Annotated in this window: 40 protein-coding genes; 31 read left to right on the plus strand and 9 right to left on the minus strand. The window is 56.4% G+C overall.

Annotated features, from left to right (window positions below):
* On the plus strand, nt 1–2,122 hold a 2,122-nt coding region (locus RCH93_RS14860; protein WP_306549203.1), incomplete at its 5' end, for an acetate--CoA ligase family protein.
* Nucleotides 2,122–3,165 carry a DUF4424 family protein gene (locus tag RCH93_RS14865; protein WP_306549204.1) on the plus strand — a complete coding sequence of 348 codons (1,044 nt, stop codon included), beginning with the start codon at nt 2,122–2,124 and terminating at the stop codon, nt 3,163–3,165. The genes RCH93_RS14860 and RCH93_RS14865, both read left to right, overlap by 1 nt.
* 12 nt (nt 3,166–3,177) lie before the next feature.
* On the opposite strand, the gene RCH93_RS14870 is transcribed toward RCH93_RS14865, so the two are convergent.
* The gene (locus RCH93_RS14870; RefSeq protein ID WP_306549205.1) at nt 3,178–6,474 is read right to left on the minus strand and encodes a PAS domain S-box protein; all 3,297 of its coding nucleotides are present in this window, start codon (nt 6,472–6,474) and stop codon (nt 3,178–3,180) included.
* Between the two features lie 387 nt (nt 6,475–6,861).
* On the opposite strand from RCH93_RS14870, the gene RCH93_RS14875 reads away from it, so the two are divergent.
* The 13 genes from RCH93_RS14875 (at nt 6,862) to RCH93_RS14935 (ending at nt 24,642) form a co-directional block, all read left to right on the plus strand.
* The gene (locus RCH93_RS14875; protein ID WP_306549206.1) at nt 6,862–9,747 is read left to right on the plus strand and encodes an EAL domain-containing protein; all 2,886 of its coding nucleotides are present in this window, start codon (nt 6,862–6,864) and stop codon (nt 9,745–9,747) included.
* Nucleotides 9,748–9,931: 184 nt separating this feature from the next.
* Nucleotides 9,932–13,126: a hypothetical protein gene (locus RCH93_RS14880; RefSeq protein WP_306549207.1), complete on the plus strand. Its 3,195-nt coding sequence runs from the start codon at nt 9,932–9,934 to the stop codon at nt 13,124–13,126.
* A 158-nt stretch (nt 13,127–13,284) separates the two neighbouring features.
* The gene (locus RCH93_RS14885) at nt 13,285–13,770 is read left to right on the plus strand and encodes an Rrf2 family transcriptional regulator (protein ID WP_306549208.1); all 486 of its coding nucleotides are present in this window, start codon (nt 13,285–13,287) and stop codon (nt 13,768–13,770) included.
* Nucleotides 13,767–14,039, plus strand: a complete 273-nt coding sequence (locus tag RCH93_RS14890) for a DUF4492 domain-containing protein (RefSeq protein ID WP_306549209.1) — start codon at nt 13,767–13,769, stop codon at nt 14,037–14,039. The genes RCH93_RS14885 and RCH93_RS14890 overlap by 4 nt, the downstream gene beginning before the upstream one ends.
* Nucleotides 14,036–15,574, plus strand: a complete 1,539-nt coding sequence (locus tag RCH93_RS14895) for a cytochrome ubiquinol oxidase subunit I (protein ID WP_306549210.1) — start codon at nt 14,036–14,038, stop codon at nt 15,572–15,574. The genes RCH93_RS14890 and RCH93_RS14895 overlap by 4 nt, the downstream gene beginning before the upstream one ends.
* Before the next feature lies 1 nt (nt 15,575).
* On the plus strand, nt 15,576–16,727 hold the full coding sequence (locus RCH93_RS14900) for a cytochrome d ubiquinol oxidase subunit II (protein WP_306549211.1): 1,152 nt from the start codon (nt 15,576–15,578) through the stop codon (nt 16,725–16,727).
* Between the two features lie 450 nt (nt 16,728–17,177).
* Complete coding sequence (locus RCH93_RS14905) at nt 17,178–18,380, plus strand: branched-chain amino acid ABC transporter substrate-binding protein (RefSeq protein WP_306549212.1); 1,203 nt, start codon at nt 17,178–17,180, stop codon at nt 18,378–18,380.
* A 247-nt stretch (nt 18,381–18,627) separates the two neighbouring features.
* Complete coding sequence (locus RCH93_RS14910) at nt 18,628–19,629, plus strand: branched-chain amino acid ABC transporter permease (protein WP_373693305.1); 1,002 nt, start codon at nt 18,628–18,630, stop codon at nt 19,627–19,629.
* 11 nt (nt 19,630–19,640) lie between these two features.
* Nucleotides 19,641–20,987 (plus strand): hypothetical protein, encoded by a 1,347-nt coding sequence (locus RCH93_RS14915; protein ID WP_306549214.1) that lies wholly within the window; start codon nt 19,641–19,643, stop codon nt 20,985–20,987.
* A 7-nt stretch (nt 20,988–20,994) separates the two neighbouring features.
* The gene (locus RCH93_RS14920) at nt 20,995–21,786 is read left to right on the plus strand and encodes an ABC transporter ATP-binding protein (protein ID WP_306549215.1); all 792 of its coding nucleotides are present in this window, start codon (nt 20,995–20,997) and stop codon (nt 21,784–21,786) included.
* Nucleotides 21,786–22,499 carry an ABC transporter ATP-binding protein gene (locus tag RCH93_RS14925; protein ID WP_306549216.1) on the plus strand — a complete coding sequence of 238 codons (714 nt, stop codon included), beginning with the start codon at nt 21,786–21,788 and terminating at the stop codon, nt 22,497–22,499. Before RCH93_RS14920 ends, RCH93_RS14925 begins: the two co-directional genes overlap by 1 nt.
* A 320-nt stretch (nt 22,500–22,819) precedes the next feature.
* A complete protein-coding gene (locus tag RCH93_RS14930; RefSeq protein ID WP_306549217.1) occupies nt 22,820–24,217 on the plus strand; it encodes a TolC family protein in 1,398 nt (465 codons plus the stop codon).
* Nucleotides 24,214–24,642, plus strand: a complete 429-nt coding sequence (locus RCH93_RS14935) for a thioesterase family protein (protein ID WP_306549218.1) — start codon at nt 24,214–24,216, stop codon at nt 24,640–24,642. Before RCH93_RS14930 ends, RCH93_RS14935 begins: the two co-directional genes overlap by 4 nt.
* A gap of 10 nt (nt 24,643–24,652) precedes the next feature.
* Here the strand turns inward: RCH93_RS14935 and RCH93_RS14940 are convergent, their stop codons facing one another.
* The 4 genes from RCH93_RS14940 to RCH93_RS14955 form a co-directional block, all read right to left on the minus strand.
* The gene (locus tag RCH93_RS14940) at nt 24,653–25,150 is read right to left on the minus strand and encodes a TlpA disulfide reductase family protein (protein ID WP_306549219.1); all 498 of its coding nucleotides are present in this window, start codon (nt 25,148–25,150) and stop codon (nt 24,653–24,655) included.
* Nucleotides 25,151–25,202: 52 nt separating this feature from the next.
* Nucleotides 25,203–25,901: a cytochrome c biogenesis protein CcdA gene (locus RCH93_RS14945; RefSeq protein ID WP_306549220.1), complete on the minus strand. Its 699-nt coding sequence runs from the start codon at nt 25,899–25,901 to the stop codon at nt 25,203–25,205.
* Between the two features lie 183 nt (nt 25,902–26,084).
* Entirely contained in the window at nt 26,085–27,713 is a 1,629-nt protein-coding gene (locus tag RCH93_RS14950) for a hydantoinase/oxoprolinase family protein (protein WP_306549221.1), read from the minus strand.
* 192 nt (nt 27,714–27,905) lie between these two features.
* Nucleotides 27,906–29,084, minus strand: a complete 1,179-nt coding sequence (locus tag RCH93_RS14955) for a phosphatidylserine/phosphatidylglycerophosphate/cardiolipin synthase family protein (RefSeq protein WP_306549222.1) — start codon at nt 29,082–29,084, stop codon at nt 27,906–27,908.
* Nucleotides 29,085–29,279: 195 nt separating this feature from the next.
* Here RCH93_RS14955 and RCH93_RS14960 point away from each other — a divergent pair, with 195 nt between their 5' ends.
* Nucleotides 29,280–29,576, plus strand: a complete 297-nt coding sequence (locus RCH93_RS14960; RefSeq protein ID WP_306549223.1) for a GNAT family N-acetyltransferase — start codon at nt 29,280–29,282, stop codon at nt 29,574–29,576.
* Here the strand turns inward: RCH93_RS14960 and RCH93_RS14965 are convergent.
* Complete coding sequence (locus RCH93_RS14965; RefSeq protein WP_306549224.1) at nt 29,573–29,902, minus strand: hypothetical protein; 330 nt, start codon at nt 29,900–29,902, stop codon at nt 29,573–29,575. The two genes, RCH93_RS14960 and RCH93_RS14965, sit on opposite strands and share 4 nt — an antisense overlap.
* A gap of 6 nt (nt 29,903–29,908) precedes the next feature.
* Here RCH93_RS14965 and RCH93_RS14970 point away from each other — a divergent pair, with 6 nt between their 5' ends.
* The 15 genes from RCH93_RS14970 (at nt 29,909) to RCH93_RS15040 (ending at nt 50,108) form a co-directional block, all read left to right on the plus strand.
* Nucleotides 29,909–31,879 carry a nucleoside-diphosphate sugar epimerase/dehydratase gene (locus RCH93_RS14970; RefSeq protein ID WP_306549225.1) on the plus strand — a complete coding sequence of 657 codons (1,971 nt, stop codon included), beginning with the start codon at nt 29,909–29,911 and terminating at the stop codon, nt 31,877–31,879.
* A 231-nt stretch (nt 31,880–32,110) separates the two neighbouring features.
* Nucleotides 32,111–32,905, plus strand: coding sequence for an ABC transporter permease (locus RCH93_RS14975; protein WP_306549226.1), 795 nt, complete (start codon nt 32,111–32,113; stop codon nt 32,903–32,905).
* The gene (locus RCH93_RS14980; RefSeq protein ID WP_306549227.1) at nt 32,905–34,143 is read left to right on the plus strand and encodes an ABC transporter ATP-binding protein; all 1,239 of its coding nucleotides are present in this window, start codon (nt 32,905–32,907) and stop codon (nt 34,141–34,143) included. The genes RCH93_RS14975 and RCH93_RS14980 overlap by 1 nt, the downstream gene beginning before the upstream one ends.
* Nucleotides 34,144–34,146: 3 nt before the next feature.
* Nucleotides 34,147–35,937, plus strand: a complete 1,791-nt coding sequence (locus RCH93_RS14985; protein ID WP_306549228.1) for a methyltransferase domain-containing protein — start codon at nt 34,147–34,149, stop codon at nt 35,935–35,937.
* Nucleotides 35,927–37,210 (plus strand): methyltransferase domain-containing protein, encoded by a 1,284-nt coding sequence (locus RCH93_RS14990; RefSeq protein WP_306549229.1) that lies wholly within the window; start codon nt 35,927–35,929, stop codon nt 37,208–37,210. The genes RCH93_RS14985 and RCH93_RS14990 overlap by 11 nt, the downstream gene beginning before the upstream one ends.
* Nucleotides 37,194–40,955, plus strand: coding sequence for a glycosyltransferase (locus RCH93_RS14995; protein WP_306549230.1), 3,762 nt, complete (start codon nt 37,194–37,196; stop codon nt 40,953–40,955). The genes RCH93_RS14990 and RCH93_RS14995 overlap by 17 nt, the downstream gene beginning before the upstream one ends.
* Before the next feature lie 26 nt (nt 40,956–40,981).
* Nucleotides 40,982–41,956 (plus strand): glycosyltransferase family 2 protein, encoded by a 975-nt coding sequence (locus RCH93_RS15000; protein WP_306549231.1) that lies wholly within the window; start codon nt 40,982–40,984, stop codon nt 41,954–41,956.
* Complete coding sequence (locus RCH93_RS15005) at nt 41,949–42,515, plus strand: bifunctional 2-polyprenyl-6-hydroxyphenol methylase/3-demethylubiquinol 3-O-methyltransferase UbiG (RefSeq protein ID WP_306549232.1); 567 nt, start codon at nt 41,949–41,951, stop codon at nt 42,513–42,515. The genes RCH93_RS15000 and RCH93_RS15005 overlap by 8 nt, the downstream gene beginning before the upstream one ends.
* A complete protein-coding gene (locus RCH93_RS15010; RefSeq protein WP_306549233.1) occupies nt 42,512–43,147 on the plus strand; it encodes a bifunctional 2-polyprenyl-6-hydroxyphenol methylase/3-demethylubiquinol 3-O-methyltransferase UbiG in 636 nt (211 codons plus the stop codon). Before RCH93_RS15005 ends, RCH93_RS15010 begins: the two co-directional genes overlap by 4 nt.
* Before the next feature lie 10 nt (nt 43,148–43,157).
* A complete protein-coding gene (locus RCH93_RS15015) occupies nt 43,158–44,027 on the plus strand; it encodes a hypothetical protein (protein ID WP_306549234.1) in 870 nt (289 codons plus the stop codon).
* On the plus strand, nt 44,020–45,879 hold the full coding sequence (locus tag RCH93_RS15020) for a hypothetical protein (protein ID WP_306549235.1): 1,860 nt from the start codon (nt 44,020–44,022) through the stop codon (nt 45,877–45,879). The genes RCH93_RS15015 and RCH93_RS15020 overlap by 8 nt, the downstream gene beginning before the upstream one ends.
* 9 nt (nt 45,880–45,888) lie before the next feature.
* Nucleotides 45,889–46,929 (plus strand): GDP-mannose 4,6-dehydratase, encoded by a 1,041-nt coding sequence (gmd, locus tag RCH93_RS15025; protein WP_306549236.1) that lies wholly within the window; start codon nt 45,889–45,891, stop codon nt 46,927–46,929.
* Entirely contained in the window at nt 46,907–47,824 is a 918-nt protein-coding gene (locus tag RCH93_RS15030; protein ID WP_306549237.1) for a GDP-mannose 4,6-dehydratase, read from the plus strand. Before gmd ends, RCH93_RS15030 begins: the two co-directional genes overlap by 23 nt.
* Nucleotides 47,824–48,957, plus strand: a complete 1,134-nt coding sequence (locus tag RCH93_RS15035; protein WP_306549238.1) for a glycosyltransferase family 1 protein — start codon at nt 47,824–47,826, stop codon at nt 48,955–48,957. Before RCH93_RS15030 ends, RCH93_RS15035 begins: the two co-directional genes overlap by 1 nt.
* Complete coding sequence (locus RCH93_RS15040) at nt 48,954–50,108, plus strand: glycosyltransferase (protein ID WP_306549239.1); 1,155 nt, start codon at nt 48,954–48,956, stop codon at nt 50,106–50,108. The genes RCH93_RS15035 and RCH93_RS15040 overlap by 4 nt, the downstream gene beginning before the upstream one ends.
* A gap of 386 nt (nt 50,109–50,494) precedes the next feature.
* Here RCH93_RS15040 and RCH93_RS17945 read toward each other — a convergent pair whose 3' ends face one another.
* The 3 genes from RCH93_RS17945 to RCH93_RS15050 form a co-directional block, all read right to left on the minus strand.
* Nucleotides 50,495–50,695 (minus strand): helix-turn-helix transcriptional regulator, encoded by a 201-nt coding sequence (locus RCH93_RS17945; RefSeq protein ID WP_373693303.1) that lies wholly within the window; start codon nt 50,693–50,695, stop codon nt 50,495–50,497.
* A 52-nt stretch (nt 50,696–50,747) separates the two neighbouring features.
* Nucleotides 50,748–50,915 carry a hypothetical protein gene (locus tag RCH93_RS15045; RefSeq protein ID WP_306549240.1) on the minus strand — a complete coding sequence of 56 codons (168 nt, stop codon included), beginning with the start codon at nt 50,913–50,915 and terminating at the stop codon, nt 50,748–50,750.
* A gap of 231 nt (nt 50,916–51,146) precedes the next feature.
* The coding region (locus RCH93_RS15050; RefSeq protein ID WP_306549241.1) for a hypothetical protein at nt 51,147–51,471 on the minus strand (325 nt) is incomplete at its 5' end.

The following is a 51,471-nucleotide window of genomic DNA, read 5'->3' on the forward strand; positions in this document are numbered from 1 at the left end:
CCCTGCCTCCCTTGCCGTCTACGGTCTCTCCTCCAAGCCCCACAACACCCCGCGCATCATTGTCGACAACTGTTTGCGCTGGGGTTTTCGCGGCCGCCTGTTTGGCGTCAATCCGGCCGCCGAGGAAACCGACGTCGGCGGCGTCCGGATCTATCGCAGCGCCGGCGATCTGCCGATCATCCCCGAACTGGCGGTGCTGCTGATTCCGGCCCGCTACGTGCCCCAGGCGGTGGAAGACTGCGGCCGGGCGGGCGTCAAACGGCTGGCGGTGCAGGCCGGCGGCTTCAACGAATCCAGCGAGGACGGCCAGGCCCTGGCGGCCCAGTTGCTGACGGCGGCCAAACGCCACAACATCCGCTTCGTCGGCCCCAACGGCCTGACCCTGGCCGACACCGCAAGCGGCCTGTGCCTGCCCTTTGTCCCCTCCTTTCCAATCAAACGCGGCGGCTTTTCGCTCATTACCCAGAGCGGCGGCCTGGGGCTGTTTCTCTGGAATCTGCTGGAGAGCGAGCAGGTGGGCTTGGCCAAATTCGCCAGCATCGGCAACAAGCTCGACTTTGACGAATGCGATTTCCTCGAATACCTGGGCACAGACCCGGCCACCCAGGTGATCAGCCTCTACCTCGAAAACATCGGCAACGGCAAACGGCTGGTTGAACTGGCCCAGCGGATCGACAAACCGGTGATCGTCTACAAGGCCAACACCACCACCGCCGGCAAACGGGCGGCAATGAGCCACACCGCTTCGCTTGGCAACGACGAGGGGGTGATCGACGCCGCCTTTGACCGGGCCGGGATTATCCGCATCGACGATTTCCGCGACTTCGTCGCCACCGCCAAGGCCTTTGCCCTGCCGCCGATGCGCGGCAAGCGGATCATGGCCATGAGTCCGGCCGGCGGCCTGGGCGTGGCCATGGCCGATCTCTGCGAGCGCCAGGGATTCGCCTTTGCCGATCCGGGCCCGGCCTTTTACCAGGAATTGGCCGGAGTGGCCAACGCCGGGATCATCCGGCTCAACAACCCGCTGGACATGGGCGACCTCTACCAGATCGACAAATATCCCCAGATCTTCAGCCATGTGCTGGCAAACGACCAGGTCGACGGCGCGATCTACGCCAGCCAGTGGCCGCGGATGCCCGCAGGCGGCGGCGACGTGTTCACCGCCATGTTCAACACCGACCTCTCCCTGGCCCTCACCGGGGCGATTCGCTCCGCCGACAAACCCCTGGCCCTGGTGCTGTACGGCGACGGGCCGACCCTGGCCGCCATGAAACAGCAGTGGCCGCTGCCGATTTTCAACGGCCCGGAAGAAGCTGTCCTCGCGTTGCGCCGGCAGATGACCTTCCATGGCCGCAAAGCGGCGGGCCCCTTTCAACCGGACCAGGCGGCCAGCCATCTCCGACCTGAAGCGGCGCAGGCCTGGCTGCGCGAACACTGCGGCGGGAACGGTGTGATTGGCGAGGAAACCCTGGAACTGCTCGGGACCTACGGCCTGGCCAGCCCACCCACCGCCCTGGCGCGCACCCCCGAGGAAGCCGGGGAAATGGCGGCGCGCATCGGTTTTCCGGTGGCGCTCAAGGTGGTTTCCCCGGATGCGGTGCACAAGACCGAGGCCGGCGGAGTGCTGCTCGGCGTCTGCTCGCAGGAGGAGGCGGTGCAGGGGTTTGATCGGATACGGGACAATCTGGCGCGTCACCAAGCAGGCGCCAAGTTGGACGGCGTGCGCGTTGCGGCCATGGCCCTGGACGGCCACGACCTGTTCATCGGCGGCCTTCAGGACCCTGCCTTTGGACCGGTGGTTTTTTTTGGCGGCGGCGGCGTGTTGCTGGAGCTGTTCCAGGATGTGGAACGGGTGCTGTGCCCCTCATCGCGCGGCGAAATCCGCACTCGGCTGGAGCGACTCAAGGTTTGGCGTGTTTTGGCGGGATTGCGCGGGCGGCCTGCGGTTGATCCCGAACCCTTTATCCAAACCGTTGCCAACCTGGCCCGGTTGCTGAGTGATTTTCCGGAGGTCGTCGAGCTGGACGTCAATCCGGTGCGGGTGCTGGAGAGTGGGGAGGTTTTGGCCCTGGACGCCCGGATGCGGGTTGTCCCGGAAACTGCCGAGAGGAGGACGCGGTGATGAAAAAATCCATACTGCTGGCGCTTGGGCTGCTGCTGACGCCGCTTGCATGCGCAGCCAACGACGGATTTGGTGGTTTGAGCGCCACCGGCCTGCAATTTCAACAAAACGCCAGCGTCCGCATGGTGTCAGAGGATCTGTTCCTCAGCCCCAGTCAGGTGCGGGTGACCTACCTGTTCCGCAATCAGGGAGCGACCGAAACCCGGGGCGAGATCATCTTCCCTCTGCCGCCGATCTCCCTGGCCGGGCTGGTCGAATCCGGATTCGCCCTGCCCGAGGAAAGCCTGCGCCGCGACAATCTGGTTGATTTCATTGCCAGGGTCGACGGCAAACAGATCGAAGTCCGCAGCGAGAGCATTGCGGTGCTGGAACCGCCGTATGACCAACCCCGCAAGGCATCAGCCGTTTACGACGCGCCCGGCCAGGACGTCACCGGACTGCTCCGGGAGCTTGGCGTCCCTCTGTCGCTGAACGTCGATCAAGTGCGGGCCGCCCTGGCCAGCCTGCCGCAAACGGCAAAGGACCAATTGAAAGCCAAAGGGCTGGCCGATTTTTACGAGGGCGAACCGCCCCTTCCCGCCTGGTCAATCATTGTCCGCTACCATTGGCCGCAAACCTTTGCCCCAGGCCGAGACGTCAAAATCGAACACAGCTACAATCCGGCCCCTCCCGGCGGCATCTTTGTCTGGCCGGCGGGGAGCAATCCGCTTGACCCGTACCAGCAGCAACTGGTCGACACTTACTGCATCGACGCCGGAACCCGCAAGGCGCTGGCCAAGCGGCTGCACCGACCAAACGCCGGCGACTTGGCCGGAACCGGCACGGCCATCCTGCTGGATTATGTACTGACCACGGCCAACACCTGGCATGGGCCCATCGGCGCCTTCCGCCTGACCATTGACAAGGGCAAGCCGGACAACGTGCTGTCGCTGTGCGTTGAAGGGATTCGCAAAACCGGCGCTACCACCTTTGTGGTCGAAAAACAGGACTTCACCCCCACCCGGGATCTGCGCCTGCTGATCGTCTCCGGCCTGGAACCATAAGGACCAACCCGGTCAGGACGCCAGCACTTCCCGCACCTTGGCTGCCAGGCTCTTGGGGGCAAAGGGTTTCTGGATGAAATTGACGCCCTGATCGAGCACGCCCCGGGAAGCGATCACGTTTTCGGTGTAGCCGGACATATACAGCACCTTGAGCCCCGGCCGCAGCTGCAGCGCCTGTTTGTACAGCGCCTTGCCGTTCATCTCCGGCATCACCACGTCGGTGAGCAACAGGCCCAACGGGCCGACGTGAGCCTTGATCAGCTCCAAACACTGCGCGCCGCTCGCCGCCTCCAGCACCGTATACCCGCGACGGTTGAGGACGTCCACGGTCAGCTGCCGGACCATGTCGTTGTCCTCCACCACCATCACCGCTCCGCCGGTCGGGGTGTGCTCCTCATCCTCCGCAACCTCAACCGGTTGCGGCGCAAGCGGCGATGCCGCCGCCGGCAGGTAGATTTTGAAGGTCGTGCCCTGATCCGGCTCGCTGTACACCCAGATGTGGCCGCCGTGCTGTTTGACGATGCCGTAGGCCGTGGCCAGCCCCAATCCCGTGCCCTTGCCCTTTTCCTTGGTGGTGAAGAAGGGAGCAAAGATCTGCTCGCGCACCTCCTCGCTCATGCCGCACCCGGTGTCGGAGACCGTCAACTGGACATAGGGACCGGGCAGGACGTCGGCATGACTGTCCGCATACTCCTGGTCCAGAACGACCGCCGCAGTTTCGATCACAATCCGCCCGCCCTCGGGCATGGCGTCCTGGGCGTTGACCACCAGATTCATAATCACCTGCTCGATCTGGCCGGTGTCGACCCGAACCGTCGGCAACGCCGGGGCGGCGACCATCTCGATGCCAATGTCCTCGCGCACGGTGCGCCGCAGCAGGTGGGCAAAACCAGCGGCCACCTCGTTCAAATCCACGGTCTCGACCACCAGGGTCTGTTTGCGGCCATAGGCCAGGAGCTGGCGCACCAGATCCCTGGCCCGGACGCCGGCCTGGATGATGTACTGCACATACTTGCGCCGGTCGTCGGTTTCCGGCAGGTCCATCAGCAGCACATCGCTGTAGCCAAGGATAGGGCTGAGCAGATTGTTGAGATCATGCGCCACGCCGCCGGCCAGACGACCAACCGACTCCAGTTTCTGCGCCTGCAGCAACTGCTCCTGCAGCCGTTCCCGCTTCTCTTCGGCCTGCTTGCGGTCGGTGACGTCGTGGACAATGGAATAGATCCGGTTTTCCCCTGCCACCTGCAGGGGACCGGAATAGACTTCCACATCCCGAACCGAGCCGTCGGCCCGCCGATGCTTGAATTCAAAGCTGTTTTTCAGGCCGCTCTGCACGCTGGCCAAAGCCGCCGCGATTTCCTCGGGCGACAAGGTGTTGATCTCGCTGATGCGCTTGCCCAGCAAGGCTTCACGGCTCCAGCCGTAGTAGCGGACAGCCGCTGGGTTGGCGTCGACCACCATGCCGCTTTCGGGATCCACCAGCAGCATCACGGCATGATTGCTCTGAAACAGACTCCGGTAGCGGGATTCGCTCTCGCGGATGGCCGCCTCTATCCGTCTCTGCTCGGTGATGTCGTGAATCACGCCGAAAATCTTGTTTTCACCCGGATTGTATTCCGCCTGGGAGCGGATCTCCACCAGGGCGCCGTCGGTGGGCCGGCGGATGCGAAATTCCATGTCATAGGGTTCGTGGTCGCGCACCAGCGCCTTCAAGGCCCGATTCAGCGCCGGACGATATTCGGCCAGGGGCAGGGTCTGCACCTCCTCGATGGTCCAGGTTTCTTCGCTGAGACCGTAGATGCGGCGCGCCGAGGGCGAGGCCCACACCGTGCGGGTCTTGAAATCAAACTCCCAACAGCCCATGCCGGCCATCTCCTCAGCGCGTTGCAGCAGATGGGTGAGGCGTCTGAGCGCCGCCTCCGCCCGACGCTCTTCGGTTTGGTCGCGGAACACCAGCACCGCGCCGGTGATCTGCTGCTGGTCGTCAAAGATCGGCGCGCCGCTGTCGGCAATCGGAAATTCAACGCCGCCGGGGGTGATCAGGCTGGTGTGGTTGGCCAGCCCAACCACAATGCCCTCGCGCAGCACCCGGTTGACCGGGTTTTCCACCGGCAAACGGCTGTCTTCATTGACAATGACAAAGACCTCTTCCACCGGACGGCCGCAGGCCTCGGCCTGGGACCAGCCGGTAAGCACCTCGGCCACCGGATTAAGCAATTTGACCCGGCCGTCGCGGTCGCAGGCGATCACGCCGTCGCCAACGCTCATCAAGGTGGTGCGGTATCGGGCCTCGGATTCGCGACGTTCGGCCTCCGCCTGGAACGCGGCCTGATAGTGTTTTTTGCCGTACCGCTGCCAGATCACGCCCAGGCCGGCGGTTAAACAAAGGCCAACCGCCAAGGTCAGGCCGATGATGTACCAGGCCTGCAGCCGCCAGTCGGCCAGGGCCTCGGCGGCGTCGATTTTAGTGACCATGAACCAGGAGGAATCGGGAATGGCTGTGGTCAGGGCGATCACCTCCTCGCCGCGATAATCGCGCCCGTCGGCCAGGCCATGTTTCCCCGCCACTGCCATGGCCGCCGGCAATTCGGCATTGACCGCCGGGATGCGCAGGCGCAGGGCCGTATCCCGACGATGACGCAATTCATTGAGAAACAGCACGTCGTTGCCGTCCCGGCGAACCAGCAGGGTTTCAGCGGTTCGGCTCTCCACCGGCCAGCTCTGGATCATCGGATAGAGAAAACCGGCGGCGTTGCTCCGCAGCACGAGGCAGCCAACCGCGCTCCCGGGGTGGTCGCCGGCAGCAAAAATCGGGGCAAAGGCGCTCATGTGCGGCGGCTCGTTTGGGTGGGATTGATGCAGATCGGACAAGGCCGGGCGACCTGCGCGCATCGCCTGCGCAAAGGCGGCGCGCGTCTCTGGGGCCAGGGCTTCTTTGTTTCCGGAAAGGCTGAGCCGCACCACGCCTGTAGTGTCGAGCAACTGGAGATCGCTATACCCGTAGTGTTGCTGCAATCCGCTCCACCAGGCGAGGATCTGCGCGGTTGCCGCCGGATCGGGAGCGGCGAACCAGCGGGTCAGGGTCCCGGCGACAAACGGATTGCCCGCAATCGCCTCGGCGTCGGTGAGCAATTCCTTTCGCCAGCCGACGATCTGATTGCTTTTCAGCTGGGCAATGCTCTGCAACTGGCTGTCCAGATGCTGGCGATGCTGCCGTTCCTGGCTGCGGAAAAACCAGGCGCCGCCGGTCAGCACCAGAAGCAACAGGGCGATAAAGGCGGCAAGCAATCCGCGGGGAAGGGTTGTCATGGCTCCGATACTCCTTTGGCCCTGAAATAATGGATAGAATAAAGCTTCTCGCCCAGCATCGGGACAAGCGTTTTCCCCGGCGACTCTTCGCGCCCGCAAAACAACAGCCAAAAATTACAAAAAATATTGAGATTACAGAACTATACCATGCCTGTCAAACCCTTTTTGACCGCCTGACCGACACGCCTCTCCGACCAGAACGCCCAACCTTCGGGAAGTTGCAGAGGTTCGCGGGAGATTGCGCGGCGCCCCTGGCGGTTTGCCTTGAAAATTCCCTTTTGCGTCTCTCCCAGAGTGCGATACACTACCCGACAGGTGAAAATTTCCTTTGCCGGCGTGCGCGCACTCCGGACAACGTCGAATTTTGTGCGCCCGAGACAACCTCACATGACAAGTCCACGCCTCGCAACCGTGTTGCAGCGTTTGCATCACTGGTCCATCGGCAAAAAAATTTTTATCGGCAACCTCCTGCTGCTGATCGCGCCTCTGCTTGTCGTTTTCTCGCTCATCCTCCACTACGCCTTCACCCGATTGAACGCCACCATCGAAGAAGGCATGGAGGCCGCGGGATCGTCCATCGTCGACATGATCGAACTGTCGGTCAACGCCTCGATCTACGACTACCTCCGGGCAGTGGCTGAGAAAAACCTGCAGATTGTCGAAAGCTACCACAAAAAACAACTGGCTGGCGAACTGAGCGAACAGGAGGCCCAACAGGCGGTCGCCGCCATCTTCCGGCCCCAGCAGATCGGCCGTTCCGGCTACATCTACGCCCTCAACTCGCAGGGCGTGCCGCAGATTCATCCGATCAGCGAACTGGAAGGCAAACCGCTCCTCCAGTTGGCCGCCTACAGCCAGTCCTGGCCGTTCATCCGCGAGCAGATGCAACGCAAGACCGGCTACCTCGAATACTTGTGGAAAAATCCGGGCGAGGCCGCACCGCACCCCAAGGCGCTGTACATGGTCTATTTCAAGCCCTGGGACTGGATTGTCTCCGCCTGCTGCTATCGGGAGGAATTCCAGAGCATCGTTGATTTCGAGGCTATCAAAGCGCGCATCGCCGCCTTTCGCTACGGCGCCTCCGGTTACGCCGTCATCCTCACCGAAAAGGGCGTACTGCTGGCCCACCCGCATATCAGCGACGTCGACAAACCCGCCTATACGGCACAGCTGAACGCCCTCATTCAGGCCGCCGGCACGCGGCGGGTGATCCAATACCTGTGGAAAAACCCAGGGGACAAAGAGGCGCGGGAAAAAATCCTCTACTATAAACGGATACCCCAGTTCGGATTGATCGTCGGGGTGGCGGCATACAAATCCGAGGTGTACGCCGGCTTCCTCTCCACCCGAACGGTGGTGGTCCTGGTGAGCTTGGCCGGGGCGCTGCTCTCCATTGGGGCGGCGTTTTTCATCAGCCGGCTGCTGGCAGCGCCGCTGCGGCAATTTGCCAAACAGCTCGAATTGCCGGATCAAACCGGGGGCGGGGACGGCGGATGCGACGATCAATGCGAGACGGCCTTTCTCATCAGCCGATTTCAACACTACCTGGCACAAATCCACCAGGCCAACAACAAACTCAAACTCGAGATCAACAGCCGCAAGAGCGCTGAGAACTTCCTCCAAATCTACAAACAGATCTTTGACAACGCCACCGAGGGCATCATCCTGACCGACGCCGGCGGCAAGATCCTCGCGGTCAACGACGCCTTTACCACCATCACCGGCTTTGAAGCGCACGAGGCCATTGGCAAAAACCCGCGCCTCCTCAAATCCGACCGGCACGACGCCGATTTTTTCCGCCAGATGTGGCAAAGCCTGACCGGCAAGGGCAGCTGGGAGGGCGAAATCTGGAATAAAAAGAAAGACGGCTCCATCTACCCGGAATGGCTGACCATCAACAGCATCCGCAACGAGCGCAAGGAGCCTCTCTATTATTTCGCCATGTTTTACGAAATCGGCGAGTTGAAGAAACGGGAAAAACAGATCGCCTTCATGGCCTATCACGACGCCCTCACCCGCCTGCCGAACCGGGCTCACCTTGAACACAAGCTGACCAAAACCATCCACGACGCCAAGGACAACAACCGTTTGTCGGCCATTTTCTTCATCGATCTCGACAACTTCAAAAACGTCAACGACGTGTTCGGCCATCATCAGGGCGACGATTTGCTGCGTCAGTTCAGCCAGCGACTGGCGGCGCTCCTCGGCGGCAGCGACACCCTCTGCCGCATTGGCAGCGACGAATTCGTGCTGCTCATGGAGAACATCGACAACGAATCCATTATCTACCTGATGGCCAACCGCATCCAGGCGATGCTGAAAAAGCCGTTCCTGCTCGAATTCAAAAAAATCTACGTCAACGCCAGCATCGGCATCTCCCTGTATCCGGGCGACGGCAACTCCGCCATGGAGCTGATCAGAAGCGCCGACATGGCCATGCACCGGGCCAAAGACGAGGGGAAAAACAAATACGTGCTGTTCACCAAGGGCATGCACGAGGAACTCTACGAAAAATTCCGCACCGAAAACGGCATCCGCTTTGGCTTGCTGCACCGGGAATTCGTGGTCTATTACCAGCCCAAGGTCAACATCGGCACCCGCAAAACCGCCTCCCTGGAAGCGCTGATCCGCTGGAACAAGGGCGGCAGGCTGATCAGCCCCGGCTTTTTTATTCCCATTGCCGAAGAATCGAGCCTGATCGACGACATCTGCCTGTTCGTGATGGAAGAGACCTGCGCCTTTCAGGCCACCATGAAAAAACAGCAGGTGGCTGTCCCGATCAGCGTCAACATCTCGCCGCGCCAGTTCCACAACGCCGATTTTGTGGACATTGTCGAAGACCTGCTCGGCCGCTACCAGGTTGAAACCCATTTTCTCGAATTCGAGATCACCGAAACAACCGCGATGAAGGACGTCGAGCACACCCTGACGATCATGCACCGCTTGCGCGCGCTCGGCATTCTCTTCTCCATCGACGATTTCGGCACCGGCTATTCGTCGTTGGGCTATCTCAACAAAATGCCGGTCAACACCTTGAAAATCGACAAACAATTTGTCGACGACCTGGACGTCAACGGCGGCATCGTCGCCACCATCATCGCCATCAGCCGGCAGATGCACCTCAACGTCGTGGCCGAGGGCGTTGAAACCGAAGAACAACTGCTTGGCCTAGCCGCCATGGGCTGCGACGAGGCCCAGGGGTATTACTTCTCCCGACCTGTCTCCGGCGAAGACATCCTGCAGTATCTCCTCACCGAACGCGCCCAATCCTGAACGCCTGCGGCGGGTCGTTGGGCTCGCCTCCGGGCAGGTCTTTTGCCGCCGGACGCGCAAGCCTCTTTCTCTTTTTGCAATTTTGCCTATAATGGCCGCTTTGAGGCGAGGCCAACCGAACCGACCGGCCGCCAAGGCGGTCGCGCCTCCCGGAGCCCCCCATTCCCTTCACGGAGCGTCGCCCATGAGTCAACGCCCTGCGCGGCTGTTTTTTGACCGCAACGACTACAAATTGCTCAGCATCGTCAACGACGTCCTCAAACGCGGCGCCCGCCCGCAATCGCTGAGCTCGCTGATGGCGCCACACATGCACCCCCACGGCATCAAGGAGATGGCCGCCCCCAGCGGCCTGCGCATCGCCTACGCCATCGTCAGCCTGCTCGGCTCGCTGGAGGCGGGCAAGGCCCACGACCGGATCGCCGCCCTGCGCAGCCTACGCGAGGAGGTGTTCAGCTCCGCCACCACCTTTTATCATAAAAACACCGCCCGAGTGTTGATGCAGATCATGAAGGAGTTGGTGCGCTCCGAGGGCAACGAGTTGCGCCAGCTCAAGCTGGCCCATGACTTCCGCACCGTCTACACCGGCAAGCCCCGGATGGTGCGGGAGGAGCTGGCCAAATACCATCTCATTGAAATGCCGGAGGAATGGAATCAGTTCGCCTTTGACGACCATGTCCACGACGCCAACACCAAGGGCCGCAAATCGCCGACCCATTTGCTGATGGACGCCTGGATCAAGGGCATCCGCAAACTGACCGTGGTCTACTACAACCATGTCGAGCGCGAGGTGGTGGAGGAACTGCTTGAGGCCGGGGCCATCCTCGACATCCACGTCCGCATCGGCATCGAATTCTCCGCCCGGTTCCGCGACCGGTTCGTCCGCTTTATCTGGGAACTGGAAGGTTTTTTTGACGCTCACAACCTGCTGCAATTCCTCCAGGAGGATACGGTCCGCGAGATGATGGCCGAGGGGCGCCAGGTCAGTCTCTACCAGCAGCGCTATGTGTTCGACGTGCTCGAAGCGTTCAACTGCAAACACCGGCAAACCCTGGACCAGGAACTCGGCCTGGAGAGCGGCCCGTTGTCCGAGGCCGAATTCACCCGCTTTGTCGGCGCCGGCCAGCCCTCGCTGCTCCATCTGGCCAAGTGCATCCAGAACCGCTACCATGCCCTGCTGGACGCCCAGGTTCTGGCGATCCACGAACACCACCGGGGCGACTCCAAAAAACGGGAGGAGTTGCTGCTGGAATGCTCGCGCAAGATGCAGCTGCTTGGCCTAGAACGACTGATCGACCAGTTTTTGCTGCCCCTGCGCAATCCCGAGCTGCATGACCCCACCGTGCCCCACGACCAGGGAACGCCGCCGCTGCTCCAACTGTCGCCGCCTGAACTGCTGGCCCGTCTGTCGTCGATGCATTCCAGTTCCCGCTTCACCCTCAACCTGAGCAACCTCTCGATCCAGGACACCCTGGAATTGCTCTACTTCTGCGAGGGCCGGATCACCCACATCGAATCCTTCAACCTCAAGGACGCCTCCCACGGCATGACCGCGCTGGCCTCGACCAAGGGCAGCGGCTTTGCCGGCGAGGCGGTGGACATCACCAGCCCGGCGCGTAATTATCAGCTGATCAACGTCCTGCAAAAGGCCCTCAACGAGGACAACGTCATCACCCTGAAACGGGCGATCCGCTCGATTATCTGGGATTTCGAGCGCACCCGCCTGCTGGTGGAACACCGCTGCGACGAACTTCGCAACAAGGCCGCAGCCGCCGAACCCCTCGCCAAATCGCGGGCCGAACTTGAGGCGATGAACCAGCGCAAAGCGGCCCTGCTGGACATCTTGGTCAACATCGAATCGTTTCACAACCACTACAACAAGCGCTACCTCGGCTCCCGCATCGGTTCCGGGTCAACCGGCCAATCGCAACTCCAGCACGGCATGGGTTTGGTGGCGATCGACACCCTGCCGCCGCGCGCCGCCCGCACCGTGCTGCGCGAACATCACAGCGGTCAGCGCAAACTCATCCCGGTGACGGCGCGGATGATCAGCCACCACCACGTAAGCGGTTGCGAGCCGGTCTCGGCGCCCTGGCGCAAACGGCTGCTGGCCCACATTCCAGGGTTGCGGCGCGACAACGGGCGCCACTGGAACGACTGGACCTTGGATAGGTTCGAGATTCATCCCGGCGTTGACGGCAACATCGCCACCCTGGGCGGGGTCCGCCGCATTCCCAACGTCGAGATCCATCCAGATCTGAAAAAAAACAACGAAAAAATCGGTCGGCCGCTGCGCTATCTCAACACCCATCTGCTCAACACCCTCAAGGTCGCGGCCGGTTTCATCCCGGCTTTTTTGACCTTCAGCCTGACCAAGGACTGGTGGGTGCTGGCCTATTTCGGCGCCTTTATCTGGTTTGGCATCACCGGGGTGCGCAACATCATTCAATCGATTCTCGGCGGCGGCGGCCTCAAACGTTCGCCGCTCCTGCCCTGGAATTCGCTGGTCAGCTGGAGCCGCATCGCCGACTCGCTTTTTTACACCGGATTTTCCGTGCCGTTGCTCGATTATCTGGTCAAAACCCTGCTCATGCAGCAGCATCTGGGCGTCACCACCTCAACCAGCCCGCTGGCGCTCTACTCGGTGATGGCGCTCGCCAACGGCGTCTACATCTCCACCCACAACCTGCTGCGCGGCCTGCCCCGCAGCGCCGTAATCGGCAATTTTTTCCGCTCGATTCTCTCCATTCCCCTGGCCATTCTGTTCAACGATTGCCTGGCCGGGGCGCTGCACCTGGCCATGGTTCCCGGGGTTGAGGAAGGCTTGCAGAAATGGGCGGCGGTGATTTCCAAGCTGGCCTCGGATTGCGTGGCTGGAGTGATCGAAGGCCTGGCGGATCGGCAGAACAACATCCGCATCCGGCTGGTCGATTATCAGGAAAAGATTTCCCAGATGTTTTCGGTCTTTGCTCGCCTGGACGTGTTGTTCCCGGAAGAGGACGTCCTCGACATGCTCCAATCGCCCAAGAACTTGATTGCCGCCATTGGCGAAGACGCCCAGGATTTGAAAAAGGTGTTTATTGTCAACGCCCTGGACCTGATGTACATCTGGATGTACAAACCCCGGGCGCGCAGGGCCCTGCAGCAGATCGTCGTTGCCATGTCCACTGAGGAGTGGCTGATTTTCTACCGCTCGCAATTGGTGCTGAAGCGCAATCGGGAAATCAGCCAGGTGTTTGTCGACGGTCTGGTCGGCCGCAACTTTGCCAAGGCCCTGTCCTTTTATCTGGACCGATCCGACGCCTACCTCTACGACATGGTGAAAATGGGCATGCTGCGGGAAAAACTGCAAAAAAAGCAAGGCTTCGCCCCCACCGCCTGACGCTCGACCGCCCGGCCTCGCAGGGCCGATTGCCAGGCGTTCCGCTCCCACAGCGCGCCTTTGCCGGCGGCGAAAAACTCCAGCTTGGTGTTGACAGCCCGGATCAAATAAAATATATGAGACCTTATTGATCCTATTTACCCTTTGAGGGGCTAAGCATGCGTTTAACCCGGGCCGCCGAATACGCCATCCGCTGTGTGATTTACCTGTCCAGGCAAGGTCAGTCCGTCCTGACCAGTCGTCAGGAGATTGCCGAACAGGCCGACATCCCCGCCCATTTCCTCGCTAAAATCGCCCAGGATCTGGCCAAGGCCGGCCTGATTGAAATCCGCCAGGGGGCGCGGGGCGGCTTTCTCCTTAGCAAAAACCCGGCCGACGTCACCCTGCTGGAGGTGGTGGAAACCATGATCGGCGAAATCTCCCTCAACGACTGCGTCGCCAGGCCCTCCGGGTGCAAAATCAGCCCCTGCTGCTCGGTGCACCGGGTCTGGCTGGACGCCCGCGACCAGCTGCGCGACAGCCTGCGCCGGGTCAGTTTCGACCAACTGATCGCCGACGCCTCCTGTTTTCCCTCCTATCCCAAGGCCTTGCTGGAAACGGAAGGGCTGGAAACGCCGCTCTCGGCGCGAAACGATTTGCAATGAACGGTCCGCCCGAACATCGCCCGCCGCTGTTGCTGCGAATCTACCAGTTCTACCGCGACGGCTTCCGCCAGATGACCGTCGGCCGCACCCTGTGGAAAATTATCTTCATAAAATTGTTTATTATGTTTGCAGTCTTGAAATTTTTCTTCTTTCCTGATTTCCTGGCTACGACCTTTTCAACCGATGCGCAACGGGCAGACCATGTGATCGACCAACTGACGCAATCCGCCCAAGGATATACCAACCCCGTCAAAGGAGAACGACTATGATTGAAAACCTGGACCTCGGCATGGTCAACTGGGCACGGGCGCAGTTTGCCCTGACCGCCATGTACCACTGGATTTTTGTGCCGCTCACCCTCGGCATCACCTGGATCATTGCCTTTTATCACTCGATCTATGTGAAAACCGGCAACGAGGAGTGGAAGCGGCTGACCAAATTCTGGATGAAGCTGTTCGGCGTCAACTTCGCCATTGGCGTGGCCACCGGCATTATCATGGAGTTCGAGTTCGGCACCAACTGGTCCAACTACTCCTGGATGGTCGGCGACATCTTTGGCGCGCCGCTGGCGATTGAAGGCATTTTTGCCTTCTTCCTTGAGGCCACCTTTTTTGCGGTGATGTTTTTCGGCTGGAACCGGGTTTCCAAGGGCTTTCACCTCTTCTCCACCTGGATGGTGGCGGTCGGCTCCAACCTGTCGGCGGTGTGGATCCTGGTGGCCAACGCCTGGATGCAGCACCCGGTGGGCCAGGCCTTCAACCCCGACACCGCCCGTTTTGAGATGCAAAACTTCGCCGAGGTCGCCTTCTCGCCCTACGCGATCAACAAATTCACCCACGCCACCAGCTCTTCCATGCTGATGGCCGCTTTCTTCGTCATCTCGATCTCTTCCTGGTATCTGCTGCGCGGTCGGCACATCGTCATGGCCAAGCGCTCGATTGTGGTGGCCGCGACCCTGGGACTGCTGGCCTCGGTGTTCACCATCTTCAACGGCGACGAATCAGCCTATGAGATCGCCCAGGTGCAGCCGATGAAACTGGCCGCCTTCGAGGGCCTCTACGAGGGCCAGACCAACGCCGGCCTGGTGGCCATCGGCCTGATCAATCGTGATAAAAAGGTCTACGACCAGCAGGAGCCGTTCATCGGCTTTAACGTCCACATCCCGGGCCTGCTGTCCCTGATGGCCAACCGGTCCTTTGGCTCCTTTGTGCCCGGCATGAAGGATCTGGTCTACGGCAACGCCGAGCACAACATTCTGGGCGCGGTGCAGAAGATGGAGCGGGGCAAGAAGGCCGTGGCCAGTCTGGACGCCTACAAGCAGGCGAAAAAGGCCGACGACAAGGCTGCGGCCGACGTGCATCTCGCCTCCTTCAACGAGTACAAGGAATTTCTCGGCTACGGCTACCTCAACAAACCCGAAGAGGCGGTTCCGCCGGTGGCGCTTTCGTTCAACGCCTTCCACGTCATGGTCATTCTCGGTTCGCTCTTCCCGCTGATATTCCTGGGCTATCTCTACTTTTCCTACAAGGGCAACCTGGCGGAGAAGAAATGGCTGCTGGGACTGGGGACCATCACCTATCTCCTGGGTATCATGGCCTCTCAGGCCGGCTGGATTGTGGCCGAGGTCGGACGCCAGCCCTGGTCGATCCAGGATCTGCTGCCCACCACCATCGCCCGCACCAACCTGACCGCCAGCACGGTGCAGACCACCTTTTTCATGTTCCTGGCGCTGTTCACCCTGCTGTTGATCGCTGAGATCAGCATCATGGTCAAGCAGATCAACATCGGACCGGAGGAAAATTAAAATGATAGAACAACTGGATTACAAAACCCTGCAGCACCTCTGGTGGCTGATCTGTTCGGTGGTTGGCGCCCTGTTTCTGTTTCTCACCTTTGTCCAGGGCGGGCAGAGCCTGCTGTGGCAGGTGGCCAAGACCCCGACCGAAAAAGACCTGATCATCAACTCGCTCGGCCGCAAATGGGAGATGACCTTCACCACCCTGGTGCTGTTCGGCGGGGCGCTGTTCGCCTCCTTTCCCAAATTTTACTCGACCTCCTTTGGCGGCGCCTACTGGGTGTGGATTCTGATCCTGTTCACCTTCATCGTCCAGGCGGTCAGCTACGAGTTCCGCAAAAAACCGTGGAACATCTACGGCAGCCTGGTGTATGAGGGCTTGCTCTTCATCAACGGCGTGGTCGGCGTCCTGCTGATCGGCGCGGCGGTCGGCACCTTCTACACCGGCTCCAACTTTCAGCTCGACGCCAGCAACTTCGTCACCTGGACCAGTCCCCTGCGGGGCCTGGAGGCGGCGCTCAGCCCCTCGGTTTCCTCCATCTTCAACATCGCCATGGGCCTCTTTCTGGTGTTCAACTCCCGCACCCTGGGCGCCATGTATCTGATCAACAACCTCGAACTCGGCGAGATCCCGGAGATGGAAACCCGGCTGCGCAAGGCCTGCTGGCAGAATCTAATCCTCTCCCTGCCCTTCTGTCTGCTGATCGTCGCCTCGCTCTTGTTCATGCGCGGTTACGGCATTGTCGACGCCCAGGGCACGATTGAAATCGTCAGCTTCAAATACCTCCGCAATCTGCTGGCCAACCCCTGGATGCTCGGGCTGTTGCTGGCCGGACTGGGCCTGCTGATCTACGGCGTCTGGAAGACCGCCAAAACCACCGAGACCTGCGGCATCTGGTACGGCGGTCTCGGCACGGTGCTGGTCGGGTTGACGGTGCTGATGCTGCCGGCCTACAACAACACCGCCTTTTATCCCTCCAAGGTGGATTTGCAGTCCAGCCTGACCATCTACAACGCCTCGTCAAGCCCTTACACGCTGAAGGTGATGACCTACGTGGCCCTGGGCATTCCCTTTGTGCTCGCCTACGTGGCCTACGTCTGGTGGGCCATGAACCGGACCAAAATCAAAATCGAGGACACCGGCGACCGGGCGGCCTACTGAACCAAGACTACGCATTGTTCTTGCGTCCGAGGCGGTTTGCGCCGCCTCGGACGACCTCTCACCGTTTACCTAAAGGAGCCTACCATGAGCCTGTTTATATCGTTTGCCTGGGTGGCCGTGCTTGCCGCGTCCTACTTCCTGGCCGTTCGCTTGTTGAAAAAAACCGACCTCTACTGAATCCTCCCCCTGCGAGTTGATCGACCCAGCGCCGCCGGACAAGAAAACGCTTGACGAAACAGCGACAATGTAGGACTGATGTCCCGCCCGAGCCGTTGCCGCGCAAGCAGAGCCTGCCGGCCGGCGACGCTGCCTTTCGAAACAAATATGTAGCATCTTTTTTTCAAGTATGCCATTTATGACAAACCCTCCGGCCTCCCCGCGGAGACCGGAGATCCATGCCGCAGGCGCGCGCGCCCAACGCTGATTGTCTTTATCCAAGGAGGAAAAAGTATGCCCAAACAGATGTTCTCGCTGTGCTCGCTGCTGGCCGTGGCCGGCATGACCTTGGCCCTTTGCGCCCCGTCGGCCTTTGCCGCCGACGGCAAGTCGATCAAGATCGCCACCCAATCGCCTCTTTCCGGCGATCAATCGGTTGTGGGCGTGGACATCAAGCGCGGCGCCGAAATGGCGCTGGAGCAATTTGGCAAGCCCCTGGCCGACATGGGGTTCAAGGTCGAACTGGCCCCGTTTGACGATCAGGCCAATCCCGACACCGGCGTGGCCAACGCCAAACGCATCGTGTCCGACCCCTCCATTCTGGCCGTGGTCGGCCATTACAACTCAGGCGTCCAGATTCCTTCCTCCGAGGTCTACCACACCTCCGGCCTGGCCAACGTCTCGCCGGCCAACACCAATCCCAAGGTCACCACCCGCGGTTATGCGGAAATCAACCGCATAGTCGGCCGCGACGACGTGCAAGGCCTGGTGGGCGCCGACTTCGCCGGCAGTCACGGCGTCAAGAGCGTGTTCGTTGTCCACGACAAAACCGCCTATGGCCAGGGCATTGCCGAATTCTTCAAAAAACGGGCCGAAGAGAAGGGCCTCAAAGTGCTCGGCTTTGAAGGCACGGAAGAAAAGGCCAATTTTGACGCCCTGCTCTCACCGGTGATTGCCGGCAACCCTGACCTGGTCTACTTCGGCGGCATGACCTTTCAGGCCGCAGTGCTCTTCCGGCAGGCGCGGGAACGCGGTTATCAAGGCATGTTCATGAGCGACGACGGCTTTGACTCCTCCGACGCCACCAAGATTGCCGGGCAAACCCTGCTCGACGGCGCCGGCACCTATTACTCCACGGTTTCCGGACCGGCCTCGGTCTATCCAGGCACAGCCAAGTTCATCCAGGATTTCAAGGCCAAGTACAACGCCGATCCCCAGCCGTTCGCAGCCCAGGGTTTTGACTCCATGGCCATCTGCCTGAAGGCGATCGAGAATGCGGCCAAAGCCAAAAAAGACGGCGTGCCCAGCCGGGCGGAAGTGGCCCAGGCCATCCGCGCCATCAAAGATTTTCCCGGCATCACCGGCACTTTCAGCTTCAACGCCATCGGCGACCCCACCGTGGCCCAATATTTCGTGATCAAGGTCAATTCGCCGGATCCCGCCAAATGGAGCGCCAACTCCGTGGTTGAGACCCTCAACATCGCGCCGCCGAAATAAGGCTTCCTCAGGCATGACGCTTCCGGTCCTTCACGCAAGGGCCGGAAGTTTTTTTTTAGCGCAGGGAGCGCTTATGAAACACTTTCTTTCCGCCATCAACGTCCGCGAGTTGTTGCGCCCTCTGGGCCAACTGCTCCTCTTTTCCTTGGGCAGCGCGGTTGTCCTTTCCGCCATTGTCCTGACCCTGGCCCTGGTCCTCGACCAGACCACGGTCGGCCAGCACCTGCATGGCCGCTACAACGTGTCCCTGTACACCTACACCCTGGTCAACCTGCCCCAGGTGGTCATCGACGGGCTGACCATCGGATTCGTCTACGCCGCCATTGCCCTGGGCTACACCATGGTCTACGGGGTGCTCGAATTCATCAATTTCGCCCACAGCGAGATCTTCGCCGTCGGGGCCTTTGTCGGCGTCGAAATCCTGATTGCGCTCGACAACACCGGCATCCTGCGCGGCGCATCTCTGGGCATGGCCTACGCCTACCTGATTTTTGCCATCGTCATGGGCATGGCGGCCGCCGGCGCCCTGGCGGTGACTGTTGAGCGCATCGCCTACCGCCCGCTGCGCGGCGCGCCGCGTCTGGTGCCCCTGATCTCGGCCATCGGCGTCTCCTTTCTGCTCCAGGACGTCATCCGGCTGGTCGAGGGGCTGACCACCGGCCAGTTCAACCGCATCATGCCGACCTTCGGCAATTTTGACCAGCGCCTGAACCTGGGACGCTTCGCCCTCGGCGAGGCCAACATCGCGCTCGGCATCTCGGTCAAATCGATTATCGTCATCACCTCCGCCGTGCTGATGCTGGTCGGCCTCAACTATCTGGTCAACGCCACCCGTATCGGCAAGGCGATCCGCGCCGTAGCCCAGGACCGCCCCACAGCCAGCCTGATGGGCATCAACGTCAACCGCATCATCTCCCTGACCTTCCTGGTCGGCGGCCTGCTCGGCGGCGCCGCCGGCGTGCTCTACGCCCTCAAATTCACCCGCATCGACGCCTTTGTCGGCTTTTTCCCCGGCCTCAAGGCCTTTACCGCCGCCGTGCTCGGCGGCATCGGCAACCTGACCGGGGCCCTGTTGGGCGGCATCGTGCTTGGCATGCTGGAAACCTTTGCCGGCTCGTACCTGGGCGTGTTCACCATGGGCGCGGCCGGCTCGGAATACAAAGACATCTTTGCCTTCTCCATTCTGATCATCGTGCTCATCTTCCGCCCCCAGGGGCTGATGGGCGAAAACGTCGGCCAGAAGGCCTGAGAGGAGCAGCCATGACAACCCCTTTCAGCACCCTGCTCCTCCGCACCCTTAACAAAGGCGTTCTCCCCTACCTGTTGATTCTTGTCCACATCGCTCTGGGTAGTGCTCTGGTGTACACGGCGCCGCGTTCCAACCTCGCCTTTCTGGTCCTGATCAGTTCCTTGTTCACGCTCTACGTCCTCAAAGCCGACAACCGGTTCAAACTGATTGCCGGCGCGATCCTAGCCCTGCTGATCATCCCGGTGATCGGGGTGCGCAACATCTTTTATCTTGAGGTCATCTTCCAGATCAGCGTCTTTGCCGCCCTGGCCCTGGGCTTGAACATCGTGGTCGGCTTTGCCGGCCTGCTCGATCTGGGCTATGTCGCCTTTTATGCGGTGGGCGCCTATCTCTGGGCTTTCTTTGGCTCCCAGCAATACTTTGTGCTCCCCTTTGCACCCGGCACCCAGCCCTCGGATCTGCCTTTTCTTCTGCCCGGCGACGCCTTTTACCTCTTTCTGTTCATCGCAATCATTGTCGCCGCCCTGACCGGCATTCTCCTGGGCCTGCCGGTGCTGCGGCTGCGCGGCGACTACTTGGCCATCGTTACCCTCGGTTTCGGCGAGGTGATTCGCGTCCTGGCCAACAATCTGGACAAACCGCTCAATTTCACCAACGGCCCCCAGGGCATCACCCCCATCCAACGGCCCACCATGCCCGATTGGGCGGTCCAGGGGTTCAATGATCTGTTCGGCCCCTTGATTGGCCATACCGTCAGTCCGGCCGACATGTACAATCTCTATTTCTACCTGCTGGCCTTGCTGGTGATCATTGTCATTATTTTCGTCACCCGCCGGCTGGACGATTCCAAAATCGGACGCGCCTGGACTGCGGTGCGCGAAGACGAAACCGCCGCGATTGCCATGGGCGTGCCCCTGGTGCGGATGAAACTGGCGGCCTTTGCCGTCGGCGCCTCCTTTGCCGGGGTCATGGGCGTGCTGCTGGCCGCCAGCCGCACCTTTATCAGCCCGGAATCCTTCTCCTTCATGCAGTCCATCGGCGTCCTATCGATGGTCATCCTCGGCGGCTCGGGGTCCATTGCCGGCGTGATTCTCGGCGCGGCGGTGGTGACCATCCTCAATCTCCAGGTGCTCCAGGGTTTCTCGCTCTACCTCAGCGAGTTGCGCCAGAGCGAGGCCATTATCCCAATCATCAACTTTGCCTGGAGAGATCTCTCCACCCAGCTGGACCCGGCCAAGTATCAGCGTCTGCTGTTTGGCCTGATCCTCATTCTGATGATGATTTTCCGCCCGGCCGGCCTGATTCCCGCCAAACGCCGCAAACGCAAGCTCGCCGACGACCAGCCGGCGGCGGAGTGAGGCAGCCATGGCCCTTCTGGAAACCATCAACCTCGTCAAATCCTTTGGCGGCCTGACCGCCGTCAACCGGGTCAATTTTCAACTGGAAGCCGGACGGATCGTCAGCATCATCGGCCCCAACGGCGCCGGCAAGACCACCTTGTTCAACACCCTGACCGGCATCTACCAGCCCGACCAGGGCCAGATCAATTTCAACGGCTCCTCGCTGGTCGGCCTGCGGCCCGATCAGATCGCCGCCCGCGGCATGGCCCGCACCTTCCAAAACATCCGCCTGTTCGGCGAGATGACCGTGATCGAGAACATCCTAGTCGGCATGCACGCCCACCTCAAACAATCGCCGCTGCAGGCCCTGCTCCGCCTGCCTGCGTTCAGGCGCGAGGAACGGGAATCGGAACATAAGGCGGTTGAACTGATGCACTATGTCGGCCTCTCCGGGGTGGGCAACGAACTGGCCAAAAATCTGCCCTACGGCGCCCAGCGGCGCCTGGAAATCGCCCGCGCCCTGGCCGCCGATCCCCTGCTGCTCCTGCTCGACGAACCGGCGGCGGGCATGAACCCCCAGGAAACCGAAGAGGTGACCCACCTGTTCCGCCACATCCGCGACCACAAGGGCATCACCATCCTGTTGATAGAACACGACATGCGGGTGGTAATGAACATCTCCGAGCAGATCTGCGTCATGGATTACGGCGAGAAGATTGCTGAAGGCACGCCGGCGGAAATCCGAGCCAACACGCGGGTGATCGAGGCCTACCTGGGCCGCGGCGCCGTGGCCGGACAACATGAGGAACAGCGCTGATGAGTTTGTTGAGTCTGACCGACGTCCACAGTTATTACGGCCACATCCACGCCCTGAAAGGCGTTTCGCTCACGGTGGAGCAAGGCGAGATCGTCACCCTGATCGGCTCCAACGGCGCCGGCAAGAGCACGACCCTGCGCACCATCTCGGGCATGATGCGCCCCCGCCAGGGACAGATCCAGTTTGCGGGCCGCGAAATCTCCCGGATGGAGCCGCATGCCGTGGTACTCGACGGCCTCGGCCATGTGCCCGAAGGTCGCGGCATTTTCCCCAAGCTGACCGTGCGCGAAAACCTGGAAATGGGGGCGTTCACGGTCAATGACCCGGTTGCCGTCCGCGAGCGGATGGACTACGGCTTTGAACTCTTTCCCCGACTCAAGGAACGGCTCGGCCAGTACGGCGGCACCCTGTCCGGCGGCGAGCAGCAGATGCTGGCCATTGCCCGGGGCCTGATGATGAATCCCAGCCTGCTGATGCTCGACGAGCCTTCCATGGGCCTGGCGCCGGTGCTGGTGGAACTGATCTTCGACATCGTCAAGATCCTCAACGACAAAGGAACCACCATTCTCCTGGTGGAGCAAAACGCCCTGATGGCCCTGTCCGTCGCCCACCGCGGCTATGTCCTGCAAAACGGCGAAATTGTCGTCAGCGACACCGCCGCCAACCTCCGCAGCAACGAGTCGGTGCAAAAGGCCTATCTGGGCATGAGTTAACGCCGCGCTGTTCGCTGCGAACACCTGGGTGTCTCCTCTTGCCGGCAAACGGCGCAGGCCTGCGGCCGCCTATTGCTTTACCTCGCCCCCATGTGCCGGCGACTCTTTTGCCGCTCCCCGCCTCTCTTTTCCGTGTAACCCCTGCCGGAGTGGTTTATAGTGCCGGTGCTGGTTGTGGCGCGTTTCTTTTGAAGAAAACAGCGGCGAGAATCTCGCCCGCGCGCAACAAAACGGCCACGCCCTGACCACCTGCCTGCCATGCAGATACAGGCAACGACAGACGACTACAGACACCACAAGGTTGAGAAACCGGAGGATATATGCAACGAATACTGAGGGGATGCGTACTGCTGTTGTGCTGCCTGGGGGCGATGGCCCATGCAGGCGAAGAACAAGGGGGCGGCGTTGATCTGGCCAAGATCAAGGTGCTTGACCTGCGAACCGCCCAATCCATTGCCCTGATCGGCAATCCCGACATGGCGGCCGCCCAGGCGCGAATCGAGCAAGCCCGCGCCAGGGTTAGCCAGGCAGCGGCAGCCTGGCTGCCGAGTTTGGATGTGAGCGGGGCCGGAGCCCGCCAGCGGCTCTCCGACACCAGCTATCAATACAACCAGTCCCTCGCCAGCAAACTGGGGGGATCCGCGGACCAGACCAGTGAAAACTACAGCGCCAGCCTGCAGGCCACCTGGGTGCTGTTCGACGGTTTTTACCGCAGTTTTAAAGAGCAGCAGGCAAAATACGGCGAACAATCGGCAGGCGCGGCCCTGAGCGACAGCCGGCGGCTTTTGGTCACCTCGGTTGCCGAAGCCTTTCTCAACGCCCAACTGGCCCAGACCTACATCGACATTGCCCGCGCCGACGAAACCTTTTACACCCGCCAGTTGCAAGACGCCCAGAATCGCTACGACGTCGGCGCCGGTCCCTGGGGCGACGTGCTCAACATCAAGGTCCAGGTCAACTCGGCCAAAACCAGCCTGATCCGGTCGCAGCGGGAATTCGAGGCGGCCGGTTACGGTCTGGCGGCCCTGATGGGGCTTCCCGAGGCCGCCTTCCCCAGCACGCTCCGCTTGGAATCGCTGGACAAAGAAGCCGCCGCCATCGCAGTGCCCAAGGAGAACGTGGAGTTGCTGATCAAAGAAGCGCTGGCGACGCGCCCCGACATCCACCGTTTGGAAATGACGATCAAGCAGGCCGAAGCCGCAACCGGCATGGCCAAGGCCCCGTTTTACCCCAAAGTGCAGGTGGGCGGCGCGCTTGAAGGAGCGAAAACAGACGACATGGGGCTTGCCGAGGAGGATTTTGGCAACACCGTGGGGATGAACATGAGTTGGAATCTGTATGCGGGCGGGGCCGACAAAGCGCGCCTGATGGAGGCAGAGCAGGCGAAACGGGAAGCAGTGTTCACCCTGGCGGGTCTGCGCATTTCAGTGACGTCCGAGATCCGCCAGTACGTCGCCATGCTGATCGCAGCCGAGGAACAGGTGCGCCTGCAACGGGACACGGTGCAACTGGTGCAGGAAAACCGCGATCTGGCTCAAAACGAATATGAGGCGGGCGAGTCCTCGCTGGTTCGGCTCAACGAGGCCCAACGCGACCTGATCACCACCCATGGGCGCCTGGCCCAGGCCCTGGTTTCTGCGCAACTGCAAAAGCAACGCCTGCTCTCGGCCACCGGTCGAAATTTGGCAACGCTTGATCGCCCGACCGCAAAACCATGATCGACGGGGTCGGCACTATAGATCTGGTGGTGCCGAAGACCGCCATCGACGTCAACGGCCACGTCAACAACGTCCAGTACGTGCAGTGGATGCAGGAGGCGGCCATGGCGCATTCGGCCGCGCGGGGCTGGCCCACGAAACGGTTTCTCGCCCTCGGACGGACCTGGATCATCCGCTCGCACACTATCGAATATTTCCACTCCGCCTATGCCGGGGAGGCCATCCGCATCCTGACCTGGGTGGCGGATTTTCAAAAAATCCGCTCCCTGCGCAAATACAAATTCTATCGCCCAGCCGACGGCGTCCTGCTCGCCGCCGCCGCAACCCTGTTCATATTCTGCGATCTGCAGACAGGCCGGCCGGTCACCATTCCCAAGGAAGTGCAGCAGGCCTATCCGATCATCGCCCCCGCCGACGAGCCGTGATCCCGTCGCCTCAATCCGCCGTCAGCAGGGCAAAATTGGCCTCGGAGATGTCCGGCGCGGAAAAATTGCGAAAGCGGATCACCCCGTGCTTGTCGGCAATAATGATGGTCGGCACCCCCAACAACTGATACTGCTCGCTCACCACGCCCGACCCGTCGAAAAAGGCCGGGTAGTTCATGCCCGTTTTTTGCGCAAAGGCCTGGGCCCGCTCAACCGAGTCGTTGTATCCCACATTGACGGCGACAAAATCCATGCCCCGATCTCGAAATTTAGCCACCAACTGATTGATCTTCGGCACCTCGGTCTTGCAGGTTGGACACCAGGAGGCCCAAAAAATCAGCATGATTGGTTTATTGCCGATGGTCTGTTGCAGATCAAAGGGCTGCCCGGCAAGATCGACGCCCTTGAAGGGGATCAAACGCTGCCCCTCCTGGGTGGCCATCAGGGAGCAGGGAAGGAACAAAAGCATGGCGACAAGCAACAGGGTTTTCAGCAGTTTTCTGCCCATGAGCGTTCTCGAGGGTAAAGGTTCAGTCGTCAACGTCTGCGCCGGGTGATCGTCAAAAAAACAGCGAACCGGCCTTGATGAAAAAATATTGGGCCAATCCCAGCATCAACAGCCCCATGCCCTTTTTAATCATCGCCATCCAGGCCCCGGAACGAGGCATGGAGGAGAGCATGCTGGAAAATGTGCCCACGCCAAGCAGCAACGCGCCCATGCCCAGGGAAAACACAAACAGCAGCAACCCGCCAGCCGCCAGACTTCGGGTGGAGGCGGTGTAGGCCAGCAGGGTTCCCAGCACCGGGGTGGTGCAGGGGCCGGCCACCAGGGCCGACGAGATGCCGGCGAGAAAGATGCCGGTGATCCCCAAACGCTGCGCGCCCCATCTGCCGGCAAAGGTGGGCAGTTGAAAGACGTCAAGCATGCTCAGGGCAAAGAGCAAAATGACGTTGCCCACCAGGATAAAGGTCCAGGGATTGCTGTTGATTGCGCCGAAAAACCGACCGGTGGCGGCGGCAAACATGCCAAGTGCGGCATAGGTCAGGGCCATGCCGACCACATAGGTGAGGGACAGGAAAAACCCGCGCCGCTTGGAGCCGCCGATATTGGCGTGGCCAATGACCCCGGCGGTGATGGGGATCATCGGATAGACGCAGGGCGTCAGGCTGGCAAAGACCCCGCCGATAAAGGCGATGACCAGGGAGGCCAGCAGTGAGGACTGCAAATAGGTGTCGAATTGGCTGAGCAGGATGTCCATAATTGATTGGCCATTACTTGTTGAGAGAGTTTCTCAAAGATAACCAGCGCGCCAAGGATGTAAAGCAGAAACTCGGCCTGGACTGCGCGCGTCCGCCAACGCTGCGACTGTGCAGCCTGCGGCCGGGGAGCCTGGCCCAAAAATCAGGGGCGGCAACAGGCGCGCGACGGAGAGTCGCCGCCGCTATTCGTCCAGCCCGATCAGGGCGGCCCCGATGGCGTTGCCCACCTCGCAGTGCTCAGGAAAGGCGACGGTTGTTCCCAGACGTTTGGCCACTCCGGGGAGAAAGCAACGCGCGGCGGCGCCAATGCCGATGATCGGCAGCTTGAGGCTGAAATGGACGGAGAACAGATCATTGTCGCGGCGGTTGAGGAAGGGCGCGCTCTGCTGCCCCGGCCAGATCGAACGGCCAAGATAGGTGAGAACAATGGTCTCAATTGCGGCCTCGGTCTCGGCGACAACCCGCCGGCAGAATTCGTCCGCTTCGAGGCCCGTCTCGCCGGCAAGCATTGCCGCGCCCTTGCGGCTGGCAGAACTGTCGCCTATCTCAAGCAGACCCAAGGCGTGGAGGGCGTCGGTGGGGGTAAATCCCACCAGCACAATCTGCTGGAGGAACATCAGCCGCTCCAGCCGCTTTTCCAAAATGACGCCGCCAACCCCGGTCTGGGCGGCGATGATGCTGGGCGGCGTTGGCCCGCGCTGAGCCAAAAAGCGCAGGATCGGATCCGCCTCGACCACAGCGCGGTCCAGCCCTGTCGCCAGCAACGCCAGTTGGCAGTCAACGCCGCTGTTGAGCCAGGCGCGCGGATCCGGCAAATTCGGGGTCATGGCCAGCGGCTGGACGCGCGAATTCTTCAGACTGATGTGGCCGTCACTGCGGCAGAGCACATGACTGTCGCCACCGGCCCCCGAGGTGAACATATCCACCGCCTCGACATGGGTCCGCCATTCGCCGATGGTGCAGCCTTCACGATTGAGCAGCGGTTTGCCGCCTTTGATCAGACACACGTCGGTGGTGGTGCCGCCGACATCGACCACCAGGGCGGTGTCTAAGCCGCCGGCCGCGCCGAATCGAGCGGTTGCCGCCGGGCCGCTGGCCATGGTGACCGCAGATTGCTCGGCAATCCGGTCCAGGGGTTGGCCGTTGCCGTTGCCGCAGATGATGGTCACCGGACAGGCCAGACCGGCCGCCTGCATGGAGCGCTGGATCGAGGCGAGAAAATCGGTCATCAGCGGCGCCAGTTTGGCGTGCAGACAGGCGGTGGCCGAGCGCTCCAGCATGCCGGGATGGGTGGACACGAGGTGGGAGCAAAACACCGGCTTGGGGTCGATCAGGCGGATGGCCTCCTGGGCCACCAGCTCGTGGGTGGGATTCTTGATCGACATCGCCCCGCAGACCGCGTAGCTGTCAACCTCGCCCGCCAGCCCCGGCAGGGTGTCGATCAGGCTTTCGATGTCCAGCGGTTGCTCTTCCTCGCCGGTGATGGAGTGGCCGCCCTTGAGAAAGATGTTGGCCACCACCGGCAGTTTGAAATGGCGAACATACCCCAGAACAAACAGCCCAACCCTGGCGCCGCGCCCTTCCACCACCGCATTGGTGGCCAGAGTGGTCGAAACCGACAGCCGCGTCACCTCAGTGGGCCTCGCCGCCTGCCGCAACAGGCCCAGCAGGGCTTTGCCGACCCCGATGCTGAGGTCATGAGGCGTGGTCCGCTCCTTTTGCCAAGCAACCACTTGGCCGGAAGCGCTGTCCATCAAAACGGCGTCGGTGTAGGTGCCGCCGGTGTCTATGCCAATGCAATACGCAGTCATACCATCTCAATCAGGAAAAAGAAGTGTGGCCCAACCGGCTTGCCGGCGGATATGCGGCCAGCCCTTGCCCAGGCTGGCTCAAGGAAATGATGGATACCACCGGGCGGGGCTAAAATCAAGAACCGCGTGGCCGTCCGCCGCAGGCAGCCCCATCCGTCCACAACATTTTTTTGAGCCGTTCCATGGTGTTGCTCACAGAAAACGGCCAAGCGGCGTCAGCAGCCATTCGCACAACCGTTCAAACCGGGTTCGCTGCGCGTGTTCGGAGAGCGCCACCCGGCGCGATTTCGTCAGTTCCTCGTCAAACAGGGCCCGCGTCTGGGCGCCGAACCGGCGGCTGTCGATGATGACGTTAATCTCGTAATTGCGATGGAAACTGCGGAAATCAAAATTGGCCGAACCCAGGGTGGTCCAGCGGTCGTCGATCAGCATCACCTTGGCGTGCAGGATGGTTCCCTGGCGCTCGTAGATCTCCACTCCGGCCTCGAGCAGCGGTTTCAGGTAGGCGCGGCTCATCATCTGCACCAGCGGCACGTCGCTGATCGACGGCAGGATGATCTGCACCTGGACGCCGCGCCGGACCGCGCGCAGCAACGAACGCACCACCCGCGGCCCAGGGACGAAATACGGGGTGATAATCCGAATGCCATAGGCGGCCCCGACCATGGCCATGCGAAAGGAATTGCGGATGACGGATCGGGTGTGGTGCGGCGTTCCGTTGACGATGACCATGTCGGCGTCGCCGGCGGGCATAGCCGGCGGATCGTCCCTTCCTGGAAGGGCGGAGCCGCCCTCCTTCGCCCAGGTCTGGCGGAACAATCGCTGCAGCTCGCCGGCGGCCGGGCCTTGAAGGCGGATGCCGACGTCGCGCCACCGTTCAAAACTTTCCCCATACCCTGAATATTCGTCGCCGACGTTCAGCCCGCCGAGAAAAGCGGTTGCGCCGTCGATGACTGCGATTTTGCGATGGTCGCGGATGTCGAGCCACGGTATCTTGGAAAAAGTGGGCGGGTTGAAGGCCAGGCATCGCACCCCCGCGTGCTGCAATTGCTGGAAATACGAGGCTGGGGTGTCAAAACAACCAATGGCGTCGTAGATGAGCGCCACCTCCACCCCCCGCGCCGCCGCCTCCCGCAGGGCCAGGGAAAAGGCCTGACCGGTGGCGTCGGGCTTGACGATGTAAAATTCAACGCAGATGGCGCTGGCAGCCCCCCGTATCGCTGCAAACAACGCCGGAAAATAATCCCCGCCGTGCGGCAGGAGCACCACCGCGTTGCCTTGAAAATGGACCACTTCGGGAATGCCTTTGATCCGGGCCAACAATCCGGGAAGATGAAAACGGTGTTTGTGGTTACGGCGGTAGACCGGCATCTTTTTTATCCAGCTCTTCCAGGGTGCACTTGAAACGACGTTGTTTTCGCCGCACAGCGCCCCAGTGTAACATTTCTCTGGACAGAAACCAGAAAAGAAAACAATGTTTGCAACAGATGCAATCGACGCCCGGCGCATTTCCCCCCTGATCGGGCGGCCCCCAAACAGTCTCAACCAACATCGGGAGGACCGGCCATGGAACACGCACCCAGCAAGAATGAACTCATGCGACGCTTTGAGTTGCAGCTCGACGGCAAAACCGCTGTGCTTGACTATGTGGAACAGGGCGCAGACGTGCTGGTGTTCACCCACACCTTTGTTCCTCCCGAGTTGCGGGGGCGCAACGCAGCGGCCATCCTCACCAAGTTTGCCTTGGACGACGCCCGAAGCCAGGGCAAGAAGGTCGTCCCGCAATGTTCCTACGTCGCGGTCTTCATGGAGCGTAACAAAGAGTATGCCGGGTTGCGTGCCCCCACCGGCTCCATTCTCTAATTTGCGACAGCGACAATCCGCAAAGCCGCCGCAAGAGGACGCAAAACCGTGTGGCCACAAGGCCCCTGCGACGTTATCACCAATTTTCGAAAAATCGGAAAAATAAAAAACAGAAACATCATTTTTTTACTTGTTGTTTTTTTTATAAAACAGAGCATTATCCGCCTGCCGCAACGCACCAACCGCGCAAACGAATGCGCCAGGAAAGCGTCCTGTGCGCTGCGGCAACCATCGACTTTCCGCTCGAAGAGAGACTGACTTTTCAGGCACAGCCCCAACGTCAACGTAAGTGAACAATGCAGAGAACCTTTGCCGACAAATTGCATATCCACTTGCATTTATTTAAAAATCTTGCAAAAAATCCCAAGTTTTGGATTGTTCTTTGCGTTGACGTCGTGCTGCTTGCCCTGTCTCATCTCCTCGCCAACGCAATCCGCTTTGAACTCACGCTTTCCAACCAACTGCTGCGACAAAGCCTTGCCCTTTTGCCGTTGCTCCTCCTGGTCAAAATCCCCTCGTTTTATATTTTTGGCCTCTATCGGGGCATGTGGCGCTACACCAGCCTCAACGACATCATCAATATTCTTATTGTTTCGCTTTTTTCTTCATCCATGCTGATCAGCATGCTGCTGATCGGCAACCGCTTTGCCGGCTTTTCCCGCTCGGTGTTCATCCTCGACTGCCTGTTCACCTTTTGTTTCATCACTTGGCACCGGGTGGCAATCCGCTATTTCTACCAACGTTACGGCAATGGCGACGGACTTTTCACTCCCAATCTTCCTGCCGAAAAAAAGCGCCTTCTGCTGATCGGCTCGGGTGATGCGGCGGAAAAGGTGTTGCGCGAGATCAATGAAAACATTCTGTTACCCTACCAGCCCGTTGGCCTGGTTGACGATGACCCGAAAAAAATCGGCATGAAACTGCATGGCGTTCCTGTGATAGGTTGCGTCGACGATCTCAAAAACCATGTGCTGCGATCCGGCGCCCAGGAAATTCTCATCGCCACCGTGGCAGGCAACCGAGAGCAGATGCGGCGTTTTGTGACGCTGTGTCAGCAGACCCTGTTGCCCTTTAAAGTGCTGCCCAACATGGGGGAACTGATCAACGGCAAGGTTTCGATTAAAAGCATCCGTGACATTTCTTACAAAGATCTTCTGGGCCGCGACGAGGTGCGGCTTGACCAGGACAAAATCGGGGGTTATCTCACCGGCAAGACCGTCCTGATCACCGGGGCCGGCGGCTCGATAGGTTCTGAGTTGTGCCGTCAATCCCTGCGCTTTTCCCCAGGTTTGATCATCCTCTTTGACAGCAGCGAAGAGAACCTTTACAACGTGCAGATGGAACTGCGCCACGAATATGAAAACATCAAGACGCTTGCAGTCCTTGGCAAGGTGCAGGATCTCCGCCTGCTCGACAGCGTCTTTCGCCAGCACCGCCCCTCCGTGGTGTTCCACACCGCAGCCTACAAACATGTGCCGCTGGTGGAGCGCAACCCGTGGCAGGCGGTGTACAACAACATCTTTGCCACCCAGTTGCTGATGGAAGCATCGATCATGCACGGTGTTGATCGGTTCGTGCTCGTTTCCACCGACAAGGCGGTGCGGCCCACCAATGTCATGGGCGCGTCCAAACGGGTGACGGAATTGTTGATGCTCGCCTACAGTCGCCATTGCTGGGACGGAACCTTCAGCCCCGCCTGGTCCCGGGCACAGCGGGACGCTGACGCCTGCGCGCAAGAGCCGAGCCCAATGCCCACCGCCCACCGCACCCGGTTCATGGGAGTGCGGTTTGGCAATGTGCTAGGTTCGTCCGGCTCGGTCATCCCGCTGTTCAAGCGGCAGATTGAAAAAGGCGGGCCCGTAACAGTGACCCATCCCGACGTCACCCGCTACTTCATGTCCGCCGAGGAGGCGGCGCAGCTGATCCTGCAAAGCGGCTCCATGGGCGAAGGCGGCGAAATCTTCATTCTCAAGATGGGCGACCCGATCAAGATCGACCAAATGGCCCGCGAACTGATCAGGTTGACCGGTCGCGAACCGGACCGCGAGATTGAGATTCGTTATGTCGGCCTGCGCGCCGGTGAAAAATTGTATGAAGAGCTGATCACCGAGGGCGAAGGCATTGTCGACACCCATCATGAAAAAATCATGGTGCTGCGAGGAGCGGAAACTATCGCCTGTACGATGTTGGGCGATCAACTGGAAAGATTGGCGCAAAAATCTCAGTCGCTTGATAATAACGGCATAAAGGAAACCTTGCATCAGATTGTTCCCGAATACACTCCTGACTATGCAATTGCATAACGGGAAACACTAATTGAGCCAAATGAAGATTGTGCAATTGAAACCAGGAAGTACTTTAGCAAGATGCAACGACTCAAGGCTCACCCTTATGTCATTCAGTCTCAATCGTGCCCATTGGCGGTTAGATTTTCATTTATCCAACATCATCGGCTATCACACTTCAATGTCGAGCGCTGGGCCTGGTCATGCTGACGAGCCGTACTCCGGGCAGAGAAATGAGATCCGATCCTAATGATTGCCCTGATCCGTGCCCTTTGGGCCTATCGTGGCTTCATTCTCGGCAGCGTCAAACGCGAATTCCAGTCCAAGTACCGTAATTCCTTGCTCGGCGCCGCGTGGACCATCCTTAATCCGCTGGCTATGATTCTTGTCTACACGGTGATCTTCGCCGAAGTCATGCGCTCGCGGTTGCCCGGAGTGGACAACAGTTTCGGCTACAGCATTTACCTATGCGCGGGCGTGCTCACCTGGGGGTATTTCGCCGAAATTGTTGGTCGCGGCCAGAATGTGTTCCTCGACAACGCCAATCTGCTTAAAAAATTGAGTTTCCCCCGTCTCTGCCTGCCAGTCATCATCATCGGCGGCGCCACGCTCAACTTTGCCATTATCTTTGGCCTATTCGCCGTTTTCCTCGTAATTTCAGGAAATTTCCCCGGCTTGTCGTTTCTGGCCGTCTTCCCCTTACTCCTCATCCTCATCCTCTTCTCGATCGGCCTTGGCATCACCCTCGGGGTCTTGAATGTCTTTTTCCGCGATGTTGGCCATTTTTTCAGCATCTTTATTACTTTCTGGTTCTGGCTCACTCCCATTGTCTATCCGGTTGGCGCCCTCAACGAAAACGTCCGCGCCATTCTCGCTTGGAATCCGATGGCCAGTCTCATTTTTGCTTTCCAGGACATTTTCGTCAGCGGTAAATGGCCACAGTGGCAAGCGCTTTGGCCTATTTCTCTTCTTGCAATCGTGCTGTGTATGGTCGGTCTGCGACTCTTCCGTCGGCACGCCGGCGAAATGGTGGATGAACTCTGATGGGTGCTATCTCTGTCAACAATCTCGGCAAGGCCTACAAACAATACCCTAATCGCTGGTCGCGACTGGCGGAATGGCTATTGCCCGGCAATCGACCGCGTCACCACCTGCACTGGGTACTGCAAAACATCAACTTCACGGTCAACCCTGGTGAATCCGTGGGAATTGTCGGCATCAACGGTGCAGGCAAGAGCACCTTGCTCAAACTGATTACCGGAACAATTCAACCGACTTCCGGCACTGTAGCAGTGCAAGGCAGGGTGTCCGCCCTCTTGGAATTAGGCATGGGGTTTCACCAGGATTTCACCGGCAAACAAAATGCTGTCATGGCTGGGCAGTTGTTAGGCCTGAGCCTTGACGAAATTGCAGACTTGATGCCGCAAATCGAAGCCTTTGCCGAAATTGGCGAGTATATCGATCAACCAGTACGAGTGTATTCGAGTGGCATGATGGTGCGATTGGCCTTCAGTGTGGCTACCGCAAAACGACCCGACATCCTCATTGTTGACGAGGCGTTGTCGGTAGGCGACACGTTCTTCCAGCACAAATGCATGCAGCGGATTCGAAAATTTCGGGAAAAAGGGACAACTTTGCTGTTTGTTTCTCATTCTTCAGACGCTATTCGAATGCTTTGTGATCGTGGGATTATGCTTGCAAACGGCGCCATTGCAAAAATAGGTGATGCCGCGACCGTCATGGATTACTACCGGGCAAGTCAAGTGCTTCGAATGGAGTCTCCAGCTGGGCCGCAACCTGAGGTAACAGAATTCGATGCCTTGCTGAAGACACGTGACAGCAAAACCGTGCTTGCGAACAAGACCATTGGGGCGATCACCGTCGATATCCAAGGTGGCCACAATCCCATTTATAGCGGTGACCATGTGTCCATTCGCATCACAGCAGGCTTTCAGGATATTCATCGTGACCCACATATCGGTTTTGGTATTCGCAACAAAATGGGAATTCTGATCTATGAAGCCAACACCTATACGCTTAATCGCAAATTACGTGCGGTTTCTCCTGGGGATAAATTGTCGGTAACCTTCCATTTTCCCTGTCTGCTCGCACCCGGAACATACGAACTCACGATTGGCGTGGCCGACGGTGGCTATGATCGTGGCTCGTTTGAACGTGCGCTATTCTTTGATCAATCTTTCTTGCTTCTTGAAATTGCGGTTGGAGCCAATGCCGGCTGGTGTGGACTATGTGATCTTCAACCTGAAATAACAATGGATTGAACAATGCTGGACGAGATACTGAAAACCTACAATGCCAGCACGTATGATTTTCGTGCACATGCCTGCCCAGAAGATCCCCTAGTCGATCTTTTTGAGGAGTGGATCGATTATTACCGGATGAAATGGGCCATTGCCAAGGTTCTCACCCCATCAACAATTTTGGAGATTGGCGTTCGTTATGGATATTCTGCACGCGCCTTTTTGGAAGCGAACCCAGCTGCTCAATTGACCGGCATTGATGCCGATTTGCCGGTCTATGGCGGCCAATCCGGCGCCGTCGATTGGGCCGTGCAGTCGCTTGCCGCACATTTCGATGTCAACATTATTAAGACCAATAGCCAACGTCTGCAAAAATTTCCCGGTGATATCTTTGACCTGATACATGTCGACGGCCAACAAGATGGAGACGGCACGTTCCACGATCTTGATCTAGCGCTAGTACAGGCACGCCATATCCTCGTCGATGGCTACCATTGGACACGGGATAATTTTCAGGCGGCCAATGAGTGGCTTTGGCTTAACAAGTCTGCTATCGAAGCCGCAATAACTATTCCTGGCTATGCCGGCGAATTATTGATCCGTACAAAAATCACAGAGACCAGTGCCGCGACTGGAGACGGCAGTCTGCCACTCGCCCCAACATACACGACTGATTATTACCTCAATGACTGCCGCAGTTATGCGCAGTGGCGACGAAGCAAAGGTAAGGTGGCTGACCCTCGTTTGCAGGCTGTCGCTCATGTTGCTATGGCGTTATGCTCTCCACGGCACGTTGTCGACCTTGGCGCCGGCAGAGGGGAACTTACCCGGATTTTTGCGCACCAGAGAGTGAAAGTCACCTCCATCGATTATTCAACGGACGCGGTCCAACTGATCGAAAAGACTCTGGACAGCGAGAGCCGCACCCATGTAGACATTGTCTGTGGCAGCGTTTTGCATTCGAATTCATATGGCGAAAGTTACGATCTTGCGGTTGCATCCGATATCGTGGAGCACCTTTCACCGGCAGAAGACGACCTTCTGTATCAAATTGTTAGCAGCAAGCTAAAGCCAAACAACGGAACATTAGTCGTCCACACAGCCCCTAATCTCTGGTGCTATCTTTACGAACATCCACGACAACAAAAGGTGGCAAAGCAGGCTGGTTTCTGGCTACCAAGGACACGCCGTTCGTGGTATGAGCGTTTAATGCACATAAACGAACAAAACCCGCGAGTGCTCAAACGTCAATTATTACAACATTTCCCTCACGTGCTCATCTGGTTTACGGATAACCAGAACATGGGCGGTAGTTTATTGCGACATTTCCGCATTGCAGATTTCCGCCGTGCCACCAGTCTCTTTGCGGTTGCCTCACATCAACCTATAGATTCGGAAAAAATTGCTTCCTTGTTTTCAATGCCGCCTCTTTCAGAAGAGGAAGCGCAGGGCATTACCTTGCAGGTAATGAATGCGCCGCGGCGGGTCAGACCGGGGGAAGAGTTTTTTGTCTCCACCCTACTCGCCCATGCAGGGCCGACTTTGCTGACTAGTTTTGGCGATCATCCGATCCGCCTAAGCTATCATTGGGCAGACGAAGCCGGCAACATTGTGATTTTCGATGGTTTGCGCACCGAACTTCAGGCGCCTGTTCATCCAGCTCGAACAACCAGATGCGAGGTGCTGGTGCAAGCACCTGAGAATCCAGGCAATTACCTTCTTTACGTCCTGCCGGTACAGGAAACGATCCGTTGGCACAATAAGGCCAACAACATTTTAAAGAGTATTGAGGTAAGGATCGTTAATGGATCATAATTTCTACCGAGCATTTGAAGAACAATATCGCGGATCACGCGATTTAATCAAGTCGCGGTTACGGGTGTATTTACCTTTCATTACCCCCCTTGTGGGATTGTATGAAGATGCCAAAGCAGTCGATCTTGGTTGTGGTCGGGGGGAATGGCTGGAGTTGCTGAATGAAGCGGGCTTTCAGACCTACGGGGTTGATCTGGATACCGGGATGCTCGCCGCCTGCCATGAGTTTGGCCTTAATGTTGAAACCAAAGATGCCATTGAGGTGTTGCAGGAACTGCCTAACGCGAGCCAACTCGTTGTTTCTGGATTCCATTTTGCCGAACACATACCGTTTGCACAGCTGCAGATTTTGGTTCAAGAGGCGCTTCGCGTCTTGAAACCAGCCGGACTGCTAATTTTGGAAACGCCTAATCCAGAAAATATTGTCGTCGCAACCAATAGTTTTTATCTGGACCCAACCCATCAGCATCCCATTCCACCAAAGCTTCTTAGTTTTCTTCCAGAATATTATGGGTACAACCGGATAAAAACCCTTCGCCTGCAAGAATCACCCGATTTAATCACCAGCGGGACGATACAGTTAAATGATGTTTTAGGTGGAGTGAGTCCAGATTATGCGGTTATTGCTCAGAAATTAGCACCCTCCGAGACTATCGAGCTTTTTGATAAAGTATTCAACCAAGAGTACGGTCTTTCGCTGAATCCCCTTGCTGATCGTTTCGACAAAAGGTTGCAGCACGCTGAAGCGACTGCACAGGCGGCGGAAAGCCGTGCCCTGCACGCTGAGGCGATCGCACAGGCGGCCGAGAGACGTGCCCTGCACGCTGAGGCGATCGCACAGGCGGCCGAGAGACGTGCCCTGCACGCTGAGGCCGAATTGCATGCTGTGCAGAGGAGTCGATCATGGCGGATTACTGCGCCCTTGCGATGGGGGCGCACAGCGGCGCACTGGTTTGTACGTGGCAGCGTTGCTTGGTTGACCTTTGCACCAATGAGCCGCCCACACCGAATTGCGCGTCAGGCGATTTTGCACTTTACATTATTTGTCTCCGCCCGCCCGCGTCTCAAAGCGCTTGCCTTGCGATGTTTGGCGCCGTTCCCCGATCTCAGATTACGGCTGAAGAGGATCAGCAGTCAGCCCCTGCCGCCACCAAGCCCACTGATCGTTGCAGGACCGGAACAACTTTCTCCTCGCGCCCGCCAGATTTACAACGACTTGAAAGCCGCTATCAAGCAGCGCCAACAGGAGCAAAGCAATGCGCATAGTCATTGATATGCAGGGGGCGCAAACCGAAAGCCGATTCCGCGGCATCGGTCGCTACACCTTGTCGCTCTCCAAAGCCGTCGTCCGCAACCAGGGCGAACATGAGGTTATCCTCGCCCTCAACGGCTTGTTCCCCGAGACCATTGAACCCATCCGTGCCGCCTTCGATGGTCTGTTGCCGCAGAAAAATATCCGGGTGTGGAACGCTCCAGGCCCAATCAAGGAAGAGCAACCCGGCAACGATGATCGGCGCGAAGTGGCGGAACTCATCCGCGAAGCCTTTCTTGCCAGCCTGCAGCCGGACGTGGTTCACATCTCGAGTCTATTCGAAGGGTATGCCGACGACGCAGTGACGAGCATTGGCCGTTTTGACCGCAGCACCCCTGTGAGCGTGTCCCTTTACGATCTCATTCCTCTGCTCAATCCAGATCACTACTTTAAATCCAACCCGACCTACCACCAATATTACCGCCGCAAACTCGAACATCTCAAGCAGGCAGCCGTTCATTTGGCCATCTCGGAATTTAGCCGACAAGAAGGAATCTCCCATCTGGAAGCAAACGAGGGGCAGGTCGTCAATGTCTCGACGGCCATCGATCCCTGTTTTCACCCTCTGCATATTGATAAGGACGTCGCCTGCCAATTGGGTCGTCAGTTTGGCCTGACCCGCCCCTTCGTCCTCTACACCGGCGGCGCCGACGAACGCAAAAACCTGACGAGGCTCGTTCAAGCATTTGCCGCCTTGCCCGCGTCGCTACGCTCGAGTCACCAGTTGCTGTTGGCCGGCAAGATCCATCAGGCCAATCTTGCCCCCCTGCAACATCTCGCGCAGCGCATCGGTCTCAAGCCCGATGCGCTGTGTTTTGCGGGATATGTGACAGACCAAGAACTCGTCCATCTTTACAATCTGTGCAAACTATTCGTGTTCCCTTCCTGGCATGAAGGTTTCGGTCTGCCTGCCCTGGAAGCCATGGCCTGTGGTGCCCCGGTCATCGGCGCCAATACATCAAGTTTGCCAGAAGTGATCGCTCTTGAGGCTGCCCTGTTTGATCCTTTTGACGTCACCGCCATAACAGCCAAAATGGCGGAGTCGCTGCAAGACGCAGCCTTTCGCTCCAGGCTGCGCAACCACGGCTTACAACAGGCGCAGCAATTTTCCTGGGACAAATCGGCGAACCAGGCTATTGGGGCATGGAATTCGCTGTCGACATTTTCTACGCCGGTTCAGCCAAACAGCCAAACATACAACAACAAGAAACGGCGACTGGCCTTTGTTTCCCCCCTACCGCCGGAACGCACTGGCATTGCCGATTACAGCGCTCAATTATTGCCGGCGCTGGCTGAACATTACGACATCGAAATCGTGGTGGCGCAGGATCGGGTGGACGATCCCTGGGTTAATAATCATGGCAAGGTGTGGGACGTGTCATGGTTACGTACCCACGCAGACAAAATTGACCGAGTGCTCTACCAGATCGGCAATTCCCCCTTTCACCAGCACATGCTGCCTTTACTGCAGGAAATTCCCGGCACGGTGGTTCTGCACGATTTCTACATGAGCGGGTTGATGGCTTGGCTCGAACAGCATGCCAACGCGCACCATCCATGGATAAAAGCGCTTTATGCCGCCCACGGCTACGGCGCGATACGCGAACGCCACCTTGACCCCGAAGCGGCAAAGCGTAACTACCCTGTTAATCTACACATTCTACAGCATGCCCAGGGTGTGATCGTTCACTCCGAATATTCGCGCCACTTAGCGCAGCAATGGTACAAAAATGGTTTTACAGACAATTGGGAGGTCATTCCCCTCCTGCGATCACCAGCAGCGGCGGTGGACAAGGTAGCGGTCCGGCAACAACTCAACATTGACAAAGACGATTTCATCATTTGCAGTTTTGGGTTTATTGACGCAACGAAATTGAACCACCGCTTGCTCAGTTGTTGGCTCAATAGTGCCCTCGCAGAGGATAGTCGCTGCCGAATATTTTTTGTAGGCGGGAATCATGACGGGGACTATGGCACAAGCCTGTCGCAAACGATGAGTTCAAGCGGTATTGGTGATCGCCTCTGCATCACCGGTTACGTGTCCCCAGAAAAATTCCTGCAATATTTAAGTGCTGCCGATATGGCTGTACAACTCCGGACTCAATCGAGAGGTGAAACCTCAGCGGCCGTTCTAGACTGCATGAATTATGGATTACCGCTCATCGTCAATGCCAATGGGGCCATGGCGGAACTTCCCCCAGATTCCGTCTGGATGCTGCCCGAGACATTTAATGACTCCGCACTTGTAGAGGCTCTGGAGAAGCTGTGGCGGGAGCCGGAACGACGCCGCGCCTTGGGCGAATGCGCAAGCGAAACGATCCGACATCATCACGGCCCGGCTAAATGCGCCAAACGCTATGCGGAAGCGATCGAGCGTTTCCATCGTCGCTCCGAAACATCGACGACGGCCTTGATCGAGGCCATTGCAGCACAAAAACAATTTGTCCAGGATGACCCAGAGTTAATCCTTCTCGCCAAATCCATATCCTCCACGTTACCATTAAATAGCCCCAATAACTGTTTATTCCTAGACGTCTCGGCTACATTTCGCACCGACCTTAAGACCGGCATCGAACGGGTCGCGCGGGCGCTACTTCTGGCGCTAATGGAGACACCGCCTGCAGGATACCGAATTGAACCTGTATATCTCAGCCATGACGGAGGGGAGTGGCATCTCCGCTACGCACGCCGTTACACGGTTGAGTTGCTGGGAGGCCTTCCAGAAGTCCTCGACGACGAAATTGTAGAACCTGAGCTTGGCGATACCCTTCTGGGGTTGGATTTATCCGGGGATATACTGGTGCAGGCTGAGCACACGGGGTTGTTTGCGAATTACCGAAACCGGGGGGTGAGGGTGTTTTCTGTTGTTTTTGATCTATTGCCTGTACAAATGCCAGAACGTTTTCCACCAGACGCAGACAAAACTCATGCTCAATGGTTGCAAACGATTTTAAAATTCGATGGAGCCATATGCATCTCCAAAACTGTTGCCGATCATTTTACCGACTGGCAGACGGAACCTACAAATTTTGCTCGGGAAAATCGGCGCCCTTTTCAGATTCGCTGGTTTCACCTCGGTGCTGATGTCCTTAATTCTTCCCCCACTTATGGGCTTCCGAAAAACTCCGAATGGACACTGCACCGACTTGGCGCCAGTCCCACTTTTCTGATGGTCGGTACAATTGAGCCCCGCAAGGGTTACCTACAAGCCATCGAAGCTTTTAGCCAACTCTGGAAAGATGGGCTTGATGTCAACCTTATCATCGTCGGCAAGGAGGGGTGGAAACAACTGCCAGATGAAATGCGTCGAGACATTCCAATAACCATTTCCTTTTTGCAGAACCACCCTGAATTGGAGAAGCATCTGTTTTGGCGGGAAGGCATAAGTGACGAATACCTGGAAAAAATATACTCAGCCTCTACTTGCCTGATCGCCGCCTCCTACGGTGAAGGTTTCGGCCTGCCACTGATCGAAGCAGCTCAACACAAGTTGCCAATCATTGCCCGCGATATTCCAGTGTTCCGTGAGGTGGCGGGAGAGCATGCTCTCTATTTCAACGGCAGCGACGGAGCAGATCTAGCTGTTACTATACAGAACTGGCTAGCACTCAACGAGAAAGGCATGGCCCCACAATCAGACCTCATGCCATGGCTTACCTGGGAAGAAAGTGCCAGACAACTCAGCAGGTTGCTGCTGCCCCAATAACACACTAAAATTAAGAAAACTGCCAAGTGAAACTTATCATCCAAATCCCCTGTTACAATGAAGCGGACACTTTAGCCATTGCACTGGCTGCCCTACCGCGTCAAGCACCTGGCTTCGATACCGTAGAATGGCTTATCATTGATGACGGCAGCACAGACGACACCGTGCGAGTCGCCCGGGAAAACGGTGTTGATCACGTTGTCAGCCATACTCGCAACCAAGGGTTGGCGCGTGGTTTCATGACCGGCTTAGACGCTTGCCTGAACCGGGGAGCGGACGTGATCGTCAACACCGATGCCGACAACCAATACAACGCCGACGACATTCCGGCACTGACTGCGCCCATACTTGCGCACCAAGCCGACATCGTAGTGGGCGCCCGCCCTATTGAGACCATAGAACATTTCTCCCCTGTGAAGAAGATGCTGCAAAAGCTGGGCAGCTGGGTGGTGCGTGTCGCAAGCACAACCGACATTCCGGACGCCCCCAGCGGTTTCCGCGCTATGAGCCGAACCGCCGCGCAACGGTTGATTGTATTCAACGATTACACCTATACCCTTGAAACAATTATTCAAGCCGGCCAGAAAAACATGGCTATCACCTCGGTGCCGATTCGGGTCAACGAAGATCTGCGTCCGTCGCGATTGGTGAAAAGCATTCCCTCATACATTAAACGCAGCATTGTCACTATCATTCGTATCTTTGTCATTTACCGACCCTTTCGATTTTTCGCCACGATTGGCTCTGTGCTGTTCGGTTTCGGTTTTTTGATCGGCCTGCGGTTCCTCTTTTATTACCTGCAGGGCAATGGGGAGGGGCACATACAATCGCTGATTCTAGCTAGCGTGCTTTTGGGAATGGGATTTCAGGCTTTTCTCATTGCCTTTATTGCAGATCTGCAGGCTGCGAACCGAAAGTTGATGGAGGATGTGAGATTTAATTTGAAAACATTTGCGGCCGGGAACGAAGACAACGATATGGAGAAACGTAACAATGGCTGATCAAGTTGCTGAGGGCTTGCTATCTCCTTTTTTACGCAAACAGCGTTTGGGGGCCGTAAAACCCTATCTCAATGGACGTATTCTCGATATCGGTTGCGGCTCTGGCGCTCTGGCTGGGATGATTGACCCCGCATTGTATGTTGGTATCGATATCGATGAAACTTCGTTAAATAGAGCAAAATTCGACTTCCCACGTCATTTATTCGATAGCTTTCCCCCAGTGGTCACTGAAAATTTTGATACAGTTGTCTCCCTTGCTGTGATTGAGCATGTGCCAGATCCGACAATATTCCTTACATCCCTTTCGCAATACTTGAATAATGACCGGACTGCACGAATCGTTGTCACGACCCCCCACCCATCAGTAGGATGGGTTCATGAAGTAGGTGCATCAATTGGTTTATTCAGTCAGCATGCCAGTGAAGAGCATGAGAAATTACTTGATCAAAATACACTTTTTGAAGTTGGTCGGTGCGCTGGACTAGTTTTGGTAGATTACAAGCGTTTTTTATTTGGTGGCAATCAACTGGCTGTTTTTAAAAGCGCGAGGATGAAATGAAAATTTCTGCAGGCTTACAGGAAGGTGGGGTTGTTGTCGGCAATGCGTACGATAAATACGGTTCGAAAAATATGCTCGTACGCTGGATCATGAATGGCTTTGCTGACAGGCTCTCTAGCCTAGTCACACAAGTAGGGCCACGCACCATTCACGAGGTGGGGTGTGGAGAGGGATATTGGGTTCTAGACTGGAACCAACAGGGTCTTCAAGCACGTGGCAGTGACTTTTCGCAAAAAGTCATCAATCTAGCGCGTGAAAATGCTCAGAGTCGCAATTTTTCCCCGGACATTTTTTCTGCGTGTAGCATCTATGATATTGAGCCCGAACGCGACAGCGCCGACCTAATCGTATGTTGCGAAGTTCTTGAACATCTTGAATCCCCGGAAGCTGGGCTATCGGCCCTGCAACGCGTTGTTACCAATTACCTGATCCTCAGCGTCCCCCGTGAACCTCTCTGGTGTGCTCTCAACTTGGTTCGCGGAAAATACTTGGATAGCCGCGGCAACACCCCTGGCCACATTCAGCATTGGTCCCAAAAAGAATTCATCAAACTCGCCACTCGGTACTTCGATGTAGTTGATGTCAGGGCTCCCCTTCCTTGGACAATGGCCCTATGTCGGGCGAAGCGCTAAACGAGGAACAGTGCGTTTTTCATTAAAATGGTGTTTGCACCTCATCGGTGGAGGATTTGGTTTCGCGGGAGTGGTGTTCGTTGCCCTGCGCCTCTCTTCATACACAGAACAACTCGACCTTGCTCGGTTTACCCTCACCACTTGGGCAATCATTGTTCTTCTCGCCCTGACCTATGGTGTAGCGAATATTATGCTCGCTCGTTCTTGGTGGCATCTGCTGACCCTCCTCGATGTCCAAGCGCGGTGGCGGTGGACCATCAAGGCATACGGCCAATCGCAACTGGCTAAGTACGTTCCCGGCAACATATTCCACCTGGCGGGGCGTCAAGCTCTGGGCATGGCAGAGGGGTTGCCTGCTCGACCGCTTGCCAAATCCATCGCATGGGAACTCGGATTGATAGCCATCGCCGGCTTACTGTTTGCCGTCCTAGCCGTTCCCTTGGTCTGGTCAGCCTTGTCATTATCGGTGGCATCCTTTCTGTTTGTCACTTTCTCGGTGGCGCTATACTCTCTCACCCGTCGTTCATTTTGCCCGCAGGTGGCTTTTGCGCTGGCTTGGCAGGTCACATTCCTGGGTGTGTCAAGTATCATCTTTGTTGGAGCCTTGGCAGTTATTGTACCTCAATCCACAGTGATTCCAGCATTTCCTGCATTATGTGGCGTCTACGTGATTGCTTGGATCGCCGGGCTTGTCACCCCTGGCACACCAGCCGGAGTTGGAGTGCGAGAGCTAGTTCTGCTTTCTCTCCTCGGAAACCAATTTGCACAGGCGGATCTATTGCTGGCTATAGTGTTGGGTCGGGTGGTGACCGTAGTCGGCGATCTGCTCTATTTTATCGTGGCAACGTTTTTAAAACCGAGAGAGAGAAGCTATGAATAATGTTGTTTTGAGAAATTTCAGTGTCAGGCGAGATGGGCTCATCTTCATCCTTGCTTTATTGTTTGCCCTTGTTCTGCAGGGAGCGGTGCCTTTTATCTCCACACCTACCCTTGGACAGGCTGTCTGGACGACTGGTTTCGCCCAGTCCTTTCTTAACCACTCTGTTTTCAGTATATATGCCCACAATATAGGTGCCCCAGAACCCGCAGCCATCGCCTTCGGCTTGTCTGGCGCGTGGCTTTCAGCTGTTTTTATGAAGCTTGGACTGCCAGCGCCAGATGCCTACTCCGCAATGGTTGCAATATGGCTGGCCATTGCTTTTTGCGCTGCCTGCAGTATAGCTAGACACTTTTCAGTGCATCCGACTTTGGCAATCTTGGCTGCATTGTGCTGGCTGACGATGCCTATGATATGGGCCCATTCGGGTTATTCAATGGTGTCGACGGGTATAGCTTTGATACCATTTTATTTTTTGTTTTCAATCAAGATTTTCAGCTGGGAACACAACGGGGACAGGCATACTAGCAGTGGTCTAAAAATATGGCTACTACTGTACCCTGTTGTTTGCATAATTTCTATATTCATGGACGGCTACAGCTTCATAATGTTTGCAGCAGGGGCAAGTATTTTAGGAATAACAATGTTTATCTCTGGAGACAGCGAGACAAAAAAATTCCTGAAGGCATTTGTGTTTCCAACGCATTTTGCAGGGCTAGGCATAGCCTATTCCTTATATACCTTTTATATTGGGAAAGTTGGTTTTGAAGGTGCTCCTATTGATTTTTTCCGCGGCTGGGGCGTTGATCTGACCTTTCTCTTGATACCGACGCAAGGGATGCACTGGCTGCCTGATCTTATTGGCTGGAGTGAACCTCGTTCAGCCGGTCATTTTTTTGGTGATGCATCTGTCTGGATGACCTCTTTTTCAATTCCAGTAATCCTTGGCGCTGTTTGGTCGGCATGCAATACTTTCAGAAGACAACGGGTTGTTATCGGGCTATTACTGATCACTCTTTTCGGCTTTTACATGTCTTTGGGCCCCTCGATCAAGTTTAATTCCATCAAGCCAGAGGGGACGAAACTGGGCCCGTTGATGGCCAAGGAATATGCCATTGCACCAACAGGATCAGCCATCTTATCCAAAAATATTCCAGGATTTAAAAACATGCGCGCCAGTTACCGGTGGGGAGCCTTGGGCATTTTTGGCGCTTGGTGCTTGGTAGTTTTGGCCATGTCTTCAAATAACAATAGAAGAATTGTTATCGTGGCTTCTATTTTCGCCTGCTTAGTTTGCATCCTCAACCTTCCTGATCTTTCAAAGAAATTAAAAAGTGACTCAAACAATCGATCAATGTTTTTTTCACTCGAATCTGATTTCATCGATGGTTTGCGGAAAGTTGTACATCAGGGGGAGCGAGTTGCTTTTCTTCCATGGCGAAACGACTTCCTTGTCAATTATGTTGCTTCAAGACTGAATATCGTTTCATTTAATATTGGCGGAGATAAAAATTTAGAACAAGCAAGAAAATATTGGCCCAAGACGATGCAGACCTTCCCGATGGCTCGTGTGGATGCTAATTTTTCAAAGAACATTGTACTGCTTTTAGCAAGAGATGAAGCAGATGCTGTAATTTTACCCTATATTGACATGTTGTGGGCAGCACATAGTTGGCCTTATCCTATTGAGTTCAAGAATGAACTCGCTCATACGACATCTCAATTAGCAAAATCAAAGTTTGTGACAGTTACAAACCATGACTTTTATGCAGTGGTTAGGCTGGCGCCAAACTTTATTCATTTGGCTAAAGAAAGCAAACTCGAGGCGTTATATAACTCTGAACAATTACTTTGATATAAATTTATGAATAAAAAATCTGCTGTTATTACTGGCATTACAGGGCAAGATGGCGCCTATCTCGCAGAGATCCTCCTGCAAAAAGGCTACACGGTCTACGGCACTTACCGCCGCACCAGCTCCGTCAATTTTTGGCGCATGCAAGCATTGGGGATCGATACGCATCCCAATCTGCATCTGGTTGAATTTGATTTAACTGATTTATCATCCAGCATTCGGCTATTGAAAAAAACCGAGGTCACCGAAGTGTACAATCTAGCTGCGCAGAGCTTTGTGAGTGTATCCTTCGATCAACCGATTACTACCGGCGAAATTACCGGACTTGGTGCGCTCTACCTGCTAGAGGCTATTCGTATTGTCAATCCGAACATTCGTTTTTACCAGGCCAGCACCTCCGAGATGTTTGGCAAGGTGCGGGAGATACCGCAGTCAGAAACAACCCAGTTCCATCCTCGTAGCCCTTATGGTGTAGCCAAGCTATATGCCCACTGGATGACGATCAACTACAGGGAGAGTTACGATATTTTCGGCAGCTGCGGGATTTTGTTCAACCACGAATCCCCTTTGCGTGGCCTGGAGTTTGTAACTCGCAAAATCACCGATGCTGTGGCCAAAATACACCTCGGCAAACTGGATGTTCTTGAGTTGGGCAACATGAACGCCAAGCGAGATTGGGGTTTCGCCAAGGAGTACGTTGAGGGCATGTGGAAAATGCTGCAGACGGATAAACCGGACACCTATGTGCTCGCCACCAACCGGACGGAAACCGTGCGTGACTTTGTCTCTATGGCATTCAAGGCTGTTGGAGTGACCATTGCTTACAAAGGCAGCGGAGAAAATGAAATCGGCTTTGATGCTGCGACTGGCAAAACAAGGGTTCGCGTGAATCCCAAATTCTATCGCCCAGCCGAAGTGGAGGTATTAATCGGCAACCCGGAAAAGGCTAAACGAGAGTTGGGCTGGGAACCCAAAACAACGCTCGAGGAACTCTGCGCCATGATGGTGGAAGCAGATTTACAACGCAATGAGTGCGGCTTCTCATTCTGATATGCCCCGCGCTCTTATTACAGGTATAGGCGGATTTACCGGACATTACCTCGCTCGAGAACTTGAATGGGCAGGCTATGATGTTTTCGGCATCGTGCACGGTCGCCACCCAATGGATTCGAAGCAATTTGCCGTCGACTTGTGCGATCGAGATCAACTTGCCGATGCCGTCACAACAATACAACCAGAAGTGGTTGCACATCTGGCGGCGATTTCTTTTGTTGCGCATGGAGATGTTGAGGCGCTCTACCGGATTAATATTATCGGAACTCGCAATCTCCTGCAATCTCTGGCCAACTTAACCAAACCACCTCGGGCTGTTCTCTTGGCGAGCAGCGCCAACATCTATGGCAACGCTCCTGTTGAAATAATTAATGAAGATGTGCCGCCCTCACCGGCCAACGACTACGCCGTCAGCAAGTTGGCCATGGAACAGATGGCGCACCTGTGGCTTGATCGGTTGCCAATAGTTGTTACACGACCATTTAATTATACAGGCGTTGGCCAAGCGCCTCATTTTTTACTGCCTAAAATAGTCGGACATTTTCAACGCGGGCAGAATATAATAGAACTTGGTAATATTGACGTAGAGCGTGATTTTTCAGACGTCCGCACGATTGCTCACATTTACGCCGCTCTGTTGCAACAACCTCCGACCGGCGAGGTGTTCAATGTTTGCTCCGGCAAAGTGTATTCACTCAAAAATATTTTAGCACTTATGGCCGAAATCGCTGGTTATGAAATAGAGGCGCATGTCAATCCTGCCTTTGTTCGGACAAACGAGATCAAACGGCTACAAGGAGATGCAACAAGGTTGCGAGAAGTTTTGGGTTCTATTGATTGTATTCCGTTGCAGGAAACTCTTCGTTGGATGTTTGAATCAGGTTCTTTTTGATGCGTATTGGCGTTGATGCACGGCTCCTTTCTGAACCAGTTAACGGCATTGGCCGTTATTCGGCCGAATTGTCGCGTGAGTTGGTTAAACTCGAGAAGGAATTTTATTTTTATACGCCTAAGCCGCCTATGGCAACGGTCTGGGAGGGCAACCAATACAAGCTGCGCTCTTCTGCCTTTCACGGGCGTATCGGTAAAATACTTTGGTCGCAGACCATGTTGCCCTATTGGGCGGTTCTCGATAAAATTGATTTATTCTGGGGGACCACCCACAGACTCCCGCGTTACCTTCCAGCCTCTATGGCCAGAGTTGTCACCATCCATGACTTGGTCTGGAAATTTGCTGGTGAAACTATGCGCCCTTTAAGCCGCTGGATGGAGCGTTTTCTGATGCCGGAAGCTATTCTTGCTGCAGATCGTATTATGACGGATTCTCAAAGTACGGCAGACGCTTTGGCGTCTGAATTTCCCCTGTCTCGGAGCAAGGTTCGGGTCGTTCCACTTGGGGTGACGCGGCTAGCATCGCCATCAAATTTCAGTTTTTTATCAACCCTTGGCATCAATCGCCCATATTTTCTCTTTGTTGGCACGCTTGAACCTAGGAAAAATTTACGCCGGCTTCTCAGTGCTTTTGCCTCAATACGTCACACTCTTAACCACAACGCGCTGCTTGTAATTGCTGGCGGTAAAGGATGGGGGGCTATCAATGTTCAAAACGTAGTGCATGAACTCAACCTAGAAAGGAATGTTGTCCTTACCGGTTATGTGACAGATTCACAACTTTCGACCCTGTACGCGCATGCACGTTTTTTGGCTATGCCTTCTCTTCACGAAGGCTTCGGCTTGCCTCTAATTGAAGCGATGTCCTATGGCGTGCCTGTTCTCACATCCGATTTATCATCCCTCCCAGAAGTTGCTGGAAATGCAGGCATCCTTATAAATCCGCTTGACGAGAAAGCTCTTGCGGCAGCTCTCGTTGTTTTTTTGAACAATGACAAGCGCCGCGACGAATTAGCTGCCCATGCCGCTGCGACTGCCGCTAAATATACTTGGGAAAAAGCCGCTCTTCAAACCATGGAAGTTTTCTCTGAAGCTCTGACTGCAAGGGAAGAAATGCGACGTTCTTGCACATGAAAAAAAAAATCCAAGTATTGCATGTATACCGAACATATTTTCCAGATCCGCCAGGAGGCCTACAAGAAGCCATTCGACAAATTGCCTTGGCTACGACTGATTACGGAATTAGTAATGTCATTTTTTCGCTTAGCAAACGACCTCACCCGTCTATCATATCTGATCGCCCCGAGGGGCAAGTAGTACGTTGTCGCTCATGGGCAGCGCCAGCTTCATGCGACTTGGGCGGACCATCTGCAGTTCACAAGTTTCGCCAATTGTCTCGTGACGCGAACCTTGTCATCTACCATTTTCCTTGGCCATTTGGTGATATACTACACATTCTCGGCGGCTTGAATCGTCCGTCAGCGATACTTTACCACTCTGACATCGTCCGCCAGCGTTTTCTTGGGGCCGCCTACAAACCTCTGATGTGGCGGACGCTAAATTCGATGAATGCGATTATAGCCACTTCACCAAACTATGTGCATACAAGCCCTGTGTTAAGCCATTCAGCGATTCGCGACAAAATTCATATCATACCACTAGGCATTCAAGAGCAGTCATATCCCCAACATGGAGACTCTCGCATCTTACAACGACTGCGATTAGATAAGAGCACCCCATTTTTTTTGTTTATCGGCGCGTTACGCTATTACAAAGGTCTTCATTTTCTTCTCCAAGCGGCCCAGACTCTCAACGCCAAAATAATAATTGCCGGCTCGGGCCCGGAGCGCGAGCGACTTGACACCTTAGCCACCGATTTAGCATTAAAAAATGTTATATTTTCCGGCCATGTGAGTGACCAAGAAAAAGTCACACTGCTGCTGCATTGCCGCGCATTAATTTTACCGTCCCATTTGCGTTCGGAAGCCTTTGGCATGTCGCTAATTGAAGCAGCCATGCTCGGCCGGCCACTCATCACCTGCGAAATCGGCACAGGCACGTCCTATGTCAACGCGCATGGCGAATCAGGCTTAGTCGTGCCGCCAGCAAATCCTGAGGCCTTAGCGAATGCCATGGAATCATTGATTAATAATAATTTATTGACTAAGCAATTGGGAGTAGGCGCGAGAATGCGTTATGAAAAATTTTTTTCGGGTGCAGCATTAGGGCAAGCATATTCGTTATTATTTCAAAAATTGATCGCTAGAGAGATGAAGCTCGAGTAGAAATGCCGCCATAAAATTTGGCATGCTTACCAGGGCGGTGCTTGAGGTTGTTTCCAACAAAATACCAAGCTTGAACATTCTTTGGAAAAAACAGGCGGGAATGCGCATCTCTGCCCCTTAATTCAAAGATTTACGAGAAAATGCGGTACGCTGAAATGTGTACAGCCGAGATAATCAGATACCTCGGCTGCAACGGTTCGCTTTGTTTCAAGCGAGATATGTAACGGAATCGGTGGAATATGTAACCCGTTTACTCCGTTATTGTAAAAATGGTGCGAAGGCGAGAGCCGAATGCAAATATACATATCTTATAATTTCAAATTATTACCATTGTTAATAATTTTTCGTCCTTGCAACATACCCGGTTTCGTACCCGGTTTTTGTATTCATTGATATGATTCAGCATTTAGCTGATCCATGAATTCATGGATTTGCTTTTTCGACCAAACGGTAACCCGAGAACTCATCTTGGTTGGTCGAGGAAATTTACCGTCCTTAATCCATTGCCAGATTGTTGACTTGCTCACAGGAATGATACTCAGCAAATCTTTGATCCGGTAAAATCCAACATCGTTATTGACCATCATATCAGTTTATTATCTCTCAAAAATTGCCGCATTGAATAACGATTCTATATAGTTAAAATCCTGGAAGCCATTGCTGCCGTTTGTCGGTGAGTTGATTCTGTTCGCGAACGGCGGCTTTCATACGGCGGGCACGTTCGTTCACGGCGGGCATGTAGTCAGCGCCGAGCGGTTTGTTGCCAAGCCAGCCCCGGCGCAGTGTCTTGAAGATGCTGGTTTTCATTGTTCTTTATTAACGATTTTTATTCTGATTTAAAAAAATTGAAGATTTTTTGTAGAATCTTCTTTTTCATATTCAATTCAAACAGTAATACCAAAATATTTAATACTATTAATATATATATTGAGTTATCAAGCAATACAAAAAAAAATTTCAAGAGTAACGGTGTTGGGTATTCAATAAGATACATTGATAGGCCTCATATCATGTCTAGAAACAGGAAGGCAAACTTAGCTAAATCCGCCTAAGGTATTCCTTGGCAAACTTGGATTTCCAGTTACAACAAATCGATTTCTCACTCATAACCCTAAGAATTCGGCTGGACAGTTTGGTGCAGGCTCGAAATCTAATGAGATCATCAGGAAGCGCAAAACGAACTTCCATACCCTTCAATCCTAGAAGGCGTTTCTTTTCACGTTCGGCGGCGGCACTTTCTTGAATAATGCCAAAGCATTTGCCATCGCAATAAAAGGCAAGCCAAGATTTTTGACTTGGAGTAGGCCAATATTTCTGTGAATTGTTGTTCATTGAGTCCTCATTGCATGTCGAAAAACAGGAA

Source organism: Desulfobulbus sp. (assembly GCF_030824455.1).
Lineage (GTDB): Bacteria > Desulfobacterota > Desulfobulbia > Desulfobulbales > Desulfobulbaceae > Desulfobulbus.

Excerpts from the sequence above, each read along its gene's own strand:
- RCH93_RS15035 (WP_306549238.1), top strand. The coding sequence starts at position 47,824 with ATGCGTATTGGCGTTGATGCACGGCTCCTTTCTGAACCAGTTAACGGC.
- gmd (WP_306549236.1), top strand. The coding sequence starts at position 45,889 with ATGAATAAAAAATCTGCTGTTATTACTGGCATTACAGGGCAAGATGGC.
- RCH93_RS14990 (WP_306549229.1), top strand. The coding sequence starts at position 35,927 with ATGGATCATAATTTCTACCGAGCATTTGAAGAACAATATCGCGGATCA.
- RCH93_RS14995 (WP_306549230.1), top strand. The coding sequence starts at position 37,194 with ATGCGCATAGTCATTGATATGCAGGGGGCGCAAACCGAAAGCCGATTC.
- RCH93_RS15045 (WP_306549240.1), bottom strand. The coding sequence starts at position 50,915 with ATGAAAACCAGCATCTTCAAGACACTGCGCCGGGGCTGGCTTGGCAAC.
- RCH93_RS14890 (WP_306549209.1), top strand. The coding sequence starts at position 13,767 with ATGAACGGTCCGCCCGAACATCGCCCGCCGCTGTTGCTGCGAATCTAC.
- RCH93_RS14895 (WP_306549210.1), top strand. The coding sequence starts at position 14,036 with ATGATTGAAAACCTGGACCTCGGCATGGTCAACTGGGCACGGGCGCAG.
- RCH93_RS14945 (WP_306549220.1), bottom strand. The coding sequence starts at position 25,901 with ATGGACATCCTGCTCAGCCAATTCGACACCTATTTGCAGTCCTCACTG.
- RCH93_RS14870 (WP_306549205.1), bottom strand. The coding sequence starts at position 6,474 with ATGACAACCCTTCCCCGCGGATTGCTTGCCGCCTTTATCGCCCTGTTG.
- RCH93_RS14965 (WP_306549224.1), bottom strand. The coding sequence starts at position 29,902 with ATGCAATTTGTCGGCAAAGGTTCTCTGCATTGTTCACTTACGTTGACG.
- RCH93_RS14930 (WP_306549217.1), top strand. The coding sequence starts at position 22,820 with ATGCAACGAATACTGAGGGGATGCGTACTGCTGTTGTGCTGCCTGGGG.
- RCH93_RS14980 (WP_306549227.1), top strand. The coding sequence starts at position 32,905 with ATGGGTGCTATCTCTGTCAACAATCTCGGCAAGGCCTACAAACAATAC.
- RCH93_RS14915 (WP_306549214.1), top strand. The coding sequence starts at position 19,641 with ATGACAACCCCTTTCAGCACCCTGCTCCTCCGCACCCTTAACAAAGGC.
- RCH93_RS14875 (WP_306549206.1), top strand. The coding sequence starts at position 6,862 with ATGACAAGTCCACGCCTCGCAACCGTGTTGCAGCGTTTGCATCACTGG.
- RCH93_RS14905 (WP_306549212.1), top strand. The coding sequence starts at position 17,178 with ATGCCCAAACAGATGTTCTCGCTGTGCTCGCTGCTGGCCGTGGCCGGC.
- RCH93_RS14960 (WP_306549223.1), top strand. The coding sequence starts at position 29,280 with ATGGAACACGCACCCAGCAAGAATGAACTCATGCGACGCTTTGAGTTG.
- RCH93_RS14885 (WP_306549208.1), top strand. The coding sequence starts at position 13,285 with ATGCGTTTAACCCGGGCCGCCGAATACGCCATCCGCTGTGTGATTTAC.
- RCH93_RS15020 (WP_306549235.1), top strand. The coding sequence starts at position 44,020 with ATGAATAATGTTGTTTTGAGAAATTTCAGTGTCAGGCGAGATGGGCTC.
- RCH93_RS15010 (WP_306549233.1), top strand. The coding sequence starts at position 42,512 with ATGAAAATTTCTGCAGGCTTACAGGAAGGTGGGGTTGTTGTCGGCAAT.
- RCH93_RS14940 (WP_306549219.1), bottom strand. The coding sequence starts at position 25,150 with ATGGGCAGAAAACTGCTGAAAACCCTGTTGCTTGTCGCCATGCTTTTG.
- RCH93_RS14920 (WP_306549215.1), top strand. The coding sequence starts at position 20,995 with ATGGCCCTTCTGGAAACCATCAACCTCGTCAAATCCTTTGGCGGCCTG.
- RCH93_RS17945 (WP_373693303.1), bottom strand. The coding sequence starts at position 50,695 with ATGATGGTCAATAACGATGTTGGATTTTACCGGATCAAAGATTTGCTG.
- RCH93_RS14955 (WP_306549222.1), bottom strand. The coding sequence starts at position 29,084 with ATGCCGGTCTACCGCCGTAACCACAAACACCGTTTTCATCTTCCCGGA.
- RCH93_RS14880 (WP_306549207.1), top strand. The coding sequence starts at position 9,932 with ATGAGTCAACGCCCTGCGCGGCTGTTTTTTGACCGCAACGACTACAAA.
- RCH93_RS14925 (WP_306549216.1), top strand. The coding sequence starts at position 21,786 with ATGAGTTTGTTGAGTCTGACCGACGTCCACAGTTATTACGGCCACATC.
- RCH93_RS15005 (WP_306549232.1), top strand. The coding sequence starts at position 41,949 with ATGGCTGATCAAGTTGCTGAGGGCTTGCTATCTCCTTTTTTACGCAAA.
- RCH93_RS14950 (WP_306549221.1), bottom strand. The coding sequence starts at position 27,713 with ATGACTGCGTATTGCATTGGCATAGACACCGGCGGCACCTACACCGAC.
- RCH93_RS15030 (WP_306549237.1), top strand. The coding sequence starts at position 46,907 with ATGAGTGCGGCTTCTCATTCTGATATGCCCCGCGCTCTTATTACAGGT.
- RCH93_RS14985 (WP_306549228.1), top strand. The coding sequence starts at position 34,147 with ATGCTGGACGAGATACTGAAAACCTACAATGCCAGCACGTATGATTTT.
- RCH93_RS14900 (WP_306549211.1), top strand. The coding sequence starts at position 15,576 with ATGATAGAACAACTGGATTACAAAACCCTGCAGCACCTCTGGTGGCTG.
- RCH93_RS15040 (WP_306549239.1), top strand. The coding sequence starts at position 48,954 with ATGAAAAAAAAAATCCAAGTATTGCATGTATACCGAACATATTTTCCA.
- RCH93_RS14975 (WP_306549226.1), top strand. The coding sequence starts at position 32,111 with ATGATTGCCCTGATCCGTGCCCTTTGGGCCTATCGTGGCTTCATTCTC.
- RCH93_RS14935 (WP_306549218.1), top strand. The coding sequence starts at position 24,214 with ATGATCGACGGGGTCGGCACTATAGATCTGGTGGTGCCGAAGACCGCC.
- RCH93_RS14865 (WP_306549204.1), top strand. The coding sequence starts at position 2,122 with ATGAAAAAATCCATACTGCTGGCGCTTGGGCTGCTGCTGACGCCGCTT.